Here is a 57,671-nt window from a genome sequence, read left to right on the forward strand (position 1 = left end):
CTGTGATGGCCTTCAACGTTGAGGGGAGTTGTGAAACGTGTCAATCGTGAGCGTCGCACCGGAGTGTGTCGCTGCGGTAACTAGCGACCTAGCGGGTATCGGTTCGGTGATCGAGGACGCCACCGCTGCCGCAGCCGTGCCGACCGCGGCGGTGGTGGCTCCGGCCGCCGATACGGTGTCGGCCCAGATTGCCCAGTTGTTCACCGGACACGCGCAGGTGTATCAGTCGGTCAGCGCGCGGGCCGCCGCGTTCCACACGAACTTCGTCCAGACGTTCAGCAGCAGCATCGCCAGCTACGCGCGCGCCGGGGCGGCCAACCACGCCCCGCTGCGCACACTGCCCGCCAGTGCGATCGGATCGATGATCACGGCCCGTAATCCGCTGGGGCCACTGCTGTTACGCGATCACAGCGGACTCCTCGCAAGCCGCGCCCACCTGACCGCGAACGGTCGGCATCTGTCTGTTACCGGGCACGACCGCCTCGGCAGCCTCGGCTCGGGCGCGCTTTCTCCGGAGGCGATCGCGTCGCGGCATGGGTTCGCCCGCCAGGGTGGCCTCAACGGGGCACCACCGCCGCCTCCTCCCAACGTCGAACCCCGCTTTCCCTTCTTCCACCAGGTGCTCCCCAACCAGATCGGCTACTGGCGCACCCTGTTCGAGGCACTGAAAACGCTGAATCCCGAGACGATTTGGAACGCCGTCAAAACGGTGACCACGCAGATGGTGCAGAACTTCTCCCGGGTGATGGGTAACCTCACCGACTTCAGCTTCTTCCTGCATGGCGGTTTGCGTGGCTTCGAAATCTTCTTCGGCACGCCGCTCGCCCTGGCGATCGACTTCCTCGGTGCGCCGGTCAACGCGCTGATCGCGCTGCAGACCAGCGTCTCCGCGTTCACCGCCGCCCTGCACGCCGGCAACGTGCTCGGAGCGTTGACTGCTGTCGTCGAGGCGCCGGTCAAAATGGCCAACGCGTTCCTGTTCGGCCAGACCATGGTGGATTGGACACTGCCAGTGCAGTTCCTGCCGGCACTGACCTCCCTGGAGATTCAGATACCGATGGGCGATCTGTTCGCGCCCCTGCGCAGCGGCGCCATCATCGTCAACGGGGCGCTCCGAACATCATGAAAGGCGCGCAATTCGGCGGCTTCTTCTCCGGTGTGCGCGACGTCGGCCGCCAACTCGAGCAGCTGATCAGCCTGTCAGCAGGTGAATGATGTGTCATGGCAGACTAGGGCTCGCGCTTGATGCTCTCTGAATACGGTGTCGTAGGCGCTATTACGCTGCGGGCATCAACGCAGCAAGCAGGTGGTACTCCTCGAAAAGTGTTCTGCAGTAGGAAATCTGATTATTTTGCTTTGTGCGTGGCACCCGAAGTGGGGACGTCGTGCCGTCGCGATCGCCTTGTAGGCAGACCCTCGCTGACCAGCATGACCACCTCGTGCTCGGTCGGCGTCAGCGACTCCCACCCGTAGGACGCGACTATTCGTGTCGCCAAAGAGGGTCGCCACCCACCTGACCCACATCTACAGGAAGCTCGGACTGCGCTCCCGGGTGCAACTGGCACAACAAGCCAGCCAGTGGGCCACCAGCGCATAGTAGCGCCGGGTCCGTACTGGCCGAGAGCCGCCACGCTCCTCTAGAATCCGACATGGATCCAAGGAAGGGATGGGGCATGGCTGCCAAGGACGGCTCCAGCGCGTCGGCGCGTGCTTACCAGCATCTGCGAGACCGCATCGTCTCCGGAAGCATTGCCTCCGGAGAAATGTTGAGTGAGAACGATATTGCACAGTCCCTCGAAATGAGCCGTACCCCGGTGCGGTTGGCCTTGGTCCAGTTGCAGCACGAGGGGTGGGTGCGGATCTATCCGAAGCGCGGCGCGTTGGTGCGCGGATTATCCGACGATGACGTGCGCCAGCTGTTGCAAGCGCGGCTGGTGTTGGAAACCGGTGGTGTGCTTGATCTTTCACAACAAGATCGCACCGAGCTGGGGGTGACGCTGAAACAGATCGTCGACGAGGAAGCCGCGGCGGTCGACGCGGGGGACTGGGCCCGCTTTGCCACGTTGTCATTACAGTTCCATCGCGCATTCGTGGCCGCGGGCGGCAACACTTATCTCACGGATTTCTACGACCAGATTCGCGACCGCCAAGCCGTGCTGCTCAATCAGAGCCAATCGGTGAACGAGCCGCGGGCGGCGGAGTTGATCGACGAACACCGCTCGCTGGCCGCAGCCGTGGAACGGGATGACCGCCAGGCACTATTGGAGCGTCTGAGGATGCATCTGGACGACGCCTACGGCGGCGACTCGGAACACCGGTCCGCTTAACTGTTGAGCCACCGGCGTTTACGGAAGCGCGCTGATGTTGTACATCATGGCCCGGGCGATGGTGACCGCACTCGTATTCATCTCACCCGGCTTTGGGTGTGTGGGCTTGAACCGGCGGGAGTATTCCACTTTCACCTCGACAAGGCAGTTGCCGCGCACTCCCAGCGCCCGGACCGTGTAGATCGGGTCGGCGTCAAGATCCAAGGTGGGAAAATGCATCCGCACGGTGGCGGCCAGAATAGCGGGGGCAACGTCGACGTTGGTGATCGTGGCGTCGACCTTCGTCTCACCTACCCGAAAGCTTTGCCGCGCATCGTCACAGCGGTGCCATTGTTCAGCGAACGTGTCGAACAATGTCTGCGCATCGCGTGGTGAGGCGACGCTGACCACGCCCTCCTCCACGTCGAGGACGAAAGCCCTTCTGGTGCTGGGCTTCCACGTCTCGACGGCGACGTTCCTGACGCCGGTCGATTGATATACATTGCGTTCGAGCATCCGTGCGACACCAAGGCAATCGGGCGGCCCTGGCACCGCATCAGTGCGCAGCACTTCCGGGCCACCGACCTGCGGCGCGGGCAGCCGACCGAGCCGGAACGGCTGATCGAAGATTCCGGAAAGTGCCCCGTTCCCGAGCATCACTCGCTGAATTGTGCTACCAATGACCGAGTTTGGCGTCAGATGCACTGCAGAGCGGGCATTGCCGCTGACGACCGACGTGCACCCAGAGATCAACACAGCGGCGCCAAGCACCGTGATCACACCGAACGAATACCGCTGCTTCATGCCGTCACCGCCTCACACGGCCGCTGATCCGCCGTGATGTGCACGACGCGAAACACCGCTGACGTCGCGGCCAGGCCGGCCAAAACCAGCAGCGGTGCCGTCACACCGGCAAAAGGTCGGAAGACGATCAACACCACTGGTAGCGCAAATCCAAGGTAAGCGCCGATGTAAAACAATCCGGTCAGGATCCCGCGGATCTCGGCGGGCGCCATCGACTCGACATCGCTGAGGCCGTCGCGCAAGCAGAGCCCGTATCCGCAACCAAGCAGCAACGCAGTGACCAGAAACAGCGGCATGCTGGGAGCCGGGCCACCCGCTGCGGCAAGAAGAAAACCAATCGCGGCCAACGTGGCGCCCGCAACGCCGGCCTGCGGCCCCGCATTCATGCGCCGCGCGATGAGCTGGATAACGGCGCCCGAACCGAGCGTCACCGCGGCCGCGATACCGGGAACCCAAGGGCCGCTGTAACGTTCGCCGATGCGCGCGGCCATCGTGACCATCGCGACGCTCGCCGACGAGAACACCCACACCGCCATCGGCAAGGCTGACTTCAACGTCAGTGAGGTGCTGCGGCCCGTGGTGTCATCCGCCGGCGCGGTCGAAGCAGCTGCAGCAGGCGGTGCGTGGGGGATACGCAGCCGCGACGCGACCAGCGCGGTGGCTGCCGACAAGACGACCGTGACAATGAACGGAACGACCACCGCCTCGCATGGCCTGCGACGTCAATCCGGAAAACAGGGGACCTAAGGCAAAGCCGGCCGTCAACGCAACCCCCGCGGCAATGGCGCCGCCTTCGCCGTGGACCTCGGCTGTCCACACGGTGCCGGCGCTGACCGTCAAGCCGACACCCACACCGAGGATCAGGCGTCCCAGGAGGATGCCCGTTTGGTCGGGTTGCGCGAGCATGATGAGGTTCCCCAGCGCCGCGACGAGTGCGCCGCACAGCACGACCGGACGCCGGCCAAGTCGATCCGACAGCCCGCCGCTGGCCAGCAGCCCGGGCAACAATCCCAACGCATAGATGCCGAACGCGCCGTTGAGCGCCGCGCGCGATAGGCCGCGGGTATCGGCCAGGGCGGGTAACAGCGCGGCGAAGTGGTTCGCGGCCCAACCGGTCGAGAACAGGACTAACAGGATGGCCAGTGCGGCGTAGCGCCGCGGCGTGGCACGGACCTCGACAGCGGTCACCACCAGCTTCTCCAATCTAGAATCCAACTTGGATCCAAGATAGCGCAGAGCCGTGCGCGGCTCCAGCGGAAGTGAGCGAGATCGCAATCAGCCAGGCATTAGGTGCTGTAGCGCAGCCACAACGGCATCACGGTTGAGAGCCGCTGCATGAGCTTGAGCAGACGGATGCGGTCGTTACCCGACTCCAAGCGGGTCTGTTAGAGAGCGTAGAGCGCCGGCAGATTGACCACGATCGCTTCCTGGGTGGTGCGGGCGATGACGACTTCGGCCGGTGTGGTGGGGTCGGGGTTTTCTTCCCGGTGCGGCACGTACGGCGGGACGAAAATGTAGTCGCCGGGGGCGGTAGCGATACGGACTTCTTGGTCACCGTCGTGGAACACGAATTCGGGGTGTCCGCTGCGGATGTAGATGGCGGTTTCTGATTCCCCGTGGTGGTGGTTTCCCGAAGCCGTCGCAGCGGCGACATGGACCTCGCCCATCCACAGGTTGAGTGCTCCGACTGATTTGCCGCTGATTGCAGCGAATCGCCGCATGCCCTCGGTTTGGGCGGTGCCGGGGTCGAGCTCCGAGGCTTTGATGTGGTGGACTCGCTTGCGCGGTGTATCGCGATCCGATGCGGTGAAGTCGGGGTGGAATCCGTCCGGGTTGGTCATAACAGTTTCCTTTCCAGCTCGATGCCGTCGCGCGGCGTGTGGCGGGACTAAGTGTCAGCCGAGGGACTCAGTCGGTTCATGGGAATTGTTGCAGAAGCGCTGCGGCAAGCCGGACTTCAGCGCTGCCGTGTGGCGCGCAATGGCTTAGGGGTGTGGTAGCTGAACGTAGGACGCGTGGACCGCGCTGCTGTCGTGGTGACCGTATCCCATCGACGCGGCAACGTCGTAGAGCACGGCGGCCATATCAAGCAGCGGGGTAGGCGATTGCACTGACTGGGCTAATTCGGTGATCTGCCGCAGTTCGGTAATGCAGTCGCTGACCGTGGCGCTCGACGGGCCGTACATGCGTGAGGCGATAAGTGCGCCGCGTAACTCGAGTTGGTCGGCGATCGTGCCTTCACTGGTGACGAGGCGCCATACTTGTTGGGGGTCAAGACCGATGCGTTCGGCCAAGGTCAGCGCTTCTGCGGTGCGGCGTTGTGGAGCATTCCGAGATGGCTGGTGATGGCTTTCATCTTGGTTGCGGCGCCGAGTTCGCCGACTTCTTCGACGCGCCTGCTGAACCCGGCAAGCACGGGACGCAGGTGTTCGATCGCGGGTTTGGGTCCAGAGGCGCACACAAGCACGTCGCCATCGTAAATTTGGGCGCTGGTGCCGATGACCGAACAATCCAACAACGTGATGCCGATTGCCTGGAGAGCATCTGCGGCGCAGATTTTCGTGCATGTCGAAAGTGAGCTGAGGTCAATCACATAGCGGATCTGCCGGTCCGGGCATTGACGTAACTGGGCGGACAACTGCAACAGTGCTTCTGCGCTTGGTAGCACTGCGATGGCGACCGTTGCGACGCTGGCGGCCTGGGCGAGGCCGCCAGCCATCACGATCCCCCGTGCCACCGCACGGGCGGCTTTGCCCGGGCGGGCATCGAAACCGATGGGCGAGAAGCCGGCGTGTACCAGCCTCAGTGCGACGGCCGTGCCCAGCGGCTCCATACCGAGGACGGCGACCGAAAGGCGTTCAGGCACAGCGACGGTAGCGAGTGCGCCGGGAATCGGAGCGGCCACCTCGTCTTTGTGCCAGGGTGGCGCGACGAGCTTCGCCGCATCCTTGGTTTTCCGCGGCCAGATCATCGAAGCCGGTCCATTGACTCGTCCCTTCGCATACCGAGGCCGGGCAGCCTGAGGGGGCTACGTAATCGTCACGTGGGATCGAGACCGCGGCCCGAGCTGGTTCTCAGGGCCAGTTGTACGCCCACCCGCCGCTCAGTAAGGGGCCTCCAGACGAGTCCCAGACGACTGGCTCGCCGCGGCTTTAGTCGGCGCCGCCTCGACGCCGCCGATGCACCGCGGACGAACACGACGGCCCTGCACCGTACGGGACCGCAATACAGTTCGGTCACCAGCTTTTCCGCAGTCGTCGACCGTCGATTAGCCACCGCCGCTGGACGAATGTACTTCATCGCAGTTCCTCGATCTACGTTTCTACACCTTGCTGTTAGCGCAGCCGTTTGACTGTGCTAGCCGACTTTCCCGGTGGGCTCCCGCCCGGGCTATGCGGTCTGGAAACGCGTCGAGCAACAGGAACGGACTCCGCTGCTCGACGCGACTTCACCAGAGTGCGTGATCGGTGTCGGCCAGACATCGGACAAACCCCCGAACTTCCCGGCATGCGCTTGTCTGATCACTGTCTTCTGCCAGTCCTAGTTCCGTCAACGTCGCAGAACAGACCCGGCAACGAAATCGGATTCACGGCGACACGAGGACGGCGATCACGGCGGCGATGACTACTGCGATCGTCCGACGCCAAGCGCCGCCAGTCGCACTCAGAGATGCGGCCCGCCAGCAGGCGCGGTCCATTTTGTAGCCATATCCGTACACGGCTATGCTCATCCCGCCACCACGGACCGTTACGGACGCCTGGACGACACATTCTTCGAGACCACGACGATGGCGACACGTCAGAGCATCCCCCTTTCAGACGGCATACCGCGCTGACGAGGACACCGTTGGTTCGTGGAGGTAGTACATGGCGCATTATGGGCGGCCGCCGGCATTTCGCTCCGCGGACGGGAATGCGTTCGCGCTCAACAGGAGTGATCCCGCGCAGCCGTGCCCGCTCGGTGTCGAGGCTGATCCGCCGTTGTGGGGTTTCACAGAGCGCGGCGCCATCGTCACGAAAAACGTGATCCTGACTAGAGGATGAGTGGAGGGTAGATGCTGTCCATGCAGAGTGTGTCGAGAGTATCCCGTCAAACGGGGGTGGACCTGGCGCGTGACACGTTGCGCAACATGATCCTTCGTGGCGAGATCACCGCGGGGCAGCGCTTGACACTCACCGACGTCGCTGACCGGATCGGCACCAGCGTCACACCCGTACGCGAGGCGTTGCGAGACCTTGCCGCCACTGGATTAGTCGACGTCGATGCCCGCAAAGGGGCTCGGGTACATGCGCCGACGACCGACGACATCACCGAGATCTATGAGCTGCGAATGATGCTCGAAGTGCGAGCAATGACTGAAGTCGCTGCGCTAGAAGAAGAACGCCGGGTGGTCGCTGCGATCATGGCGGGAAAGGTCGCTACCCAGATGGATGACGAGCATGACGTCGCCGACTGGGCGGCGCTGAACCTGGACTTCCACGTCCACCTCACCGACCCGCTCCGCGAAACCTGGCCCGTGCTGTATTGCCTCATCGAGTCGCTGCGCAACCGATCGATGCTGTCAGTCGCCACAGCTCTTCGGGCCAAACCCGCACTGATGCAGCAGGCCAACCGTGATCACCGCAAACTTGTCACGGCAATCCGCAACGGCGACACGGACGGTGCCGAGCGTGTCACTACCCAATATCTTGGACGAACCCTCAAGGTCTTGCTCAAGTCCTACTCGGGCTGACCGTCGACCAAACCAAAACCGTTGGGAGTAAACACCTCACCCCGCGCATTTGCGTCATCGGCGAACCCGCTATCACTTGTGGCGAGGACAACAGCCACATATTATCAGCATTATCTCATATAATTAAGGAAGTAGTACATCATCCGATTTAAGGCATCCGCGGCCCGCTTAATGCGCATCTTCCACGCGCATGACTTTGCAGATGCGGCAGCATCTTTGACATCGCGTCGGGTATCGACGTCAGCCGAGGGTATACAGGCATGCGGCGATCAGCGCTGACAACACGGGGAAGGATAGAGCAGTGGCAGGACAGCCGGGAACGCGACAACCAACGACCTCCAACTCTCCGGCTCCTCGCAGCACCGGTGTTGACGGAGAGACCTGGGAATCAGAAGGGCTGTGTCGCAACGCTCATCCCGACGCGCTGTTTGTCGCCAAAGCCCGTCAACGTCGAGCGGCGAAAATATGCAATGGGTGCCCGGTGCTGCGTCAATGTGCAGCCCACGCACTGGACAACAAGGTCGAGTACGGAGTGTGGGGTGGGATGACCGAGCACCGTCGTCAGACCCTGCTCAAGCAACACCCTTACGTGCTGTCATGGGCGGAGCTGCTGTCCCGGTGCTAATGCCTTAATGCCCTGATTGATTGGTGGAACCCGACAACCACCGCGTCTTGCGCCGTGCGATCCCGCCTCGGACGCTTCGTGCGAAGCAAGGGCGAGACGAGCCGTTGCGGTAGGCGCGAGTCGTCGCCGGCACACCATAGCAACGAGCGAAAGGAACGAGTTGAGCGACGTCACAACGCCGGCCGACGACTCACGAACACGGGCTTGGGCGCTCATCGCCGGAGCCCTCACTCTGTGCCGGGTTGCCGTGCTTGGCCGCGTCTGTACCGGTGACGCTGAGGTAGTACGTGGTTGTGCGCCGATCTTCATTGGGGGTCGGCTACATCCGTTCGGCCGGCATTACACCAACCGATTTGCCTTTGCCGGAGGTGGATTGGGTCGAGAAGTCGGTGCGGCGTGCTGATCCGGCTCATCCCGCCGGCGCTGATGATCGCGATCTCGCCGATCACCGTCATCCCGGCGATACTGGTCATCCATGCCCCGCGCCCACGCCCAGCGGGCTTGGCGTTTCTCGGCGGATGGCTCGTCGGACTGACGGGACTGACCGTGTTCTTCGGAGTTACCTGCGGTGTGCTCGAACATCTTCAGACCTCGCCACCAGTCTGGGTGTCGTGGCTGCGTATGCTCAGCGGGTCGGCGATTATCGCCTTCGCCACCTGGCGGTGGTTGACGCGTCACCGCCGCAGCGACACCCCAAGCTGGATGCGTCCATTTGCCACGCTAACCCCGGTCCGGGCGGCAGTGACCGCGGTGGCGCTGGCGCCGCTGAGGCTTGAAGTGCTGATCATGTGTGCCTATGCGGGATTGACCATCGGAACCGGCGGTATCGGCGCCATCAACGGCTGGCTCCACGGCGCAGTCTTCGTCGCCGTCGCCGGGTCAACCGTGGCGATACCGATCCTGGCTTATATCGGCGCAGGTGATCGGCTCGGGCAGGAGTTGACGGCGCTGAAAGGATGGATGGAACGACATCATGCCGCACTCGAAGGATCAATTCTGGTCTTGGTGGGGGTGTTGCTGTGCTTCAAAGGGATCCGCGGCTTGTGAGTGCAGCGCTTAAACACCTTCCGCCAGGTAGCGCTCCGACGCTGCACCGGATTACGACGTTCGTGCGCCCGAAAGCTAGTCCCTTTGCCGGAGTTATGTGTGCCCGTCTAGTTGCATACTGGGTCTGCTTCGAGCAACCACCGCGCGCACACGCTTATGGTTGCTCGAAGCGCTTTGCGGTGGTGCACTCGTTGCCCACATCGGCGTCGAATGAGGTTGGCGATCTCAATCAATTGGTGCGAGAAGAACGTCGATGCGTGAAGGCCAGTGGTGCAACGCTTTCGGCCGCTGTGCTCGATCGGACCACCCAACAGCTCGTCTCCAATGGCAACCAACGCATTGGGGGCACCGCCGCAGTGGCCAAGCGATGACGCCGCCGGCAGACCCTCACTTCCTTACCGCTGGCCGCGCATCGCATTACGTGTGGTGGCGTGGCGGCACCCGCGTTCGGAAGCGGTGACGACGCCAATTCCCAAACCCGACACGGATCAACATTGACGAGGCCGAAATCGCCGAGGGGGGCGCGTCGATGACAGTAACGCACCAATACGGGGGAGTGGCACTCGCCGATGTCCAGCGGCGGGGTCGAGCGCGCACCGCGTTTGCACTCGTCGGTCCCGCCTTCGTCGCGTCGGTGGCATACGTGGACCCCGGAAACTTCGCGACCAATTTCGCCGCCGGCGGCGGCTACGGCTATGAGTTGGTGTGGGTCGTCGTGATGGCCAACCTCATGGCGATCCTCGTCCAGTACTTAGCCGCCAAAGTCGGAATCGCAACCGGACAAAATCTGGCTGAACTGTGCCGCCGCCACTACAACCGCTGGACCAATGTCGGGTTGTGGCTGCAAGCCGAAATAGTCGCCATGGCGACAGACCTTTCCGAGTTCGTCGGCGCCGCAGTCGGATTGAACCTCGTTTTCGGGCTGCCGCTACTCCCCGCGGGGGTCGTCACCGCCGGCGCGGCTTTTGCAATCCTGTCCTTGCAACAGCGTGGATACCGTCGCTTCGAACTGGTGATCATCGCCATGGTTGCTTTCGTGGCAATCGGCTTCCTCTACGTGTTCCTAGCCGTCGGCCACCAGCACTACGGGCAACTAGTCGCCGGGCTCGTCCCGCAAATGACCGATCGCGAAAGCGTGGGGCTGGCAGTCAGTATCGTCGGGGCCACCGTCATGCCGCATGTGGTCTACCTGCACTCAGCTCTGCACATCAATAGGGTGCATGCCGTCACCCTCGAAGACCGTCGTATTCTGCTGCGCTTCAACAAATGGGACTGCATCATCGGCCTGGGGTCTGCGGGAGTGGTCAACCTCGCCATGCTGTGCGTCGCCGCGGCACTGTTTCATCGGCCTGGACTGACCAACATCAATGACCTGGGTTCGGTGCACGCGCACCTTGCCACCCTTCTCGGCGAAGGTGTGGCCTTAGCGTTTGCGATCGCACTGCTAGCCGCCGGTCTATCGTCGTCAAGCGTCGGAACCTACGCCGGCCAGGTCGTCATGGGCGGGTTTATGAACTGGCGCATTCCCCTGATGGTGCGACGCGCCTTGACGGTGCTGCCGGCACTGATCATCCTCGCTCTGACCGCGAACACGACCCAAGTCCTCGTGCTGTCACAGATCGTGTTGTCCTTCGGTATCCCGTTCGCCCTCATCCCGCTCATCTTGTTGAGCCGTCGAACCGACGTGATGGCTCAGATGGTGAGCCGCAAAATCACCACCACCCTCACGTCGGTGATCACCGCGGTCATCACCTGCCTCAACGCGTACTTGCTCTACACCACATTCGCCGGATGGATGTCATGAGGCGCAACCGCCCAGACTCCCGCATCGAAGACGCGATGACCGCCGCCGACGGACGCTGGGCCCCTCATGCCGTCAGGAACAGCGATGCGCTCGAATAGCCTCGGATTGTGCTGGTTTCCGATGAATATTCCCCATCTTCTCGGTGCTTTGACTGATGTTCTCGCCACCGGCCGCATCGGACGATAAAGCTGCGTCGATGTCGTGCTGGTCCTACCGCGGAGGAGTTTGTTGGCTGTGTCGGTGATGACGGTGGTGCCTGAAGTACTGACGGCGGCGCGCGGCGAGTTATCGGGGATCGGTGCGCTGATCGTCGATGCCAACCGCGCCGCAGCAGCCCCCACCCTCGGTGTTGTCGCGCCGGCTGCTGATTGCGTGTCGGAACAGGTGGCCGTGTTATTCGGCGGGCATGCGGCCAGCTATCAGTCGTTCAGCGCACACGCAGGTGTGTTCCATCAGGAGTTCGTGCGCACCCTCACTGCGGTCGGGGCGGATTATGCCCAGACCGAAGCGGCTAACGCGGCACCGTTGAGTCAGGGAACGATTCTGCCGCCCAGAGCGCGCCCCACGACAGATCGACAGTTCGTCGATACTCGTTGGCACCCAGCCGCCGCCATGACGTCGCGGCTCGGGCGCCCGGGAGCGGGGGACAAGCGCCCCATCGTGTCTGGCGCTGCGGCAGCTAGCAACCGGTCAACGCTAACGCGCCCGGGGCTACTCAACCATGCCGCGATATCGCGCGAACTTGGTACACCGCACAACGATTTGAGGGGCGGGATACTCAATGGCACTCGCGGCGTCGTGCAGCAGATCATCCAAAACCAGATCAACTATCTGAAGACAATCGCTACCGCGCTACAAACATTCCTGCACGATGAGATCGCCGCTATCGAGGCACTGCCGGCAGCCTTTAAGCAAGCTTTCCAAGACCTCTTCGCCGGCCACATCAAGCAGTCGATGAACGACGTATTGCGGGGCTTTGCACACCTTTTCATTGACGGTATGCAGTGGGATGGCCAGCAGGTCGCCTCCGGCGGCTCCGCGATTTTCCCCTCGAGGGCATGGATGGAAGCGGTCTTCACTGGCCCGCTGACGGACTTGGCACCCATCTGGCAGATTCCGGAACAGGAACTGCAACACACGGCCGATCTCTTGAAGCCACTCGGATTGGGCATCTTGGGCAACACCGTGCAGAATCTCGCCGACGCCCTCAAAGCATGGAACGACGGCTGGCACGTGTACTTCGGGCAAGACGTAGAGGGTGCCGGGTTGAAGATCGGGGCACCTCTCGCGCTGATGTTCGATGTCCTCGGTGCGCCCGCCCTCGCAACGCGGGCGTTAGAGGACGGCCTACAGGCCACGCTCGACACTCTCGTAGCCGGACATCCGCTAAAGGCGATGCTCGATTTTGTCGCAACTCCGGCAAAGGTAATGCGCGCCTTCCTATTCGGGCAGGGCTATCTTGAACTGCCTCCGTTCGCCGCGAAAGGCGTCGAATACGACGGTGCCGTTCACCTCGGCGGGATTTTTGCGCCTCTTGGACTAGGCAAAGAACAAGTGACACAGCTGTGGGACGGCCAATGGGCTGAAGTAACTGATCCAAACCGAGGCACCTATACCGGCGGCATCGTAGCGGCACTCTGGTCGATGATGATGGGCGCCCTGCGGGGACTGCTCTGAGCCCATCCGCGCTGCCTTGAGGCGTACCTGAGTCGCCTAGCGTCGCCGATTTGTGCCCTGCCCGTGTGCATCTGAAGCCGCGGCCCTGAAAAGCGCCGACGCAATCTCGATGACGCCGTTGTGGCGGGCTTGATTTCGGATGGCGAGCGAGTCCGTAGAGATGATTACGACCCGGCGCGCGAGCGTATGTCGCTGCACTGCAGCTGTTTTCCGTTGCCGAACCCGACGCTGCCCTGCGCAAATGCAAAGCGCCCCGTGAGATTGGTCGCCCCCGATGCTACGTGGGAAGCATGTGCTGAGCGTATAAGACACTGCCAGTGCCCTTTTCTCAGAGATTCGAAGGATGGTTCCACCCCCGCACCGCGCCACAATATGGTGAATCACGTTGCTGGGCGTCAATCTCGGTAGCCCAGCTCAATTATCTGCTGCGCCAGCGTCAAAGTTGGCGTGGCGAAAACTGAGTTTGGTCTTATTCGTGTCGCCGCCTCCGCCCATGGATTCCGGGCCGGAGGCGGCTCGCCTGTACTAGCGGCATCGACGAGACCTGCTCTGGGGCTCGTGGTTTCAGTATTCATACGGATGTAGACATCGAAATATGACAGGAGAGTGAGTGTTGTGTCGTTGGTGAGTGTGGCCCCCGAGCAGCTGTCTGCAGTCGCGGGCGATGTCGCCGCTATAGGTTCGTCGATCGAAGAAGCCTCCGTGACTGCTGCCGCACCGACAGTCGGTGTGGTCCCCCCGGCGTCTGACTCCGTCTCCGCCCAATTGGCTGCGCTCTTTGGCGGGCATGCCGCTTCGTACCAAAAGGTCAGTCTCCAAGCCACGGCATTTCACCAGGAATTCGTGTGCACCCTCACCAAATCCGGCGCGTCCTACGTTGACGCGGAAGTGGCCGCCGAACAGGGTCTCAAGCCAACGACTCCGAATCCCACTTATCCGTTTAGGCCTTTGCATCCGTCGTTTCAGCCGACTCCGTCGGGTGTGGGTTGGCCAGGTTTGCAGCCCGCTTACCCCTTCGATTTCCGTCCTGGCTATCACCCGACGCCCTCGGGTTCGTGGGAACCGGTGTTGCGGCCCGCGTATCCGTTTAGGCCGTTAGAGCCGGCGTTTCGGCCGACTCCGTCGGGCGAAGGGCACCACGGTTTGCAGCCTGCGTATCCTTTTCACTTCCGGCCGGGCTACCACCCCACGCCCTCGGGTTCATGGGAGCCAGGATGGCGCCCGGCGTATCCTCACCGACCCTTGAGCCCGGCATTTCAGCCCACTCCGTCGGGCGAAGGCCACCATGGCCTCAAGCCAACGTATCCATTCCATCTGCGGCCCGGGTATCAGCCGACACCGTCGGGCTCTTGGGAGCCGGCACTGCGGCCGGCTTACCCCCACCGACCGCTAAGTCCCGCATGGCAACCCACGCCGTCGGGTACATGGCGACCGTCGCTGCGGCCGGCTTACCCCCACAGGCCATTAAGTCCCGCATGGCAACCCACGCCCTCGGGCATCGGCTACCCCTGGGCGCAGGCGTCCTACCCGCACAGGCCGCTACAACCTGCCTTCCCGCTCACACCAGGCGGTGTATGGCCGGCAGACATTCCGCCGCCACCACCATTCCCGATCGTTCATGAGATCGTCGAGGCCGTCATCAAGACTGCCGAGGCAATCGTCATGATCCCCGTCAAGGTGGTCGAGGCAGTCGTCGCCGGCGTGGAATGGGTGATCGACGAATTGATCGCGGTGCTGCAGCAAATACTGCACCACCTTTAAGCCACGGAGCGGCCCGGACATCCCCAGCGGATTCGTCCGGGCCGCTCTGCTCAATCACCGTTTCACAGTGAGGATCTCAACAAATGTTTCCGTTGACTGTGGAAACCAGGCCAGTTACCTGACACCAGCACCATCCCGATACCCCTCTAAGAGACGCAACCACACCTCACTGATAGTGGGGAAGCAGGGCACCGCATGCCACAACCGGGCAATCGTTAACCGTCCCGCGACGGCGACGGTGGCCGAGTGCAATAACTCGGTCACACCGGGACCCACCATGGTCACACCGAGGATGTAACCCTCGTCCTGGTCTACGAGCATGCGTGCCCGCCCTGCGTACCCGTCGGCATACAGGTTAGCCCCCGGTACAGACTGGCCCATGTCGACGTCCACCGTGGTGAAGCGGTAACCGCCTTTGTGTGCCTGTGCCACAGTCAGTCCCACTGAGCCGGCTTCGGGATCGGTGAAGAATGTTTGGGGGACGGCGAGGTTGTCAGCCGTTGTCACATGGCGGCCCCACGGCGCGGTGTCTAGCGCTTTGCCGTGGGCGCGGGCACCGAGCGCCGCACCCGCGATGCGCGCCTGGTACATGCCCTGGTGGGTCAACAGAGCTCTGTGGTTGGCATCTCCGAGTGCGTACAGCCATTGGCCGTCGACACCGCGCACGAGGCAGCGGTCGTCGACGTCGATCCAGGCGCCGGGTATGAGTCCAACACTTTGCAGCCCGATGTCCTCGGTATTGGGTATTCGGCCTGTGGCGAAAAGGATTTCATCGACCTCTATCTCGTCGCCGCTGTCGAGCAGCACTCGCACCGGACCCGCACCTCCGGACCGATGCAGCTCGGCGACCGAGACCCGGGTGCGGATGTCCACGCCGGCTTAGGTGAGGCCGCGTGCGACGTACTCACCGACGAATGTTTCCATCCGAGGGAGCAGGCCCGCACCGCGGGACAGCAAAGTAACCTTCGACCCCAGGGCCTGCCATGCGGTCGCCATCTCCACACCGATTCCGCCGGAACCCACGATGGCTAGGCGGGGGGGGGGGAACCGAACTGCTGTCAGTGGCCCGGCGATTCGTCCACGGCATCGCTTCGGCCACGCCAGGCACATCGGGCACCAGCGCGCTACTGCCGGTGCAGAGCATGACGGCGTGCACCGCGTTGAGTGCCTGCGACGACCCTTCCGGGTTGGTTATCGCTACTCGGCGCGGTCCGTCGAGTCGGCCGTGTCCGCGGAAGAGATCGACCCCCATGCCCGCAACGGCCGCTACCATGGGAGTGTCGTCCCAGTTCGTCACATAGCGGTCGCGTCGCGCGAAAACTCCTGAAGCTGACACTGATCCGGTGACAGCCTCACGTGCGCCCTCGATGCGTCGGGCGTCGGCCAATGCGAGAACCGGCCGCAACAACGCCTTGCTCGGGATGCAACCCCAATGCCTGCATTCGCCACCGACAAGTTCGCGTTCGACCAAGGCCACAGACAAACCCTCTGCACGCGCCCGGCCAGCCGAATGGATGCCAATGGGCCCCGCGCCCAGCACGACGACATCGTAGGTGTGATTCGGGTGGGCGGCTTCTGCCGCGTGGGCGGGCGCCGTTACGTTCATCAGGACGATCTCCTTTGTGCATTAAGTGGTTTCGCTTCATGGTCTTGCGGCATCGATACGTCTTGCGACGGCTACTAGACACCGGCGGGGTACTCGGGGCGAAAGTCGCTGAGATAGCGAACGCCCGCGTGACGCACAGGAGCACTCCTTCGACCGGGTACGAATGCCGACCAGGATCGGCGTCATTGCCGTTGGTGCTACCTCAATCGAGCTTCTGGCCAAAGATTTTGGTTCCTCAACCGCCGATTTCGTGACTTTGGGGGTCGGCTGGCGACTTCGATGTGTCGGCGACTTCCCAGTCCTTGATGTCCGCGACGGGTCCGAATAGATCGACGGGCAGGTCTGGTGACAGCGGCTTGCCGGTTTGTACGCGGCGTGGCCAGTCCCGGTTGGCCAGTGCGGGTTTGGCGAGGGCGACGACATCGGCGGCGCCGGAGTCGATGATCGAGGCCGCGTCCCGTGGGTCATCGAGGTGGCCGTTGGCGATGATCGACAGCCCGCTGTATTGCTTGGCGAGCTTCGCCAGGGGTGTCTCAGTGCCGTCGAAAGCAGGCGCCAGAGCACGGTATTCCGTGGTGTGGATGTAGTCGATGCCGGTGTCGGCCAGTGCCGTGAAGATCGCGGCCGCGTCGTCCTCACCGCCCACCCACCGATGGTGGTTGTCTGAAACCTTCCCTTGGGAAATGCGGATACCGACGGCGATGTCCGTCCCGACAGCCGCTGCGACGTCACCGCAAACCTCGGTGGCCAGTCGAACCCGGTTGGCGAGGCTGCCGCCGTAGTCGTCGGTGCGGGTGTTCATGTAATCGGTGATAAATGCGTCGAGCAGATAACCGTTGGCACCGTGAATCTCTACACCGTCGAACCCGACGTCACGTGCCAACCGGGCCGCGCTGACGAACGCGGCCCGGACTTGGCTGATCTGGTCACCAGTCATCGCCTGTGGCATCTGGAATGGGCCTGACCCGCGGTACATCGCCAACTGCTCGCCCTTTGGCCGCACCGCCGAGGGGCCCCACGTGACGGTGGTGCGGGGGTTGCCTTGCGCTTGGCTACCGGCGTGCATCAGTTGGGCGAAGAACTTCGATCCGGAGGCGTGGACGCCGGCGACGACTCGTCTCCACGCCTCGGCCTGAACGTGATTCGCGATGCCGGGCTGGAACAAGTAACCCTGACTAGTCTGATCATCGATATAGAGACCTTCGGTAATCAGCAGCGCGAACCCACCATCGGCAAACACCCGGTAATAGGTACCGATCCGATCGGTGGGAACGCCTTCGGCGGTCGCGCTTATTCGCGTCATCGGCGCCAGAGCGACACGATTGGTCAGGTCGACACCACCGATTGCTGTTGGCCGGAAAAGGGATTCGTACCGTGCACGCTGCTGCAGAGACATGGAATCGGCTGTCGTCGTCGAGTCAGTTTGCAGTTAACGAGGCTGCTCGGCGGTGCCCCTACCGTCCGGCCTGGTTACATGGGGTTGTTCGGTATTGCTTATTGCGTCTCCGGATGCGTCGGTCAGATACCTGATAAAGCCGACGACATCATCGGGAACAAGCCGCCCGATGGCACCGCTCGAGTACACGGCGAGGCACACCGTCCCATCAGGTGCCAGGATGAAGCCGGTCGATTGGAGATAGTGCGGATCGTCGTTGACGTAGGCGCCCGTGGCTATGGCGACCTTGTCGGCGTCGGCGTTGTGGCCGACCGGAAAGCGCAGCTTGCGCTTGGCGACGAGCGCAGCTGACGTGTCCTCGTCATCGACAGATAAGGCGACCACCTTGACGTTGAGTTCGCTCAGCGAATCGAGCGCACGCGAGAACGCGGCAAGTTGGGCGTTGCAGTACGGGCACCAGGACCCGCGGTAGATCAAGATAACGCCGTAGGAGCCAGCGAGGTCGCCCGGCAGGGAGATCGTCCCACCACCGACGGCGGGAAAGTCGAGCGCGGGGAACAGCTGGCCGTAGTTGAGTCGCGACATCGGCATCCTTCCACGGTCATTCGTTGACTGCTCGTCATCATGCTGCGGCAAAACTGGACCGACAATGCCAATTCGGATACGGTGCGGTCGCCGCGTCAATGAAGGGGCGTCTTATCGCGGGGCTAACAGCTCGCGAGCGTCAACAGTCCGCATTGCGGCCAGAGCGACAGGTAACGAATGGGGCCCCGGCCCGGCCGAGTCATCCCCGCCTGCGGAACGCGCCAATGCACGGTCTCGCCTTGCTAGCTGCTCTGAATGGCATTGCAAAGCAATATCTTTCAGAAGATATTGGAATTCGCTGCGCCTTCCGAACGGCGCGCAAGCCACAACCGACGGTAGTCGGGCTCGCCGGGGAGTATTGCGCTGGTTTCCAAATCGATCCGTCTTCGCAGGCCCCGTGCACGAGCATGATTGTGGGCCTGGGTGATTCGCGATTCGTCAGGGTTCCCATCTCAAGTGGGTGGACCTCAAAATTCGTCACCGTGCCGCGGCGATTCGCTGCCCAGGCGGCCATCGTGCAGCGACTCGACCATCATGCTTCCGAAAAACTGGACTGACAATTCCAACTCGGATATGGTGCGGTCGTGGCGCCAAAGGAGGGTCGTCCTACCGCGCGGCTGACGATTCGGGGCGCGGCGACCAAAGCCCGCATCGTGGATGGAGCGGCATCCCTCGTCCGGGAGCATGGGGTAGCAGGAACAAGCCTGGACGCGGTCATGACCGCCACCGGCACCAGCAGGTCGCAGCGATATCACTATTTCGACAACAAAGACGCGCTGATTGGCGAGGTGATCAAGACCCAGTTCGGCCGCATCATCGCCGCCCAGGAACCGCTGCTACGCGAGCTCTCCTCTTGGGCGGGTCTGCAACGCTGGTGTGATCATCTCGTGGCTATGGTCCGCGAGACGCAAGGTGTTGGCGGCTGTCCACTCGGTTCACTCGTGAGCGAGTTGGCCGACCGATCCGAGTCAGCGCGGCAGGAGCTCGCGCGGTCCTTTGCCGAATGGCAGTCCTATCTCTCCACGGGCTTTGCGACCATGCGCGACAACGGCGAACTCGCCACGGAGGCCGACGTCGATGATCTCGCGCTCACGATGATGAGCGCGCTGCAAGGCGGACTGCTCATGGCGCAGACCACGCGCAGCGCCCGTCCCCTTGAACTAGCCCTCAACATGGCCCTCGGACACGTCGCCGGATACCGGCCCAGCACGATGGAACCGCCACCGCGCTAACGGCCGATGGTGATCGCGTCTGCGTCCGCGGCCCACCAGTTCGCCTCTGAAATGTGCAGAAATGGGTGCCGACTGGTGGCCCATCGGTCCCGCTGGTCGCCGTGATAGTTGTCGCGCAGTACAGCCGAGGACTATTTCGACCCCGGTCCGTGTTGCCCCAGCAGAATGCCTAGGGCTGCGGCGACGCCATGACGAAGACACCTCCCTTGCAAGCATTCACCCGCACGAAGGAGTCGAACCCATGAGCACGCGGCCTCTGCACTTCAACGCTTTCATCTGGCCGAACGGCTATCACGAGGCCGCGTGGCGCGTCGTTGACGGCGATGTCCGCGATGTCCTTGGCCTGTCCTACTACACCGATATCGCGCGCGTCGCCGAACGCGGATTGATGGACTCAATCTTCTTGGCCGACAACATCGCCATCGCCGAATACCGCGCCACGTATCTGCCTCAGACGCAGTTCGACCCGATAGCGGTGCTCTCGGCGCAGGCGGCGGTCACCGACCACATCGGGCTGATCGGGACGGGCTCGACGACCTACAGCAAGCCGTGGGAGCTGGCCCGCCGGTTCTCGACCCTGGATCATCTCAGCGGCGGTCGCGCCGGCTGGAACATCGTCACCACCGTCACGCCGCTGGCCGCCGCCGCCTTCGGCGAGCCGTTCCACCCCGAGAACGCAGACCGCTATGCGCAGGCCCACGAATTCGTCGACGCCGTCACCCAGGTCTGGGACAGCTGGGAGGACGACGCCGTCGTCGGTGACCGCGAACGCGGCGTGTGGGCAGACCGCGCCAAGTTGCATGCGCCGCGCTTCCACGGCAAGTACTACGACGTCGAGGGTGTGCAGCCATTTCCGCGCAGCCCACAGGGGCACCCGGTGCTGCTTCAAGCAGGACAATCGGCGGCCGGCGTCGGGCTTGCCGCGCGATACGCCGAGGTGGTCTTCTCCGGGTCTCCCTCACTCGAGGCAGCGATCGCCTTCCGGGCTAACCTCCACGAGCAGGCCGCGGCCATAGGCCGAAAGGCCGACCAGATCAAGGTGCTGCCCGCGCTGATGATCACGCTCGGCAGCACCGAGGCCGAAGCTCGGGCACGCGCACAGCGCCTCGAAGACCTGGAGAATCCCGAGTTTCGTTGGCAGAACACTCTTTACACGGCCGGCCTCGACCCGGACGGTTTCGACCCCGATGCTCCGCTGCCCGCTGAACTCTGGGCCGAGCGGTCCGCACCGTCAAGCCGGGCAGAGCAGCTCTTCGCGGTCTCGCGTGCCGAGCCTGAGGCCACGCTACGAGAGATCGCGCAGCAGGTGACGGGTGGGCTGGCGGGCCAGACGCATTTCGTTGGCACGCCCGAACAGCTGGCCGATCATGTGATCGCGTGGCAGGACGAGGGCGCGGTCGACGGGTTCACGATCATGGGATCGACATTGCCGCACGAGCTGACGGCGTTCGTCGATCATGTGGTGCCCATCTTGCAGCGCCGCGGCCGGTTCCGCACCGAGTACGCCGGGCCCACATTGCGCGATCAGCTTGGGCTTGAGCGACCGGCCAAATAGGCTCTTACAATTCCTCGCGATCGACGACGAAGCGAACCTGACAGGCTTTGTGAATATTGCCTGGGCGGAAGCCTACGACGTCTGTATCTACCACACGGAAACCGAGGCTGTTAAATAGTGAATGCCACTCGCTAACCTTCTTGAACTGACAGCCGAAATTCATATCGACAAGTCCCTGAGCGACGGCGTTGCCAAAGAAATCAATCAGCACGAGCGCTCGGAACTGATCGCTTTCATCCAACTTATTGAATTCGGTTAGCTCAATCTGTCTCGTTGCAGCCCCGACGGACTCTTCCGGGACGGCGTAAGTATCTTCCTCGATAATCAACCGCCGTGCAACACGCCGCAAATTAATCAGCAGTGGAATCAGATCGGGTTCATCAACGTGGTGGAGGACGGTTTTTACGATCGCGCTGTTGAACATGTCGTCCGCATAGGGGACGTCAACAGGCGAAGCCATCTGGCGAAACGGTAGGTGGCTAGCGTTCGTGCCACGGTAGTCCATGACGTCCGTGGTGTAGCAGTCAAAGCCGGCCTGGGCGATCAGCGCAGCTAAATGACCACGACCGCAGCCGAAGTCGAGCACGGTGCTACCGCTAATGGCGTCTGCAAGGTTATTGAAGTCCTGTACCGGCTTACGCTGTGACTTATATGCCGAGTAGCCCTCGCTGAACCATGACCCGTTTCCCTCGGATGTGAAGAATTGTTCGTGTACCTCTTTACTTACTTGATAGAGTTCACGACCATTTCCGGCCGCCAGCAAATGCTTACACGCATCCTCTAAGAGACCACTTACATCGCTCGCGTGTTTAGAAAAGTGCGATTTATAACTCTTTTCCAGCACTGATATTGTGAAGTCCAGCGCCGTCGGTTCATGCTGCAAAGTCTCGTAAATGAAGTCATATTGAGCTCGTTTGGTGGCTGTTGACACCAAGAATCCTTTCGTCGCCCACGCTACAATTACCTGACGCAGCATCGTTGGGTAGCGGCAGGCAGGGGCCGAAGCAGTTGATTCAATGCATGCTATCAGCACGGCGCAAATTGAAGACGTTGGGTGCAAGCGGTTGTATTTACTTTGGTGCGCTTTACAAAAGTGCGTAAGCCGCGTATTAGCAACTATGACCAACGTCACAAAGAGTCACCTCTTTTTGTCGAACGCTAATTGGCGGATCCCTCTTGACGTGGGGTTTTCACGACAAACGACCCGAGCGGTCGGTTGATGCCGGCCTGAACATCGCCGTCCATCATCGCCGAGGGCAAACCGCCCCCGCTCGCATCCGCCAGGCAGAACCTCTGGCCGGCGCATGCGTCGCCCCAACGCGATTAGGGTTGCGACCTATGGCGGTGCTGCGCGGCAAGAGAATCTTGTTCGACATCGACGGCACCTTGGTTGACTCAACCGCCACCGTTGAACGGTCCTGGGGCACCTGGGCCACGGAATACGGCGTCGACTACGACGAGGTCCTCAAGGTCTGCCATGGCAGGCGAACCGAAGACACCGTCGCGCAGTTCGTCGCGCCACAGCGGCGAGCCGCAGCGACAGCGCGGCTGCTCGCTCTGCAGGAGTCCGCTGATCTCGATGGTGTGCTGGCGCTACCGGGTGCGCGCCGATTGCTCGATGCCTTGCCGCCCAGTCATTGGGCGGCGGTAACTTCCGGGCCGCGCTCCTTGATGGCTGCTCGACTAGCGGCAGCGCGGCTCCCGGCTCCCACGTTGCTGATCGGCGCGGAAGATGTATCAATCGGCAAGCCCGACCCCGAGAGTTACCTCAAGGCGGCGGCCGCACTGGGCTTCGAGGCTCAAGAGTGCCTAGTGGTGGAGGACGCGCCCGCTGGTGTTGGTGCTGGCCGGGCCGCGGGGGCGCAAGTACTGGCGGTCTCGACCACGCACCACGCGGACGAACTGGCGGATGCGGACATCGTCGTAACCGACCTCTCCTGCGTCAGCGTCGAAGTCACCGATAGTGGTGTCGCTTTGCTGGTCATCTAAAGGTTGACAGCTCGTCGGCCGGAATGAACGGCGCGCCCGCCCCGAACGTGGAACTGATATGCCTCTTTGGGTTGTCGGCGTTGGGATGGGCCTGGTCTTCGCCGCCTCCGGCGCGATAAAGTTGGTCGTCCCGAAAAAGCGCCTGGCACTCCGGGGTTCGAGTTGGGTCGACGACTTTAGTTCGGGCACAGTGATATTCGTGGGATTAACAGAGATTGCTGGCGGCCTGGCAATGCTCTGACCCGCGGTAGTCGACATTTCGCCCGTGTTGGCGGTAGCGGTTGGGACAACGGGCTTGATAATCGTAATGCTAGGTGCGGCAGTGGTACACGCGCGTCGACGCGAACCGGGAATGATCATGCTGAACTTGGCGCTGCTGGCTTTAGCGGCGTTAGCGATCTGGGACCGTTGACGCCAGGGAGCTGCCCGGCGATGCTGCTTCCTGACCCGGCGCAGAGCAATGGCAGCAGAATGGCGCTCACCAGTCGCGTCACCGCGGTGACGTTGATGTCCATTTGGGAGCCTGCAGGTCTCAGGCCCCCCTCAAGGCCCGGACGCGCTATTCGTCATCGAGTGCCCGCCCACAAACGACGGATGACGCCGCATCGCCTCGCCACGCTCACGGGCGCGATGTTGAGCCGCAACCCAAGCTGGATGTGACTGAAGGACAACGACTTTAGCCTCGGAAACAGCTATCACCAAGCCTCCCGCATCGCCAAAATGGCCGATTTCCCACGCTTATCTCAACAGCTCGCCGAGCTCACCGATAGGGACGGAAGTCCTCTAACGCCGAGGGCCTCGGGCCGAAGGGGCTTCTGACCCTATCCCTCCCATCTCGCGCATGTCATCTTAATGTAACCGCGTGACACATATACATTGCGCGTTGCCGACAACCGCAGATAACTGGGAGAGTTCCGTGTCGAAGGATCTGACTAACTTGCAGCTACTCCGCGAACTTGAGCCGGTAGTTGAACGCCTGCTCAACCGCCACCTCTCGATGTTCAAAGAGTGGCACCCGCACGATTACGTCCCCTGGTCGGATGGCAGAAACTTTTATGCGCTGGATGGCCAAGATTGGGAGCCGGGGCAGACCCGGCTCCCCGACGTCGCGCAGGTGGCGATGGTCCAAAATCTGCTGACCGAGGATAATTTGCCGTCGTATCACCGTGAGATCGCGATGAACTTCAGCATGGACGGCCCGTGGGGGCAGTGGGTGAATCGGTGGACAGCGGAAGAGGCCAGGCACAGCACGGCGCTGCGCGACTACCTGGTGGTCACCCGCTCCGTCGACCCGGTGGAGCTAGAAAAGCTTCGCGTTGAGCAAATGACTCGCGGCTTCAGCCCTGGCCAGAATCACCAGGGTAATATGTTTGCTGAGAGTTTGTTTGACTCGGTTATGTATGTGTCATTTCAGGAGTTGGCCACCCGCGTCTCGCACCGCAACACCGGCAAGGTCAGTCGCGACACCATCGCAGAGCAGTTGATGGCCAGGGTGTCGCACGACGAGAGCCTGCACATGATCTTTTATCGGGATGTCAGCGCAGCAGGTTTGGACATCGCGCCCAATCAAGCGATGAAATCGGTGCACCGAATCCTGCGCAATTTCAAGATGCCAGGGTTCACGGTGCCCGAGTTTCGGCGCAAGGCGGTCATCATCGCCGTGGGCGGCGTCTACGACCCCCGCATCCATCTCAACGAGGTGGTCATGCCAGTGCTCAAGAAGTGGCGCATCTTCGAACGTGAAGACTTTAGTGGCGAGGCCGCACGGATGCGCGACGATCTTGCACTACTGGTCAAGGAACTCGAGGAAGCCTCCGACAAGTTCGACGAATCCAAGCAGCGCTACCTAGAACGCGAGGCTCGCAAGACGGAGAAGATCACCGCCAGCAAAGTGCTTCAAACGAAAGGGACGCTGACGCAAAGCAGGCGCTGAGGGTCTGGATGTCGCCTGGGACAAGTCGCGGCGTGGATCGGCATCATCGCAGGTGTCGTGTTCATCGTCGCGGTGATCTTCTTCTCCGGGGTCTTCCTGGCCCGGTCGAGCCGACGGCTACTACTGGTGGGGTCAGGGTCACAACGGCGGACACGTCGGCAGCTGCCCAATGGTGACATCGGGGGACATGATGGGGCCCGGCGGACACATGGGCCCACGATGAACGTCCAGGACGACACCGGTCTCGCCGTGCCCGCTAGCGACAGACCGTCAGCTGGCTTGTGGTCACCCGATCGACGGACCGCGTGGGTGCCAAACGTGGAGCACGGAAACGCGCCGACTATCGACACTCAAGTGTGTGACTTTTGGCCGTATTGGCCGACCACACTGGGCAATTAGCGTAGTTGGCGTCAGCGAAAACTATCGTGAAAGGATTTGGCATGACCCCTAATGCTCAGCCGAAGACTGTTGTATCGCAACACACCGATCTGGTCGACGATTTGCGCGAATCGGCCAAGGCCGGACAGCATGTCGCAGGCGAGGCGTTGCGCAAGTTCCGCGAGACGGTCGACGAGGCACTTCCCGAGGCTATTCAACCGCTGCGCGCGAAGCTCGTCGACGCCGCGATCGAACTTGCCGACAAGCTCGCCACCGCACAGTATGCGTTCAACCGCAGCCTCATCCGAAGTGCGGACCGCGTATTGAGCCAATCGGAAGACGAACAGCGGTAGAGACATTTATCCGAGCAGCCGGCCGGCGATCCCAGATAGGCTGGCCGGCTTACGATTTCGATGACTGACAACACTCCACACTCATGCGGGTCGGCCGCTAGGGCGGCCCAAAATCCGCAGCGGCGCAACCGACTTGCCGATGGACTTCGCCGATGACTGCCGGAGTCCTCCGCAAGCAAATCCTCGCCGTCATTCCGGCCGAAGCCGGGGGGCGCGCCGTTGGTGAACAACTGGCCAGTTTGTTCGGCGCCGGATTCTCGGTTGCGGTAGTGGAAACCGCCGATGAGGACACGGCGGCACTGAGCCAAGCTAATGTCATCTTGACCGGCCTCGGCCGCGTCACAGCTGAACACATCGCCGCGGCTCACGATTTGGAGTTAATCCAATGCGCAAGTCACGGATTCGATTACGTAGACCTCGCGGCCGCCCGTGAACGGGGGATCGTCGTATGCAACATAGGGTCAAGCGACGCCGAGCTACAGGACGTCGCTGAACAGACGTTCGCCTTGATGTTGGCTCTTGCCAAGCAGCTGATTCCGGCGCACATCGCCTTAACGGCGGGGGACTGGGCCCTCCCCCAGGCTGCAGCACTCCATCACCGAACTGCACGGCAAAACCTTGGGAATCATCGGGCTCGGCCGCATCGGCCAGCAAGTCGCGCGGCGTGGGGTGGCTTTCGATATGGACATCGTCTATACCGACCCGTCGGACGACTTGACCGGGATCGCCGACGGCCTCGGCGCCCGGCGTGTCGTTCTCGACGAGTTGCTGCACACCAGCGACTACATCGTCGTGCTTGCACCGCTCACAGACGCGACGCGGCACCTGATCGATGCCCGGCGCTTGGCGCTCATCAAACCCACGGCGTTCATCGTCAACACGGCCAGGGGCGCAATCATAGATCAGGAAGCCCTCGCCGACGCCCTGGAGGCTGGCCGCATCGCGGGCGCCGGCATAGATGTATTCGACCCAGAACCACCGACCGCCGCACTACGGATCCTGCAGGCCCCCAATGTTGTTCTGTCCCCACATGTGGGCGGTGTAACGCGTGAAACGCTAATACGCATCGCCATGGCCGCCGCGTCCAACGTTCGCCGATTCCTCGATGGCCAACCCCTAGCCGACGTGGTGTCTTGAATGCGCCGAACACAATTCGTCACCGCGTCAACTCTCGATGCACCACCCTCGGACGGTCAGGCGGCGGTGAGATGACGTGCGGTCCCTAATGGTATGGAGATGGCGAGTTCGGTTCCGGGGGAGGTCGAGCGCACGTCGAACTGGCCGCCGCACGCGAGTACCCTCGCGCGCATCGAGGTCATTCCGATATGACCTTCGTCAGCCTTTCGTGCGATTGCCGCCGCCGAGATGCCCACTCCGTCATCGGCAACACGCAACGAGGCCACCCCGTCGCAATATTGTAAATCGATCCAAATAGTCCGTGCACGAGCATGTTTGATGACGTTCGTCGACGCCTCACGCACGGCGTTGTCCAGCACGTCATCGGACTCGGTGCGCAGACCATCGGGCCAACCGGTCGCGTCAAACACGACGGAAAGCCCCGCGCGGGAACCAAGGCGTTCGGCGAGGGCGGAGACCGCCGACTTCAAGCCGAGCCGCACCAGCACGTCTGGATGTAGTTCACGGACCACGTCGCGCAGCAGCCCCGAACACTCGGCGAGCGCCGACTCCACCCGGTCGACGGCATCGGCTGAGCCGTCGCGCACATCCTCGATGTCTTGACGTGCAACCAAGATGTACTGAAGGGCGCCGTCGTGCAGCCGCTCCGAAATTACTTGCCGCTCACGCCGTTCCACGCCCAGCAGTTCCTCCAATAGCTCGCTTCGCTGCCGGGCCAAGTCGGCGATCATCTCTATCCTGGACCGCTGGATAAATGACAGCACAACGGATCCGCCGGCCAGTGCGGCCAAGACGAACGAACTCAACAGGATCGATGCCCAGGGCTCCTGGTTGGCCGACCTGGTGATCCAGCAGGTGAGAACGAATACGGAGACGGTCGGGATCGCCACCGCCGCACTGATCTTGGGATCCAGCTGCGCGCCCGCGATCAGTGGAATCAGGAAGAAGCCGTTCCTCATCACGTCTGATGTCCAGTCCTGCGGGGACGTCACGCCGGCGAGTACCGACAGGACGGAAACCATCGCGACGTCGGCGGTCAGAGCGAGCAGTGGCACCAGCGTCCTGGTGGACGTCGTCGTGGATGCCCCACGTCGCAGCGCCCACGCACTCCAGCACCCGAGGCCGACCGCGTACACCAGCGGGATGCTCACGCAGACCCACTCGTAGTGGTCCGGCGGCTCCAACCACAACGTCGCAATGACCAAGACGATCAGTACCGCACGCAATCCAAACTGCAGCAGAGTGCCGAGCCACAGCGTCCGCCCGACGTCCGGTACAACCTGGTGCGCTTGCAGTTCGGCCCCACGCTGACGATCTGTAGACATCGGCGGCTCCTGTCGTGTCGCGGTGGCGAAATCATAACCGTCGATTACCGGCAGGAATGGGTGTGCGGTGTAGCCGCGGCAAACGGACTCGACGTCGCCAGGAGGACGGGTGGCTCGGCGCGGCTGGGCTGTGACCGGGATTTTCACAATTTCGGCGTGCACTACCCGTCAAACCTCTACGCTGCCGACCAATCATGGTGGCGCCGACTCGCTGCGCGGACCTCCGCCGGCAAGCTCGCCACCGCGACTTGCGTGGGCAACACGGGACAGAGTTAGCGGCACGTTCCCGCGTCGCTGTTGGACTAGGCAAGCACCGATGCCAGTTCGGACCGCGGCACCGTGATCTTGTGCGGTCCGCCGTTGTCCGACACCACTTGGTCTTGGCCGAAGAAAAAGATCACCGCGTCATTCGTGATCGCGAAGTTCTGGTACGTCGTTTGATCGAGATCAGCGGCTGGCGCATCGAATTCGCGCTCGACGATCGGGTTGAGGATCTCCAGCGGCTTTGTCCCAGGCTTGAACAGCGTGTCGAACGTGATCGGAGCGCGCTTACCGAGGTCAAAGTTGAACGCCTGGAACGTGGTGTTTGGATGGCCCTCATGGGCCAGGCCTGTGTCGTTGTCGATTTTCAACACGACGCTTCGGGTGCCTGACTCCGGCGGTCCCGAACGGAAAGCCTTGGCGGTGACGTTGTATTCGTATGGCCGATCACGGCCGCCCGACGGCCCGAACTTGGCGACCCAGTCGAGGAATGCGTCGCGGTCGCGTTTCACGAAGTCGGTGACGGCCGGCATGTCCGGGTAATCGAGAGGAAAGCTGATGTCGATCTTGTAGGCCGAAGTCGCACTATGGACGTGGCAGCTTTGGTCGGGGCCACTTGTTCCGTTGAGCTCGGTACACACCGATTGGCCTTGCACCGCAACCGATGTGGTCACCGGCGTAGGGGACGTCGAAGCGCTCTGCGGGGCGACAGGTGGTGTCCCGCATCCGGCCGCACTCGCGATCATCGCCGCCGCGACGACCCCACGAATCACGATCTTCATGATTGGACCGCCAGCTTGAGAATGCGAAAGTGCAGGCCGTCGTTGAGATAAACGTTGCCCTTGGAGTCGACCGCCACGCTTGATGAGTCCTTCAGGTCGTTGAATGGCAGCACGATTGGAGCGCTCGCGCCCGCATCCAACTTCAGCACGCGGATGGTGCCGAGGTCGATGACGTACACATTGCCGCTGGGGTCCACCGCCAAATCGGTGGGCAACAACTTGAGGTCGGCGAACGGCAACAGGCGAGCAGTCTTCGTCATGCTGATCTCCGCTCGCTATCGCTGGCCCGGGAAAGGGATGGCCCTGATGACGCCGCCGCCGTTGACCGTAGGCCCGAGCAGCACGGTCGAGGTGCCGGCCGCGGGTTGTAGTCGATCAGTGACTGGCCGCCGCCACAGCCGGCCCGGGCCTGCAGGTCGAGGTCGCCTCCGTTGACGCCGAGGACCACGACGCTGCGGCCCTTCACGTCAGGCACGTTGACCTGTGATGTCGTGCCGTCGTCGTTGAGCTTGGCGAGATATACGACGCCACACGCGCCGGCGGCCTGCAGGAACGTCCCTGCCGGGAGCTGCCATGCGTTCAGGTCGCCGTAGTCGGGGCCATTCCCGTCATTCGGCGCGGTAAGCGCGGTCGGTGTCCCGCCGTCGATGGGTACCAGCCACAGCTGCGACCCCTTGGAGCTGCCGCAGCGAGCGAGGGCAACCTTCGAGCCCGCGTCCCACCACCGCATCGGCGAGCAGTCCTTCTGCCCGTCGAGCGGCAGAGCCTTACCGGGAACCCCGTCATTGCCCATCAGCGCGAGGCCGGACGCCGCGCCCAGCACCAACTGGGTGCCGTCCGGGGTGGAGAGAAACCCCTGAAAGTCCTGTGCCACCGGGTAGGTCAGCTGGTGGTTGCCGTCGAGGTCGACGCGTTCCAACGACTTAGGCCTAGCGCTGTTCCACCCGTGTAGCAGGAGTGCCTTGCCGTCGGGGCGTGTGTAGCGCGGACTGGCCTCGTTGCCCTCGACGGTGAACGTCCTCTGCGCGCCGCTGCGCAGGTCGACTTCGGTGATCGCCCGGTGGCCCTTCTGGTTCGTGACGAACAGGGCACGGGTTCCGTCGCCCGACCAGTCGACCAACTCCGGGCTTGAACCCTCGCCCGGCGGCGGGAAGCTGGTGATCGGGTAGCGGCCGCCCGCGGGATCGACCAGGTACAGCGTCGTGGTGGCCGTCTGCCAGGTTGGCGAGCCGGGCGGCGGCATTTCGCCGGGGTGTAGGCCCGGAACGGGGCTCCACATCGCAAGCATCCAACCCGGACCGACCTGCGACCACGGAACGGTCTCGAGGGAGGCCTCGACGCCGTGGGCCGCCATAGCCGGCGAAGGCTCGGCATGCGCGGCGGGCGACGGGGTGATCCCCGCCGCGACCATCGCCGTTGCCGCAAGCGCGAACGTCGTCGTCTCCATCCGTCGCCGGAACCCGGCGCGCGGACGGCCGTTGCGAGGGCCGGCGTTCCGCGGCGCGGGCTGTGCGTGACGCGGTGTCGTGATCATATTGGTCTCCTTGAAAAGCAGGCCCGGTCAGCGGGTTTTTTGCTAGTGGGCTGGGGTGCCCGGTCACGTAGAGGCTGCGCCGCATGCCTTGCGCGTTTCTTGCGTCTTTCTTGGAGCGCGGCCCGCAGGCGGCGGCTTCGGCACTAAATGGCTGCATGGGCGGGCCGTGAGGGAGATACTGCGTCGGTACCCGAAGGAATCAAGGGGATGGCGGCGGACTCGCGCGTCGGAATGACGTTCGGCAAATACAACATCACGCGCCTGCTCGGCAAGGGCGGGGGTGGGGCAGTCTACGAAGCCTTCGACACCGGCAAACAGCGAACCGTCGCGGTCAAGATCCTGGCCGACGAGTTGTCCACCAATCCCACGTTTCGTACCCGATTTCAGCGGGAGTCTCAGGCCGCGGCGATCCTGCAGGAACCCCACGTCATTCCGATCCACGACTGGGGCGAGATCGACGGCAGCCTCTACATCGAGATGCGCTTGGTGCAGGGGCAGACGCTTCTCGACTTGATCGCCGACGGCCCGTTGGCTCCTCGGCGTGCGGTCGCCCTCATCGGTCAGGTCGCCGACGCACTGGATGCGGCGCACACCGAGGGGTTGATCCATCGAGACGTCAAGCCGCAGAACATCATCGTCACCCCGGCCGATTTCGTGTATCTCGTCGACTTCGGAATCGCCGAAGGCAGAGGCGATCCGCGGCTGACGACGGTCGGGACTCAGATCGGCACCTTGAATTACATGGCGCCCGAACGGTTTCGCGACGGGATAACCACGCCCGCGGTCGACGTCTACTCGCTTGCGTGCGTGTTGTACGAGTCGCTCACCGCCGCCGCCCCGTTCGACGGCGACAGCCTGGAACATCTGGTGGCGGCCCACATGGCCCTGCCGCCCCCACAACCGAGTGCGGCGAATCCGCGGGTTCCGGTCGCGCTGGACAAGGTCGTCGCACGCGGCATGGCCAAAGACCCCGACGACCGGTACGCCACGGCGGGCGCCCTGGCGCGTGCGGCGCAGCGCGCTTTGGGAAGCGACATCACCGACGAGATGGCGTCACCGCCCGGCGCATCGACGGATGCCAACGGCACGAGACTGTTCGCCGCGGCCGTGCAAACCGATCCCATTGCGGCGGAGCCTCCCGACCACGATTCGAGAAAACGCGGATGGGTGCTGCCGGCCGTGATCGCGGGCACCGCGGCTCTGGTCCTCGGGGGCATCGGTGTGGACATCGGCCTGTTCGCACACGGGCCAACAAGACCGCAGCAAACCCCCGCGCGCGCAGCGCTGCCCCCACTGATAACCGGTCCCGACCTCAGCGCCCTGCATCAGTCCTGCGATCAGGGCTTTTCCTTGTCGAACACCACGGGGTTCGGCACCCACGCCGGCCGTGGCACACCGGAAACCTCGTGTCTATTCGCCAACAGCGTGCTGACCTCCTACTGGGCCGAATACGGCGACGCCAGCCCGCTGCCACGGGCCGTCTCCGCGCCCGGCGCAGTGGACTGCAAGTCCGTGCCGGGCGCGCTGTGCAACGGCTCCAACTTCCTGATGCACTGCCAGCAACACCCCGGGGACAGCTGGATCACCTGCATCGGCGGAAGTAGCGCCCGCGTGTACCTGTGGTGACTGCATGCCGGATATCGCGATGACCCACAACGGCCTCCGGTTTGGGCTATTGGGACCGTTGCAGCTGAGCGTCGACGGTGCCGAGCTGCCGTTGGGTGCGGCAAAACGGCGGGCCGTGCTGGCCTTGCTGCTGATCAATCGCAACCGCACCGTGCCGATCGACACGTTGATCGACGCCGCGTGGCAGCAACGCCCACCGCCCGAGGCTCGAGCGAGCCTGCATGCGCACGTCTCTCGGCTGCGCCGGCTGATCGGCAGCGCCGGCGTGGATCCCGCCGTGATCCTGGCCAGCGCCCAGCCCGGGTATCGATTGGCCGTGCCCGAAGAGGCGTGCGATCTCGGTCGTTTCGCCGTCGAACAAAAGGCGGGATTTGAGGCCGTTACCGCCGGCCGGTTCGAAAAGGCGAGTGGCCATTTGTCGGCCGCGCTAGGGGAGTGGCGCGGGCCGGTGCTCGAGGACCTGCGCGACTTTGAATTCGTCGACGCCTTCGCCGCGGCATTGGCAGAGGACAAGCTGGTGACACTCACCGCGCGGGCCGAGATCGAAATAGCTTGCGGTCGAACGCATTCGATAATCCGTGAGCTCGAAGTCCTGGTGGGCGAGCACCCGTATCGAGAACCGCTGTGGGCGCAGTTGATAACCGCCTACTATGCGGCGGAGCGCCAATACGACGCACTGGACGCCTACGGTCGGCTCAAGACTGCGCTCGCTGACGATCTGGGTATCGATCCCGGTCCCACGTTGCAGCGTCTACATCAGCGGATCCTTCGCCAAGAGCCGCTCGACGTCGAACAAGCGGCGCGCGCAACGGCCAAACGCGTTGCCGTGACTCGTCGGCGGACTACCAAGATTGTCCAGGAGTCGGCCGTCGTCGCACACCTCCGCGATGCCGGCGGAAGTCGTTATCCGCTGCGAGGAACCGCGACCAGGATCGGCCGCGTCGCCGACAATGACATCGTCCTCGACGACGACACGGTCAGTCGCTACCACGCGGTGATCGTCGACACCGGAAACAGTTTCGTCATTACGGATCTGCGGTCCGCCAACGGAGTCGACGTCGCGGGTCAGAGGGTTCGTGTCAGCGCGACGCTCGCCGACGGTGATCGCATTTGCATCTGCGGCCACGAGTTCGTCTTCGAGATGTCCGGAGTTTGGTGAGACTTCAGGCTGTGCGCGGCCAGAACCGGTACGCCACCAGCATCGGCACGATCAGCCAGGGGAGATTGAGTGGCAGGTAGGTCGCCAGGTGCAAGGGCGGATTAGGCCCGAGGAACGTCTGCATGAAGTAGAAGTACATATTCACCACGGCGCTCACGGCATAGGCGATCGCCAGTGCGGGCAGCCAGCGCCACGATTTCAGCTTCCAGACGCCGATGGTGAGCATCACGAGCAGCGGGAGTTGAACGAAACCGTCGTACAGCAGCGAGGCCCGCAAGGCGGGCGGCATGACCAGATGCTGCGGTTCTTGCTCGACGCCCCAGGTGTGTAAGGCGCGCAGCGGTGGCCACGGGCTGTCAGTGGCGACGGGAACGCCCAATCCTTCCGGCAGACTCAACAAGACGGCGTTGATGATGCCGAGCACGAAGGCGGGGAGCAGGAGGTAGTCGAGCCGACGCCGCTGCATCTGCTCATCTTGCAGCACAGTCGCGAGGTTTCAAGTATGAATAGCGCCGGTACCGATGGTGTTCGAATGTTAGGAGGCAACGTCAAGTGACCACACCGATTTCCTTGCGCTTAGCGCTGGTGACGATGGTGGCGATCACCGCGTGCGCGACCGCGCCGCACGGCAACGCCGAACCGACAACCCAGCAGTCGCCGTTCCCGACCGGAAAATCCGGCGGCACCATTCATGTCACGGAGTACAGCACCGCCACCGCCGACGTCACGCTCAACAACGCGAACTGGGTCTCGTCCGGCTGTTACGGTGGCGGCGGCTGCAACGTCATCGAGATCACCATCGTCGGCAAGTCCGACGCACCATTCACGTACAGCCAGACCTCCATCACGGCCGCCGCCACGCCGTGGCGGCAAGATCCGTACCGGGATATCCAGGGCGGCTCGTCCACTATCGATTACCAGGCGATCAACAAGACCCCGCCGCTGCGCTCGGGCACCGTGGCCAATGGCCAAACCGTGCACGGATTCATCGCCTACGACAGCACCGTGAAGCAGGGCGACATCTACATCGAGTTCAACGACCCCAACGCCCCGGCGGCACCCACCCCGTTGGCGGGCTGGAAGGTCCACACGTAACCCGCCGCCTCTTAGGCGAGTTAAGCGGTCTTCCAAGAGGATTAGGGGACGGTGCCCCACTGATGTGGGAACCCCGATGCCGACCGCTACACGTACGTCGTCACCCGCGAAAGCGACGACGGCACATGTGCTTGACGTCGGCTGGGCGGCGGCGGGCTAGATTACCCGTATGCGGATTGTTCGCTTGCTCGGCGTAGTTCTGGCGATCCTCGCAGCCGGTTTACCGCTGGCAACCCCCGCCGGCGCGCAACCGCCGTCCAAGCTGACCGATCACATCACCGACAACACCGGGGTGTTGACGGATTCCGATCGGGCGACGGTCCGCGCGGCACTCGACCGGCTCTATCGGGATCAGCACGTTCAACTGTGGGTGGTTTACGTCGACAACTTCTCCAGGTTCAAACCCGAAAACTGGGCCGACAAAACCCGCAGCGCCAGCGAAATGGACGACCGCGACGCGCTGCTGGCCGTGGCCACGAACACCAAGGCGTACGCGTTCTCCGTGCCGGCGAAGGCCCCGGGCATTACGGACGCCGACCTAAACAGTCTGCGGAGCAACAAGATTGAACCCGCGGTGGGTGCCAAGGACTGGAGCGGTGCGGCGGTCGCGGCGGCCGACGGGTTGAATCGATCAGCAGGGGTGACCAAGCCATCAGGGTCGAACAATCCGTCGGAGCCGAGCGAACCGCCGGGCTCGTCAAAGCGGATTTGGCTGATGATCGCGATCGGCGTCATCGTCGTCGTGGTCATCGTCGTGGCGGCGATTGTGCTCTATCGCGTACGCCGCCGCCGCGGCGTGCCGCCGCTCGCCCCCGGTGATGGACAGCGCGTTGATTCGTTGGGGCGGGCGTTGCCGATCGCGGACGCCAGGTTGCGCCAAGTCTCCGACTACGTCGCCAAGCATCGCGAGAGCATCGGCGCGGAGGCGCGGGCGCGATTCGACGAGGCGAGAAGGCATTTGGCGGCGGCGCACGACAAACAAGCAAGCAACGAGCCCGAAGCGATCGCTCATGCCAACGGGGCATCGACGCTGGCCGCTCAGGCGCAAACGCTGGCGAACGCCGACGTGCTGGCGGCCCATCGCGCGCCTAGACGTCGAGGGTGAAAAAGCCTACATATCAACACGATTGCTAGGTTGTGACCGCCATCAACTTGTCGCTGGAGTTCCATGACTGAACGAAGAGCGCCAGCGGGATCTGCTCGTCGCGACCCTAGCGGCTGCCGCTGTCGTTGAGGTGCCCGACGTCGTTGCGGGTGTCGACACCGGTCACGACCACCGTGTGGTCATGGGCGGGGTTGCCCTGCTCGTCTTTGTGGTCGACGGGCTCGTGCCAGATGAGTTCGCTGTTGCGGCTGACGAGCACCTTGTGGCCGGCGCCCAGTTCCTGCTCGAGTTCCTCAATGCTGCCGTTGCGAATGGTGGCGCCGACGTTGTACTGCGCCAGTAGCGCGGGGATGTCGCGGAACCACATGCCCTCGCCGGAATTCGGATCCTTGGGATTGGCGGGCCTGGTGTAGATCGGGCCGGGGCCCTGTGAGCTGGGCGTCACATGGGCCCGGTCGATGATCTCTCCCGCCGAACTCGCTTAACGACGAAAAACGAGTCGGTGTCGCCCGCCGGACCGTAGGGTTGACGGGTGCTGGCAAACGGGGCGCTGGTCTGCGGTTACCGCATCGAGGCGGTGCTGGGCAGCGGGGGGATGGGCACCGTGTATTTGGCCGCCGATCCCGCGTTGCCCCGCCAAGTCGCCCTCAAGGTGCTCTCGGCCGAGCTGTCGCGCGATCGGGACTTTCGGGCGCGATTCATTCGCGAAGCCGACACGGCGGCCGCACTGGCGCACCCCCAGATCGTGTCCGTCTATACGCGCGGGCAAACCGAAGAAGGTCAGCTGTGGATCGCGATGCAGTTCGTCGACGGAACCGACGCCGAGGCCGCGTTGTGCGACGGAACCATGACCCCACACCGGGCGGTCCACATCATCTCGCAAGTGGCCAAGGCGCTCGATTTCGCGCACGCCAACCACGTCATCCACCGCGACGTCAAGCCGGGCAACTTCCTGCTCTCCGGCACCTTCGGCCCCAACGAGCGAGTCCTGCTCGGCGACTTCGGGATTGCTCGTGCGCTTGACGACGTGGGTCTGACCGCCACCGGGGCGGTGGTGGCCACCGTCGGCTACGCCGCACCCGAGGTGCTGTCCAACGGGCGAATCGACGGCCGGGTCGACATTTATTCGTTGGGTTGCACGCTGTATCGATTGCTCACGGGCAACACACCCTTCCCGGCCAACAACGGGGCCGCGGCCGTGATGATGGCCCGCTTGATGCAACCCCCGCCCCGCCCCAGCGATGCGGTGCCGTCGCTGCCTCCCGGCCTCGATCACGTAATCGCGATCGCGATGGCAAAGGATCCCGCCGCCCGATTCCCGTCGGCGGGCGCACTGGCCGACGCCGCCGTCTCGGCGCTGCATGATCGCAACCGCTACGCACCGCTGCCACCGATCCCCAGCGGTGACGTCCACTCCTACCCGCACACTTCGCAGCCGCCGACGGTGACCGCCTGGCCGGGGTCGCGACTGCCCGGGCAGTTCCCGCCACCCGGGCCGCAAGCGCCGGCTCCTAAGCGCCGGCGCGGTTTGATCGCCGCCGCGCTGGCCGGCGTGGTGCTGTTGGTCGCCACGGTCACCGTGCTCGCCTGGCCGGACGCCGGCGGGCCCCACACTGACGTCAGCCAGGGCTCCGGATCACCGGGCTCATCGGCGTCGCCGCAGGGGCCGCCGGCCACCGATGTCGCCCCCGCTCAGCTGCGCTCGATCTTGTTGTCCGCGGCCCAACTTCCGGTCGCGGCCAATGGGGATCCGCTGGTGCTCGAGCAAGACAGTGCCGGCCTGCTCGACGATTCGGCGGCCGTTGACAACCCCTCATGCGTGGGCGCCTGGGCCCCCGCACAGCAGAGCGTGTATGGGCGAACCAGTTACACGGGTGTGGCCGTACAAACGTTGCGCGGCATGAACGAACAGGCTTGGCAGGACAGCGTCACCCAGGCTGTCCTCGCCTTCCCCAGCGACAAGGCCGTCAGCGCCCTGACGTCGCAGGAGGGGCAATGGTCGCTGTGCGGCGGAAAATCCGTCACCGTTACCGAACCAGGCGCGCCCGCCAAGACGTGGGACTTGGGCCAGCCCCAGACCACTGCCGGTGTGCTGACCCTGCCGGCGACGCTGCGCGGCGGCGGATCGTGTCAACACGGAATGATGGTGCGCGGCAATGTCTTAGTCGACATCCGGCAATGCCGCGCCGCGGGCGGGGTCGACATCGCCGCGCTGGTCAGCGCTACCGCCAACAAGGTGCCACGACAATGACGCAACACGGGGGATATCGATGAACGCTTTCGCACCGGTCGTTACCCGCCTGTGGGCCATCGGTGTGGTCGCCGCGCTGACCGTCTCGTGCACGACGACAACCGGAGGCTCCGCGCAGCCCCAACACACCGTCGCCTCGAACTCGATGCCCGCCGCGGCCCCCTCCGGTGGCCCGGCGACCCCGGCCCCCTCCGCCACTCCTTCGGCCCAGGATCAGATCCGGGAGACCCTGATGGCGTTTCAGGATGCGTACAACACCCAAAACTGGGACGCCTATCTGGAATTGATGTGTACGGCGATGCGGTCCCAATTCAGCGGCACCGCAATCAATTACGTCAAGAAAGGCCGCGCCCAAAACGGCGTCACCACGATCAAGAACATCAGCAACATCGCGATCACCGGCGACACCGCCGACGCCACGTTCGAAAGTCAAAACGAAACGTTGGGCACTCGCACCGTCAGCTTGCCGTTGAAGCTCGAAGACGGCTGGAAAATCTGCAAGGTGTAACCACGAATCAATATGAAAAGCGCACTGCTGCACGTGAACTCGACGATTGTTGCTGCACTGCTGCTCGCGGCCTGTAGCCACACCACCGCCGGCGAAGCCACCCGCGCGCCCGAGTCAACCTCCGCGGCGCCGGTGAACACCTCCCTGCTTGACCCGGGAAGATATCCCGTCGCGCCGCAGCCCCCGCTGGGCAACGCCGGCTCGGACCACGCCGGGCGACTCGCCGAAGGACGCCGGATGGCTGCCTACGTCGTCGGGCCCTGGGAGATCGAGCCCTCACTGATCGGCTTGAACTCGTCCGGTCCGGCCGTCATCGCCGAATCCAAGGGGCTGACGCGCGCGGTGTGGGCGCCGATCGCCGGGGGCGCCTACAACTTGTCGCTGGTGGTCGGATTCGTCACCGAGCGACAGTCCCAGGGCCCCAATCCGCAAATGGCGCTGCGCAATTCCGTGCTGCGATTCGCCAGCGCCGCGGAGGCATCCCAGGCGGCGCAGAACATGACCACGGCGGCCAGGAACATGCCGCGTGATCCCACCGCCACCCCGATCGTGACAGAACCGGAACGCCCGCTGCCTATTCCGGGACATCCCGAGGCCGGCGGTACGGTGCTGACTTTCCAAGAGGGCGCCCAGACCGTGGTTGAACTCACGGCGCTCACCGCGCACGGTCCCTACGTTCTCGTCCAAGTTGTGCGGTGTGCCGCCGGCCCGGACTGTGAAGCCCAACTTGCCGGGCGCACACTGGATCGTCAGCTTCCTCTTCTCGACACCTTTGTGCCGACCGATGCGGCCGAGTTCCCCACGCTTGCACTGGATCCCACCGGCCTGGTCGCGCGCACCTTGCCGCCGCCAGCGGACCAAACCACTTCGATGTCCGGGGCCGCCTACCCGCCAGCGGGCGCGCTGCACCTCGAGGACGATCCCGTGCAGAGCGGTCCGCTGCTTTCCGCGGTGGGCGTGGACTTTGTTTCGGTGAATCTGACCACCGTCTACCAAGCGAAAGACGCCGCGGCTGCGCAGACGCTCGCCCGGGGTTACAGCGACCTTGCCGCTAAAATGCCTGCCGCACAAGCGGCTTCACCGGTCCCCGGTCTCCCGGACAGTCACTGCACTCGTGTCGCCGGATCCAACGGTCTGGTGCCCCGCTACTGGTGTCTGAGTGTCGCGGGCCGCTACACCATCAAAACGGTTGCCCGCCAGCTCGATAACGCCCAACAACAGATGGCGGCCCAATATCGCATCCTGACGGCGAGTTGACGAGATGATGCATCGACGGGTGACCGCCGCACTGCCCGGCGCGGGTCTGTCAGGCTGCTGACGTGGACGAACTCCTCGGGCCGTCGTGTCCTTGCGGCAGTGACGTCGGCTATCGCGCTTGTTGCGGGCCGCTACACGATGGCGAATTGCTGGCCCGATCGGCCGAGGAGTTGATGCGGTCGAGGTATTCGGCATTCGCCCACGGTGACGCCGCCTATCTATTCCGCACCTGGCATCCGCGAACGCGGCCGGACGACGTGACCGTCGACCCGCGCATCACCTGGACCGGACTCGAGGTGATCGACACCGTCGCGGGTGGTCCAGACGACGATCGCGGTGAGGTGGAGTTCAACGCCCGGTTCGAGTCCGGGGGCCGCGCCGACTGCCTGCATGAGCGCAGTCACTTCGAGCGCCGGGCCGGCCGGTGGTTTTACGTCGACGCCATTGACGACGCCGCAGCGGAAGATCGCTGGCCGTCTTGAGCGTTGACACGCCTATGACCGACGACGGAAACGAGGCATCGCCCATGACCGCAGATTTACCCAGCGAGGCACTGGAGCTGCGTTCGCTGGTGACCTCCGATGGCACGCTCGAGCTCTCGCTGCAGGAGGTTCCTGTTCCGACGCCAGGCGCCAACGAGGTGCTGGTGCGAGTGGAAGCCTCGCCGATCAATCCGTCGGATCTGGGCCTTCTCATTGCCAGCGCCGACATGACCAAGGCGACGGTCACCGGGACACCCGAACGCCCCGTCGTCACCGCTTCGGTGGGGCAGGGGAGCCTCGCAGCGCTCGCGGCGCGCCTCGACAAGTCGCTCCCGGTGGGCAACGAGGGCGCGGGCACCGTGGTCGCCGCCGGATCAGCCGAAGCGGCCCAGGCGATCATCGGAAAGACCGTCGCGATCGCGGGCGGCGCGATGTACTCGCAATACCGGGTGGTCGACGCTGCTGCCTGTCTGGTCCTGCCAGACGGTGCTACGGCGAGGGACGGGGCATCGTCGTTCGTCAACCCAATGACGGCCCTGGGAATGACCGAAACCATGCACCGCGAAGGACATTCGGGCCTCGTACACACCGCCGCCGCATCCAACCTCGGCCAGATGCTGGTCAAGCTCTGCCAGGAAGACGGCATACCGCTGGTCAATATCGTCCGCAAACCCGAGCAAGAGGAGCTGCTGACAAAGCTCGGCGCAACCCATGTGCTCAATTCTTCGTCGCCGTCGTTCGAAGCAGATCTGGTCGAGGCGCTCAAAGAGACCTCCGCGACGCTCGCCTTCGACGCCACCGGCGGTGGCACGCTTGCCAGCCAAATCCTCAACGGCATGGAGAAGGCGGCCAGCGCGACCGCGGGCGAGTACTCCCGCTACGGGTCAACCACGCACAAGCAGGTATACATCTACGGCGGACTCGACACCGGCCCCACGGTGCTCACCAGGAACTTCGGCATGGCGTGGGGCATCGGTGGCTGGCTGCTCACCTACTTCATCCAGAAGGCCGACGCCGAGACGTTCGGTCGGTTGCGCGCTCGGGTGGCCGCCGAACTCACCACGACGTTCGCGAGTAGCTACACCCGCGAGGTCTCACTCGCGGGCATGCTGGCGCCCGACGCGTTCAACGAATACCTCAAGCGAGCGACCGGCGAGAAGTTCCTGGTGGCTCCGCACGCCGCCGGGTGAATGCAGAGCGAGTGACGGGATTCGAACCCGTGTGTACGGCTTTGCAGGCCGCTGCCTAGCCGCTCAGCCACACCCGCATGAACAGCTACCCTGCCAGCGCGGGTCGCTGTGGCCCAGTGTTTTTCTCGGCCCGATCATTTCGGTCTAGCGGCACCGCGGGCAGCGAAAGTACAGTCGCAAAATGACCAACGGTCGTCTTGCTGATCCGGAATGTTGTCTGCGCACCGACCCTCGGGCGGACCCGCGCATGGTCGAAGCCCTTGCACCGGTGGGTCTGGACAACAATGCGCCGACGGTGGCGCTGACCATCGATGCGCCGCTCGAGGAACGGCTGGCCTATGCGGCGATGGCCGAGGAGGGGATGGGCGCCGTTCTAGGCCTATTCGCGGCGGGTGTTCCGGACGTGACCGGCGTGACGACTACGACGACGACGATCACCGGCGAAGACGGCAACGACGTCACGCTGTACGTCAGCCGCCCCGACGTCGAGGGTGCGTTGCCCGCGGTCGTGCATTTACACGGCGGCGGCATGGCCATCGCCAGCGCGGCCGACGCCACGTACACGCGGCTGCGCGAGTACATAGCGAGCACCGGCCTTGTCGTCGTCGGCGTCGAGTTCCGCAACTCCGGAGGAAAGCTCGGCCCGCAGCCGTTTCCCGCCGGACTGAACGACTGCGCGGCCGGCGTTCGCTGGGTAGCGTCGCACCGCTCGGAACTCGGCGTCAGCCACCTGATCGTCGCCGGCGAGTCCGGCGGAGGTAATCTCACGCTCACCGTGGCGCACAAAGCGAAACGTGAAGGCTGGCTGGGGGAAATCGCGGGTTTCTACGCGCAGTGCCCGTACATCTCCAACCGGTGGCACGAACCGCCCGACGAGTTGCCTTCACTGCGGGAGTGCGACGGCTACTTCATCAGCCTTCAGCAATTGGAGATACTGGGCTCGCTCTACGACCCGGAGAATCAGAACGCGAACGACCCCACCTGCTTTGCCGGCGTCGCGACCGACGACGACCTGAAGGGCCTACCGCCGCACGTGATTTCAGTGAACGAGATCGACCCGTTGCGGGACGAAGGGCTCGATTACTATCGCCGCCTGGTGCACGCGGGTGTGCCGACCGTGGGCCGGTTGGTCGCGGGCACCTGCCACGGGGGCGACCTGATCTTCGCCGGCGCCATGCCCGACGTTTTCGCGGCCAGCATCCGCGACCTCAGCGGCTTCGCCAAGAGCCTCCGCTAGCAGCGGAACTTGCTCCACCGCACCGCGGTCGGGAAGATCGGGCCGAAGCAAGCGAACCGGCAGCCGAGGTTGCGTCGGGCTTCCTGATGGACCAGCCGGGCGGTGCCCTCGGCGAACCCGTCGCGTGGGTAATGGGTGAGGATTTGTCGAGGTTCTCCGGATGGACCGCCCACTGCTGAGCGAGTACGTCGATGAGTCCGCCCGCCCGCACCCAGTGGGCCTCCATGCCGTATCGCTGCGCGGAGACGAACGGGTTCAAGTTGGTCGTGATGGCCAGCGCAACCCGGTCCTGGCGTGCGGTCTCCCACCCGGCGGCGGTGGTGATCTGGCGTGCCCGCCGTGCCGCCCTGCGCTTCCCAATCCAGCGAGCCGACCGGCGGCCGAGAGGTACGACCCATCCGTCACTCCTTCGGCTGTCCGGCGAGGAATTCCTCGATCGCGGTGACGAGGCGGTCGGGCTGATCTTCGGGGATGAACGTGCGGCTTCCGGAGATAAGGTCAAATCGTCCTTGCGGCAACAGTTTTGCCAGCCGTCGCCCATGATCGCGAGGGAAGATCTTGTCGTTGTCGGCCCAGAGCACCAGCGCGGGTTTGTCGAAATTGGTCAGCCGCGCCGCGGCGTCGAACGTGTACTTCGTGTCGACCGCGCGCAGCATGCGCCGAAAGTCGCGCCTGACGCCCGGGTTGCGCCGCACCGGGTCGGTGAACGAACGCATGATGTCGGGCGGCATTGCCCGCGACGTGACAAACCCGTACGCGGTCGGCAAGCGCTGGATCGGCTTGAATTGTGCGGTGTAGGCGACGGCCCAGGTAAGCAGTCGCGAGCGCGCCATCACCTCCAGGTACTTCTGCGGCGTCGGCGGGAACTTCTCGAACGCGTCGCATGAGGTGAGCACCAGCCGTGCGATCCGGTCGGGATGACGCCCGACCAGTGCCTGCGCCACGGCTCCACCGGTGTCGTTGGCGACGATCGTGACGTCCTCGAGGTCCAGGGCGTCGAGAAAGTCCGCAGTGATCCGGGCCATGCCGGGCAGGGACAAATCGGCATCCGGATCCAGTGGGATCGAATGCGACCCCCACGGCAGGTCGGGAGTGATGCAGCGGTGCCCGTCCGCCAGGCGAGGCGCGACGTGCCGCCACAGATCACCGTTGACCGCGACGCCGTGCACGAACACGATCGGCGAGCCAGTGCCGCGGTCGCGGTAGCGGATCACGCCCGCGGGGATGTCGACGCGGTGTTCCGGGCCGAGCTGCGCGCTGATCGACATGGCCAGATCTTACTTGCATGATACAAGCAAAATGCAACACCTCAGCGTGGTCGATCTCCCCAGGCGGCGACTTGCGGCGGCGTCAGGGTGGTCGGTTCGCCATCGGCCCCTATGGCGCCGGGCGCAGGCACGACGCGCAGGTCGCGCAGGGCGACGGGATCCCCGCAGTGCTCGCATCGCAGCGCGGCTCCGGCGGGGTGGTCGCAGCCGTTGTGCAGGATCAAGACCTCGGGACCGTCGGGGCCCGGCGTGTGGCGGTCGGCCCACGCCATCAGCGATAGCACCACCGGGAAAAGGTCGCGCCCCTTCTTGGTCAGGTGATACGAGCCGCGTGGCGCGGTCCGTTCCAGCACGCCGTGGTCCACCAACTTCTGCAACCGAGAGCTCAGGATGTTCGTCGCCATGCCGAGACTGCGCAAGAACTCGTCGTAGCGGGTCAATCCGTGGAAGGCGTCGCGGACGATCAGGAGTGTCCAGCGCTCGCCGAGGATCTCGAGTGCCCGAGCCAGCGCGCAGCTTTGGTCCTCGTACCCGCTCCCAAGTGGCATGGTGCAAGTTTAGTTTTGTCACTGGGAAAGACCTGGCGTCGGCCACATGTGCGCTTGTCATGTATGCGATGCCGGGCGGCCGTGTCGCGCTAAACCAGGACGCCTCTTGTCTGACGATGCTGTGGCGAATCGGTGAACAGTGTTGATGTGTAAAGAAATTGGCAACTCAGCTTCTTGCTCGACTCGGCCCGGACGCAAGCCGGCCGTTCGCGTAGCGCCAAAAAACAGAACGCGTATGGCTACTATCGGACAATGCTGCAAGAGGCCCAGAAATTGTCGAATGGCGTTCGTAGCCGTCGGCGCGGCAAGGTGCTCGAACGCGCGCTCTACGAGGCGACGTTGGCCGAGCTCGCCGAGGTCGGATACGGCGGGCTGACGATGGAAGGAATCGCCGCTCGCGCCCAGACGGGCAAGGCCGCGCTGTATCGGCGGTGGGGCAGCAAGCACGACCTGGTGCACGCCGCGCTGGTGTTCGCGTTGCCCTCGCTGTCCGAGCCACGGCCCGGGCGGTCGGCGCGCGACGCGCTGCTGACGCTCTTCACTTCGCACCGTGACCTTTTGGCCGGCAAAACCGCTTTTCCCGGGTTGCACATCATGCATCAGCTGCTGCACGAACCCGAGATGCGCGCTATCTTCGCCGACGCGGTGGTGCGTCCGCGGTTGAAGGTCATCGATTCGATCCTGGCCGCCGCGGTCGAGGCCGGCGATATCGATGCGGCCACCCTGACCCCGCTGACCGCCCGGATCGGGCCGGCCCTGATCAATCACCGTTTCCTGCTGACCGGCGAAGCCCCGAATCGGCGCGAGCTGACACTGATTGTCAATGCGGTGATCCCACCGCGTGCGGCGACGTCTTCGACCGGCTAGTGCACCGCACGTAAGGCTCCGTTTTATTCACGTTCGATCCGGCTGGACGTTCCGAAGTAACGGAAACGCTCGTCGCCGGCGCACCCGGCCGTTGTTGGCGAGTCGATCCGAGCAGCCGGGCGGTGAACCGGCAGAATCTGCTGGAAGAGTCGGCAGACCGCGGTCCGCAAGGCCGTCGTATGAGGCAGCCATGTCAATACCAACTCTTGACGAATCCATGCGAACGATCGTTATCATACTGCGGTATGGTTTCTTTTGTGAAGCAGGGCACATCGTGCGGTCATATGTGACACGACGCGCCCGGCACGACTGAACGCTTCTTTTGAGAGGGCAATTCATGACGTCATCCACGGCTTCGCCGCCACACACCACAGTCGATAATCGCGGCCACTTCTCCCTGGCGAGCCAGCGCGCGATCCTTTGGTGGGGTGTCGGTCTCGCCATCGTCTACGGCCTCGCCTTCGTCCTCCTGTTGCAACAGGCCCCGCTGAAAAACCCGCAGTGGTCGGCAGAGCAGGTCGCGCAGTGGTACGTGACCAACGGAACCAAGATCAAGTGGGGGGCGGTCATCTGCAGCTGGACCGGCTGTTTCATGATGCCGATTTGGGCGGTGTTCGCCGCACAGATGGCCCGGGTGGAACCGGGTCGATGGAAGGTGTGGAGCGCGCTCACCCTCGCCAGCGGCGCATTGATGTCGATCTATCTGGCGCTGCCCCCGATGTTCTGGGGAGTCGCCGCCTACACCGCGCCGCGCAAGAACTCCGAAGTGACCACGTTGATTCACGAGTTGGCTTCGCTGACGATGACGACGACCGATCAGGCATACATCTTCGCCTGGGTCGCGGTCTCGGTGATTGCGCTGCGCCCGGCCACCCAGCTGGTCAAGAACAACCCGTTCCCGCGGTGGTGGGCCTATGGCTCGCTGTGGATCACGTTCATGTTCGAGGCGGGTGCGTTCGCCTTCCTGCCCCGCACCGGTCCGTTCGCGTGGAACGGGCTACTGGTGTTCGGTCGCCATTCGTGCTGTTCACCGTGTGGATCATCATCCAGAGCAACCTTTGCTTCCGGGCGATCCGGGCCCAGCGGGAAGATCCCGACGAGAACTACTTCGCTTAAGACATGACGACCCCGGAGCTCCTGGAGCAGTCTGCCCTGACTGGGACTCCGGGCATCGCCATGCAGAATCCGCGACACGCGTCTGAAGACATTCGGGCGTCGGGAGATAGCTGTCAATGCGAAAATGGCGGCGTGCCCGGTAAGACGAAGGTCAACGGCCAGGCAGTGACGCGCGGTGCGGGAAGGCGCCTGCTGCTGGAATCGGCGCGCGCCTTGTTCGCTGAGCGCGGCTACGCCGGCACGAGCACGCGGGAGATCGCCCGGGCGGCCTCGGTATCGGAGCCGATGATTTTCCGGCACTTCGGATCCAAGGCGAAGCTTTTCGAAGAGGCGGTGCTGGCACCGTTCAACACCTTCGTGTCCGACTATGTGGCGGACTGGGCCGCGCGCCCGCGCGGCATGAAGACCCCCTACGCGGAAACGTATGACTTTTATCGCGGTGTCTACGACGTGCTGTCGGCGAATCGGCGACTGATCCACGAAATGATCGGAGCCCGCGCCGTGGGCGGACCGTTGAGCGCCGAAACCGCCTCCGCGCCGCAAATGGGCCGACTCCTGGAACGTTTTGAGGCCATCGTGTACGGCGAGATCGCGGAGCGCGGGTTCCGTCCTTTCGATCCCGCGGTCGTGACGCGGGTGATCTTCGGGATGGTGTTCTCGATCGCGGTATTCGGTGACTGGATGTTTGAAGGCTCGACCCGCCCGCCGCCAAGCGCTGAGGCGTTCATCGAGGAGATGGCCCGTCTGACTATTTACGGCGCCTACCCGGAAGGTGCCACACCGACCGCGGCGCCATGACTGGAATAGTGAGCCCCGCAACGGATTCTGATCAATCCAACTAGCCTTGTCGCCACTCGCACCGTAGATTGCGATGAGAATCATCGCTTCGAGAATGCGCTCGCGACTCGGGCGCCGGCCCATCGCGGCGAAGACCTAACCGTCGAACACCGCCGCTGCCAAGACGGTCGCGAATGGAAGCCTGGCCGAACACGAGTGCCTTACCGTGAGCCATAGATCCTCATCGCCCCCACGCCGGGGTCGCGCACACCATTGAATATATGATTGATTAAATTCTGAATTGACATGAGAACCTCGACCTCCTAGTCGATCTCCGCATCCGCCGGTGGACTTCAGCGGTTGAGCTGTCTCATTCTCCGCCGTTTGGGCACACGGGTGTCGATGGTCCGGCTAGGCACCGGAAGAGCGTGACACGGTAGACGGAAACTCGTCGTCGATATTCGAGGTGGCCGAGGGCCGGCCCGCAGGGCGTGCGGGAATGTGGCTCAGCGTGAAGCTGCAGTGAATAGCATTGCGCACCAGTACAATTACCCGGCGAGGAGCTGCTGCATCTGGCCGATGTCGGTCTGCCGTGCTTTGACTATTTGCTTGGCCAGGCTGATGGCGTCGACGTTCTTTCCCTTAGCGACTTCACCGTTGGCGAGGTCGATTGTTGCCTGATACAGACTGATCATCGAGTTCAGGTAGACCGTGTCGAACTCAGGCCCCCGCAATGCCGCAAGCTTGGTGAGGGTCGGGTTGTTGCGCGGGTTGTTGGGCGCGGTGGGGAGGTTGCTGGTCCCGGACGGGTTGTCCTGGCCTTCTTTCCACTGCGCCCGCAAGGCTTTCAAGACCTGTGTGTCCACCTGCAGGGCCGCGACGGCCTTGGCGGCGAACGCGACGACGTCGGGATTCTCGGAATGATCGGCTACCAGTGCCGACATGCTGATACCTTGATCCTCACGTGCAATTGCGTCGTTCGCGAAAGCAACGTCGGCGGGGGTGTAGGCGGCGGGTTCACCAGTGATCACGGGCATGTCATCGCTCCGGGTCGGGTGTGCGTGGTCGCCCGACGGCGAGCTGCTGCACGACGAGAGGAGCAACGCGATGCCCCAGGCCATCAGAGCGGCTGCGATGCGCGTGGCGAACGATGGCACGTCGTCAGATTAGTGGACGCCCGGAATCGAATTTCGCCGTGGCGTCGGTGGGTCCCGATTGATCGATCGCCCTGTCCGGCCGCGAGGTGAACCGCGGCCGGCCCTTCGTGTAACCGTCCGGCGCGACGACCCGCGTGCGCAACCGCGGGGAAGGACTTCCGGCGTGACGGCAAGGCGGACGTCGAACCGTCGGCTGCGGCAGTGGCGCCGGTCAGGTGGCTCGCGATCGTGGGCGTCGACGATGCGAGCACCTATGAATCCGGTGTGCCTGGCCGTCCGCGAGATCGCTTTTACGACACGGCCTCTCATGTTTAGCAGCGCTAAACCCCATTGCCGAAAGACCATTCGGTCTACCTCGGCGACCAGCAAGGACGTGGCCCGGAAGCCGCCGGGCGCTCCGTCGACGGACGTGGGTCAATCTTTAATCTTGATAAAAATATTAGTTAAGTGCTGCTATATTTAGCGACACTCACACTCCGCCGGCCGCGCGTCCAGAATTTCTCGTCCAACGCGCCAAAATTGAAGCAAGCCAGGGAAAGTCGACTGAGCTGGAGCGGTAGCCGGACTACTTGACACGTGTTTTGAGACGACAAGGTCAGAAAAGCATTGACTTGAGACTGGTTGCTGCATAATGTGGTCCCGCACACATCAGACTCAGAGTGTGGTCCGGCACGCATCACCTCGAACCTGGAAGAGCCGCATGAGGGAGATGGACACGGATGGGGGAGATTGACATAGCGCCAGGAGCGTATTCCTGTCCGGCGATTGCGCGGCGGGTATTTGCGGCGGCCACACCAGGCTTGTTTGCGGACCGCCGCGCCGAGTTCACCGTCGCCCTTTTTGCCGGCGCCGAGCAAACGAGGAGAGGCTGTTAGTGGTCTCTAACACCCCACTGATCGGGCTGGCGAAGAAGCCGCTGGACAAACCGGTTCGCGAAGTCGGCAGTTTCATCGCGATGGCGATGGACACCTTTATCCAGGCATTCCGGCCACCGTTCTTCTGGCGCGAGGTGGTCGAGCAATGCTGGTTCATCGCGCGGGTTGCGACCTTCCCGGCGGTCGCGCAATCGATTGCTTTCAACGGGATGGTCGTTTTCCTCTTCGGCGTTGCGACGGTCTCGTTCGGGGCGGGCGACGTAATCGGCGCGGCTTCGGGGCTGGCGACCGTTTCGCAGATCGGCCCGGTGACCACCGTGTTCGTCCTAAGCGGTGCCGCCGCCACGGCGATGTGCGCCGACTTGGGCTCCCGAACCATTCGCGAAGAGATCGACGCGATGCGGGTCTTGGGTATCGATCCAATTCATCGGCTGGTGGTGCCACGGGTGACCGCCCTACTGATCGCGGGCAACCTGATCAATGCCGTGGTGGTGATCGCGGGACTAAGTGCCGACTACATGTTCGCCGTCTACGCGCTAAACGGTAACCCCGGTGCGTTCGCGTCGAGCCTGACGTTGCTCACCAACGGCCCCACGGTCGTGGTCAGCTTCGTCAAGGCCTCTGTTTTTGGAGTGCTCGCCGGATTAATCGCCTGTTATAGGGGAATGTCCGCCGGCGGCGGACCACAGGGTGTCGGAAACGCCGTCAACGAGACGGTGGTGTTCACGTTCATGGCGCTGCTGATCGCGAACATCATCATCAGCGTCGTCACCGCGACCCAGACGCTGGCGACATGATCGCCGACGCAAAGGTCGTGGTGGGTGCCCGGTACCCGCGGCTGACTCGCACCGCGCGGACTTGGGCCGCGGGTTGGACTCGCCTCGGCGAGCAAATGGAGTTCTACGTCAAGGCCCTTGTTGCTATTCGCAGCACCCTCGTCAAATACAAATCGGAGACATTGCGGGTGGTCTCCGAGATGAGCTTGGGCGTGGGTGCGCTTGCCCTGATCGGTGGCGAGGTAGTGATCCTCGCGGTGTTGACCGGTAGCGCGGCGGCCATCGTCGGCATCTTCGGCTACATCCAGGCCAGCAGCATCGGCGTCGGCGCGATCGCCGGATTCTTCTCCGCCTACGCCAACGTGCGTTTGCAGCTTCCGCTCATTGTCGCCAACGGCCTCGCGGCCACCATCGGTGCCGGTGCGACCGCGCAACTCGGGGCGATGCGGATCAGCGAGGAGATCGACGCGCTGGAGGTCATCGGCATCCGTTCCATCCCTTACCTGGTGACGACCCGCGTGCTGGGTGGCCTACTGGTGGTTCCGCCGCTCTACTGCATCACCTTCGTCGGCTCGGTCATTACCACTCGAACCATCGTGCTCCTCACTTACCACCAGGGGGCCGGCGGCTTCGACCACTACTTCAACACGTTCCTGCTGCCCAGGGACGTCCTGGTGTCCGGGCTCGAATGCACCGTGCAGGCCGTGATCGTCATGCTGATCCACACCTATTACGGCTACACCGCCTCGGGCGGCCCCGCAGGGGTCGGTGAGGCCGTCGGCCGCGCGGTGCGGGCCTCCATCGGGGTGTCCATCACCCTCACCTTCGTGCTGTCCCTGGTCCTCTACGGGCAGTCCGGCGACTTCCACCTGTCGGGTTAGCAACGATGAAAAAAACACGTGCGCTGCATCCGGGTTGGTACGCACTGATTTTGGTTGTGCTGCTTATCGCGGCAATCCCGCTATCGGTGATGGCCTTCAAGCGAGACTTCGTCGACTACGCCAATGTGACGTTGGTGTCGGATCGTGCCGGTCTAGTCATGGACGTCAACGCGGTCGTCAAGTACCGCGGTGTGGAAGTCGGCCGGGTCTCATCGATCGATCCGAAAAATGGCGCGACTCTCGGGCTGGAGCTGAATCCGAGTCAGCTCAGATACATACCGGCCAACGTTGAAGCGCAGATCAGCTCGCCGACGGTCTTCGGTGCGAAGTATGTCGATTTGCGTCCACCGCCGGACCCGAGCCGCAAACGGTTGGCAGCGGGTGCGGTGTTGACCACGAACAAGGTGAGCATCGAATCGAATTCGGTGCTCAAGGATTTGGTGGGCGTGCTCAACCAGATCGATCCGGCCAAGATCAACGCGGTGATCTCCGCGTTGGCCGAAGGGTTTCGGGGCAAGGGCGAGGTCATCGGCCAGGCCATCACCGATTTCAACCAGGTGTTGATGGAGGTCAATCCCCGCAGTGAACTGCTGCGGTCCGATTGGCGCGCGTTCGGTAATTTCAGCGACGCCTACTCGGGTGCCGCTCAGAACCTGGTGGCCGTGTTGGACGCCGGAGCCGACGACAGCGCCGTGCTCGCCAGACAATCCAAAGACCTCGACTACGCACTGGTCACCCTCACCGGGCTTGGTAAAAGCGGTAACAAACTCTTCGACTCGACCAACACCACCAACCTCATCCATCTGCTCAAGGAGCTCGAGCCGACGACGCGGCTGTTGATGAAATACAACCCCGAACTGACCTGCACGTTCCTGGGCGCATCGCGGTTATGCCGATGCCTTCACGTTCAACGGGCGGTCGTTCCTGGCCGATGCCGGCCTGCTGTTCGGCGACGATACTTATCGGTACCCGGAGAACCTTCCCGTTGTGGACATTAAAGGCGGTCCAGGTGGAACGCCGAGCTGCGGTTCGTTGCCCGATGTCGAGAAGAACTTCCCGCAGCGCTACCTGATCACCAACTCCGGGTTCGGTCCCGGCATGGATGTGCGCCCGAACCCGGGCATCGGGTTCCCCGGCTATGCCAACTACGGCCCGACCGGCCGTGGGACCCCGCTGCCGCCGACGCTCAAGGACGAGGGCGGCCCGGCGCCGGGCCCGGTGCCCTACCCCGGGGCGCCGCCCTACGGTGCGCAGCGCTACGCACCGGATGGCGCGCCGCTGTTCCCGGGGCTGCCGCCGGCTCCGCCCGCCGGGCGACCGCGAGACCCGGGCATGGGCAAACCGCCGGCCGGATCCGAACCCTTCGTGCCGCCCTACCCAGGAACCCCGGCCAAGCCCCGCTAGCGCACCCGACCCACGTCCAAGAAAGGCGAACATTGCGCCACAAGTTTCGAGGCATACTGGTGCGGTTTGCCATCTATGCCACCGTATGTTCGTTGGGCATCGCGTTGCTGCTTGCCGTTTTCGGCCAATTCCGTTTTGAGGAGTCGAACGACTACAACGCTGTTTTCGCCAACGTCTCGGGGTTACGCGAAAACAATTTCGTGCGCATCGCGGGCGTGGAAGTAGGCAAGGTCAAGGCAGTCTCCGTGCAGCCCGATTCCACGGTGCGGGTCGAGTTCACCGCAGACAAGACGGTGACACTCACCGAGGGAAGCCGGGCGATTGTCCGCTACGACGACCTTTTCGGAGGCAGATTCCTCGCACTGGAGGAAGGTGCCGGGGGGGTCAAGAAACTCAACCCAGGGGCAACCATCCCGCTGGGTCGCACCCAGCCGGCCCTGGATCTAGACGCGTTGATCGGGGGATTACGGCCCCTGTTCCGCTCCCTCGACCCTGATCAGGTCAATGCGCTGAGCGGTCAGTTGATACAGGCCTTACAGGGCCAGGGCGCCACGATCGGTTCGGTGCTGACTCAGGCCGCCTCGGTCAGCGGCACTCTCGCCGATCGCGACCAGCTGTTCGGCCAGCTCATCACGAACCTGAACACCGTGCTCACATCGGCAGGCGAACAGGACAAACAGGTCGCCAAGGCCCTCGATTCGCTAACCACGCTCAGCAATACGCTCAACACCCGACGCGACGCGCTCGCGAATGGTTTGAAGGGTGCCGCACGGCTCTTCAAGGCGGGCAACGAGGTCCTGGAGGCGGCCCGCGATCCACTTAAACAGGTGGTGGACGAAGGGGGTCGCGTTGGCGGAACCATCATGGCCGACAAGGACTTTGTCGACAACCTGATTAACACCCTGCCCGACGATTACCGGATCATCGGCCGCGAGGGCCTGTACGGCGACTTCTTCACCTTCTACCTATGCGACCTGATTTTGAAGGTGAATGGCAAGAACGGGCAGCCGACCGATATCACGCTGGCCAGCCAGCGTTCGGGGAGGTGCACCCCGAAATGAAACGTGCATATCAACGGCTCTTCGAGATGAAGCAATTCTCCGAGCGCAATCCCTACAAAATCGGCATCATCGGCATGGTCGTCGTGGCCATGGCGGTATTTATTGCGCTGTATTACGACAAGCTGACCTTCCTCACCGGCGACAAGGAATACACGGCGTACTTCGCCGAGGCCGGTGGGCTGGAGACCAACAGCGTCGTCGAGGTCTCGGGTGCCCGCGTCGGCCGCGTATCGTCGGTCGGCCTGGATGGACCGAAGGTAGTGGTCACGTTCCACATTCCCGGCGACATACGACTCGGCGACCGCACCGAGGCCTCGGTCAAATTGAAGACCCTGCTGGGGAGCAAGCTCATCGAGCTCACCCCGCGAGGCGATCGTCCGCTGTCCGGGCCGATACCGCTGGAGCGGACCACGTCGGCCTATCAGCTGCCCGATGTGCTGGGCGACCTCTCCAAGACGGTCGCCAAGTTGAACACCGACCAGCTGTCGACCGCGCTTTCGGTGGTGGCCAACGAATTCAGTGGGACCCCACCGCAAGTCAAGGCGGCGGCGGACGGAGTGGCACGGTTTTCCCAGACTTTGGATGAGCGTGACAAGGAGCTGCGGAACCTGCTCGCCAACGCCCAAAAAGTGACAAAGGTCCTCGGTGACCGCAGCGAGCACATAGTAAACCTCGTCGGCGACACCAACATGCTGCTGGCGCGGCTCAAAGCCGAGGACCGCTACCTGGACCGAATATTCAACGACAACAGCAACATTGTCCGGGCGCTGATGAAAGTCGTCGACGACAACCATGCGAACTTGAAACCCGCGCTGGAGAAACTCAACGGGGTGCTGGGGCTGCTCAACAATCGGAAGGGACGCATCCAGGAGGCGCTCAAGGGTCTCAACAGTTTCGCGCTCGCGCTGGGTGAAGCGGTGGCCTCGGGTCCGTTCTTCAAGGCCTACCTGGTGAACCTGCTGCCGGGACAGTTCGTCCAGCCGTTCATCGACTCCGCCTTCTCCGATCTCGGGTTGGATCCCGCGACCCTGCTGCCCTCGCAGCTCACCGATCCGCAGACCGGTCAGCCGGCCACCCCGCCTTTGCCGATGCCGTACCCGCGGACCGGCCAGGGTGGTGACCCGCGCATGAACATTCCCGATGCCATCACCGGCAACCCCGGCGACCTGCCCTGCAGTGTCCCGGGCCGCCCGGGCGCACCTGGCTGTTATCCGCTTCGGCCAGAACCTCCGGCGCCGCCGCCGGGCGGGCTGCCGCCGGGGCCGCCGGCACTGGGGCCGGGACCGGGCAACGCGTCGACGGGCCCTGTCGAGCAGCCCGCACCCGGACAAACACCGCCGGGCCAGGGGCCGGTGCTGGCGCCGACTGAGTCCTTCGGCCCGCGGCCGGGTCCTGCGCAAGGGGTCAGCAGTGAAGTCCCGCAAGTCACAAATGATCGTGGCCTCGGTGTTGGCACTGCTGCTCGTGGGCGTGGCTGCCGCGTGGATGTGGTGGCCCGCCGACCGTACAAATGTCGTCGGATACTTCGACAACGCCAACGGCATCTTCGTCGGCGACGATGTCGTGATCCTGGGGGTATCGGTTGGCAAGATCGAGAAAATCGAACCGCAGCCCGACCCCGTCAAGGTCTCGTTCTGGTACGACTCCAAGTACAAGGTGCCCGCGGATGCCAAAGCGGTGGTGCTGTCTCCGTCGCTGGTGACGGTCCGGGCTCTGCAACTCACCCCGGCCTACACGGGCGGCCCGGCAATGACCAACGGCACCGTGCTGCCGCTGGCCCGCACCGCCGTCCCGGTCGAGTGGGATGATCTGCGCGCGCAGCTAGAGAAGCTCACCGACGTCCTGCAGCCCACGCAACCCGGCGGCGTCAGCACATTGGGGGAGTTCATCGACACGGCGGCCGGCAACTTGCGCGGCCAGGGCGCGGATATCCGAGAAGCCATAGTCCATCTGTCCCAGGCGGTTTCGGCGCTCGCCGACCACAGCGGTGACCTGTTCGGGTCGTTCAAAAACCTGGCGGCACTGGTGCACGCGCTGCGTGACAGCGGCGGGCTGCTTCGCCAGCTCAACCAAAACCTGAGCGCGGTGTCATCGGCGTTGGCCGACAACCAGATTGACGTGTACATGAAGGTGCTCAACGATGACCTCGATCCGATCATCAGCTTCCTCAATGAACATCGTGAGACGCTGGGAGTTACATCGGACAAGGCCGCGGAGTTGACCGATGCGCTGGTGGAGAGTCTCGATGACGTCAAGCAGGCATTGCACCTGGGCCCCAACGTGTTTCAGAACGTGTTGAACATCTACCAGCCGTCACAGCTAGCATTCACCGGCGCGCTGGCGTTGCAGAACTTTGCCAACCCCATACAGTTCTTGTGTTCGGGGGTGCAGGCGGCATCGAGGCTGGGTGCCGAGCAGTCGGCCAAACTCTGCGTGCAATACCTGGCGCCGATCATCAAGAACCGTCAGGTCAACTTCTTGCAACTCGGCTTGAACCCGTTCGTCGGGCAGTCGGCGCGCCCCAACGAGGTCACCTACAGCGAGGACTACCTGCGGCCGGACTACATTCCGCCATCGGGGCCGCCGCCCACCGAGGCGTTCCGTCATGTACCGGATCCCGAAGGGCCACTTCCGCCCGCGAACGAGATCTTCAACTTCTTCGGAAACGGGATGATCAACACGAACGCGCCTTACTTACCCGCCAAACAGCCACCCCCGCTTCCGATGGATCCCGCCAGCGGCCTGCGTTCAATGATGTTGCCGAGCGTCGTGGAAAACATGGGTGACGTAGGAGGTGGGCAGTGAGCTCCGGTACCTGGCGCCGCTGCGGTGTGGTGCTCCTCATCGCGGTGGCCGTCGCCGCGGCGTCGGGTTGCAGTGCGCTGCAAGGCTTCCGGGGCGCCAACTCGCTTCCGCTGCCAGGCCGGGCTGGGCAAGCGGCGGGGTCCTACACCATCCAGGCGCAGATGCCGGATGTGCAGAATCTCAAAGAGAATTCCCGTGTCGAACTCAACAATGTGGTAATCGGCAACGTGGAGAAGGTGGAACGTCAGGGCTGGCACGCGTTGGTCACCATGGCGATCGAGCCCGACGCCAAACTCCCGGCGAATGCGACGGCCACCATCGGTCAGACCAGCCTGCTGGGCACGTTGCACATCGAACTCGCCGCGCCCCCTGGTGTCGCGCCGGAGGGCCGATTGCATGACGGATCGGTGATTCCGTTGTCTGCGTCCAGCGGCTACCCGACCACTGAGCAGTCGCTGGGCGCCCTGTCGCTCGTGCTCAACGGTGGCGGCCTGGGCCAGCTTCAAGACATCACCCGGGCGCTGAGCACTGCGTTCACCGGTCGCGAACAAGATCTGAGGAGTCTGATCGGACAGCTGGATAAGTTCACCGCCTACCTCGACGATCAAAAACAAAACATCATCCACGCGTTGGATAGTTTCAACAACCTGGTCGGCCAATTCGCCGAACACAAGCCGGTTCTCGATAAGGCCTTGAAGTCCATTCCGGATGCACTGGCGGTCCTGAATAACGAGCGAGACAAACTTGGCGAAGCCCTCGACCAATTCGGTAAAGCCAGCAATCCTGGCTCGGATGTCCTCGAACAATCCAAGGACAACCTGATCAAGGAACTCAGCGATCTCGGCCCGGTCTTGAAATCGCTGGCCAACTCCGGCATCGCGCTAACCCGCAGTCTGGATTACCTCACGGTGCCCTTGTTCTCGAAACCGCCCGTGGCCAAATGGATCCGGGGCGACTACGGGAACCTGACCGGTATTTTCGACTTGACGCTGAGCCGCCTCGATTCCTCGTTCTTCACGGGTACTCGCTGGGAAGGCAATCTGACCGAACTCGAGATGCAGTGGGGCCGCACCCTCGGAGTGGCGCCCAGCCCCTACACCGCGCGCAACCCGCTCGTAGCGCCTTACCAGTTCAACCAGGGGCCGTAATATGCGACTGAGTCGGCGAACCATGATCACCCTGGCGATTTTCTCGGTGATCTCCATCGTCTCGGCCGGGCTGGTCGGTCTGTACTATGCGCATTTGCCCGCTGTGTATTTGGGGATTGGCCGGTACACGGTGAAGCTGCAACTGGAGCGCGCCGGGGAGTTGTATCGGGCCGGGAACGTGACGTACCGGGGTGTCGAGGTCGGCAAGGTATCGAAGGTGCAGCTTTCCGACTCAGGCGTCGAGGCGGTGCTGTCA

Annotated in this window: 53 protein-coding genes, 1 tRNA gene and 8 pseudogenes (1 of these 62 cut by a window edge); 40 read left to right on the forward strand and 22 right to left on the reverse strand. The window is 63.5% G+C overall.

What is annotated here, in order from left to right; translation table 11 throughout:
• Positions 1-46: 46 nt before the first annotated feature.
• From G6N54_RS28240 to G6N54_RS28250, 3 genes and pseudogenes are all read left to right on the forward strand, one after another.
• Positions 47-1,126, forward strand: a complete 1,080-nt coding sequence (locus tag G6N54_RS28240; protein WP_232073077.1) for a PE family protein — start codon at positions 47-49, stop codon at positions 1,124-1,126.
• 351 nt (positions 1,127-1,477) lie between these two features.
• Positions 1,478-1,597 (forward strand): annotated as a pseudogene (locus tag G6N54_RS28245) (LuxR C-terminal-related transcriptional regulator); the annotation flags it as partial.
• A gap of 76 nt (positions 1,598-1,673) precedes the next feature.
• Positions 1,674-2,327, forward strand: coding sequence for a GntR family transcriptional regulator (locus tag G6N54_RS28250; RefSeq protein ID WP_163793988.1), 654 nt, complete (start codon positions 1,674-1,676; stop codon positions 2,325-2,327).
• Between the two features lie 18 nt (positions 2,328-2,345).
• On the opposite strand, the gene G6N54_RS28255 is transcribed toward G6N54_RS28250, so the two are convergent.
• The 6 genes from G6N54_RS28255 to G6N54_RS28275 all read right to left on the reverse strand — a co-directional run bounded on the left by G6N54_RS28255 (position 2,346) and on the right by G6N54_RS28275 (position 6,081).
• Positions 2,346-3,110 carry a sensor domain-containing protein gene (locus tag G6N54_RS28255; RefSeq protein WP_264078298.1) on the reverse strand — a complete coding sequence of 255 codons (765 nt, stop codon included), beginning with the start codon at positions 3,108-3,110 and terminating at the stop codon, positions 2,346-2,348.
• Entirely contained in the window at positions 3,107-3,664 is a 558-nt protein-coding gene (locus G6N54_RS30860; RefSeq protein ID WP_232073079.1) for an MFS transporter, read from the reverse strand. Before G6N54_RS30860 ends, G6N54_RS28255 begins: the two co-directional genes overlap by 4 nt.
• Positions 3,665-3,692: 28 nt before the next feature.
• The gene (locus G6N54_RS30865) at positions 3,693-4,325 is read right to left on the reverse strand and encodes an MFS transporter (protein WP_232073081.1); all 633 of its coding nucleotides are present in this window, start codon (positions 4,323-4,325) and stop codon (positions 3,693-3,695) included.
• A gap of 170 nt (positions 4,326-4,495) precedes the next feature.
• Positions 4,496-4,951 carry a cupin domain-containing protein gene (locus tag G6N54_RS28265; protein WP_163793992.1) on the reverse strand — a complete coding sequence of 152 codons (456 nt, stop codon included), beginning with the start codon at positions 4,949-4,951 and terminating at the stop codon, positions 4,496-4,498.
• Positions 4,952-5,095: 144 nt separating this feature from the next.
• On the reverse strand, positions 5,096-5,404 hold the full coding sequence (locus G6N54_RS28270) for an NAD(P)-dependent oxidoreductase (protein ID WP_163793994.1): 309 nt from the start codon (positions 5,402-5,404) through the stop codon (positions 5,096-5,098).
• Positions 5,405-5,406: 2 nt separating this feature from the next.
• Positions 5,407-6,081 carry an NAD(P)-binding domain-containing protein gene (locus G6N54_RS28275; protein ID WP_163793996.1) on the reverse strand — a complete coding sequence of 225 codons (675 nt, stop codon included), beginning with the start codon at positions 6,079-6,081 and terminating at the stop codon, positions 5,407-5,409.
• Between the two features lie 1,101 nt (positions 6,082-7,182).
• Here G6N54_RS28275 and G6N54_RS28280 point away from each other — a divergent pair.
• The 6 genes and pseudogenes from G6N54_RS28280 to G6N54_RS31795 all read left to right on the forward strand — a co-directional run.
• Positions 7,183-7,842 (forward strand): GntR family transcriptional regulator, encoded by a 660-nt coding sequence (locus G6N54_RS28280; RefSeq protein ID WP_163793998.1) that lies wholly within the window; start codon positions 7,183-7,185, stop codon positions 7,840-7,842.
• A gap of 301 nt (positions 7,843-8,143) precedes the next feature.
• Positions 8,144-8,467 carry a WhiB family transcriptional regulator gene (locus tag G6N54_RS28285; RefSeq protein WP_163793999.1) on the forward strand — a complete coding sequence of 108 codons (324 nt, stop codon included), beginning with the start codon at positions 8,144-8,146 and terminating at the stop codon, positions 8,465-8,467.
• A gap of 396 nt (positions 8,468-8,863) precedes the next feature.
• Positions 8,864-9,514 carry a GAP family protein gene (locus G6N54_RS28290; RefSeq protein ID WP_163794001.1) on the forward strand — a complete coding sequence of 217 codons (651 nt, stop codon included), beginning with the start codon at positions 8,864-8,866 and terminating at the stop codon, positions 9,512-9,514.
• Positions 9,515-10,043: 529 nt separating this feature from the next.
• Positions 10,044-11,318, forward strand: a complete 1,275-nt coding sequence (locus tag G6N54_RS28295) for an Nramp family divalent metal transporter (RefSeq protein WP_163794003.1) — start codon at positions 10,044-10,046, stop codon at positions 11,316-11,318.
• Positions 11,319-11,561: 243 nt separating this feature from the next.
• Complete coding sequence (locus tag G6N54_RS28300) at positions 11,562-12,995, forward strand: PE family protein (protein ID WP_232073835.1); 1,434 nt, start codon at positions 11,562-11,564, stop codon at positions 12,993-12,995.
• A gap of 630 nt (positions 12,996-13,625) precedes the next feature.
• Positions 13,626-13,877: pseudogene (locus G6N54_RS31795) on the forward strand (PE family protein); the annotation flags it as partial.
• A 993-nt stretch (positions 13,878-14,870) separates the two neighbouring features.
• Here G6N54_RS31795 and G6N54_RS29970 read toward each other — a convergent pair.
• The 3 genes and pseudogenes from G6N54_RS29970 to G6N54_RS28320 form a co-directional block, all read right to left on the reverse strand.
• Positions 14,871-16,362 (reverse strand): annotated as a pseudogene (locus tag G6N54_RS29970) (dihydrolipoyl dehydrogenase family protein).
• A 235-nt stretch (positions 16,363-16,597) separates the two neighbouring features.
• The gene (locus G6N54_RS28315) at positions 16,598-17,758 is read right to left on the reverse strand and encodes an oxidoreductase (protein WP_163794009.1); all 1,161 of its coding nucleotides are present in this window, start codon (positions 17,756-17,758) and stop codon (positions 16,598-16,600) included.
• A 33-nt stretch (positions 17,759-17,791) separates the two neighbouring features.
• The gene (locus G6N54_RS28320) at positions 17,792-18,343 is read right to left on the reverse strand and encodes a peroxiredoxin family protein (RefSeq protein WP_163794011.1); all 552 of its coding nucleotides are present in this window, start codon (positions 18,341-18,343) and stop codon (positions 17,792-17,794) included.
• A gap of 224 nt (positions 18,344-18,567) precedes the next feature.
• Here G6N54_RS28320 and G6N54_RS28325 point away from each other — a divergent pair, with 224 nt between their 5' ends.
• The 3 genes from G6N54_RS28325 (at position 18,568) to G6N54_RS28335 (ending at position 21,130) form a co-directional block, all read left to right on the forward strand.
• Positions 18,568-18,900: a hypothetical protein gene (locus G6N54_RS28325; RefSeq protein ID WP_163794013.1), complete on the forward strand. Its 333-nt coding sequence runs from the start codon at positions 18,568-18,570 to the stop codon at positions 18,898-18,900.
• Between the two features lie 96 nt (positions 18,901-18,996).
• Complete coding sequence (locus G6N54_RS28330) at positions 18,997-19,575, forward strand: TetR/AcrR family transcriptional regulator (RefSeq protein WP_232073836.1); 579 nt, start codon at positions 18,997-18,999, stop codon at positions 19,573-19,575.
• A gap of 241 nt (positions 19,576-19,816) precedes the next feature.
• Positions 19,817-21,130 (forward strand): NtaA/DmoA family FMN-dependent monooxygenase, encoded by a 1,314-nt coding sequence (locus G6N54_RS28335; protein ID WP_163794018.1) that lies wholly within the window; start codon positions 19,817-19,819, stop codon positions 21,128-21,130.
• A gap of 4 nt (positions 21,131-21,134) precedes the next feature.
• Here the strand turns inward: G6N54_RS28335 and G6N54_RS28340 are convergent, their stop codons facing one another.
• Entirely contained in the window at positions 21,135-22,061 is a 927-nt protein-coding gene (locus G6N54_RS28340) for a class I SAM-dependent methyltransferase (RefSeq protein ID WP_163794020.1), read from the reverse strand.
• A gap of 407 nt (positions 22,062-22,468) precedes the next feature.
• Here G6N54_RS28340 and G6N54_RS28345 point away from each other — a divergent pair, with 407 nt between their 5' ends.
• Positions 22,469-23,119, forward strand: a complete 651-nt coding sequence (locus G6N54_RS28345; RefSeq protein WP_163794022.1) for an HAD-IA family hydrolase — start codon at positions 22,469-22,471, stop codon at positions 23,117-23,119.
• 85 nt (positions 23,120-23,204) lie between these two features.
• Positions 23,205-23,531 (forward strand): annotated as a pseudogene (locus tag G6N54_RS31800) (DoxX family protein).
• 1 nt (position 23,532) lies between these two features.
• On the opposite strand, the pseudogene G6N54_RS31805 reads toward G6N54_RS31800, so the two are convergent.
• Positions 23,533-23,640: pseudogene (locus tag G6N54_RS31805) on the reverse strand (SDR family NAD(P)-dependent oxidoreductase); the annotation flags it as partial.
• A gap of 395 nt (positions 23,641-24,035) precedes the next feature.
• On the opposite strand from G6N54_RS31805, the gene G6N54_RS28360 reads away from it, so the two are divergent.
• The 4 genes and pseudogenes from G6N54_RS28360 (at position 24,036) to G6N54_RS29980 (ending at position 26,920) form a co-directional block, all read left to right on the forward strand.
• Entirely contained in the window at positions 24,036-25,052 is a 1,017-nt protein-coding gene (locus tag G6N54_RS28360; RefSeq protein WP_163794028.1) for an acyl-ACP desaturase, read from the forward strand.
• A gap of 425 nt (positions 25,053-25,477) precedes the next feature.
• Positions 25,478-25,783: a hypothetical protein gene (locus G6N54_RS28365; protein ID WP_232073083.1), complete on the forward strand. Its 306-nt coding sequence runs from the start codon at positions 25,478-25,480 to the stop codon at positions 25,781-25,783.
• 152 nt (positions 25,784-25,935) lie between these two features.
• A pseudogene (locus G6N54_RS31810) lies at positions 25,936-26,295 on the forward strand (hypothetical protein); the annotation flags it as partial.
• Between the two features lie 82 nt (positions 26,296-26,377).
• A complete protein-coding gene (locus G6N54_RS29980; RefSeq protein ID WP_269475893.1) occupies positions 26,378-26,920 on the forward strand; it encodes a 2-hydroxyacid dehydrogenase in 543 nt (180 codons plus the stop codon).
• Between the two features lie 56 nt (positions 26,921-26,976).
• Here G6N54_RS29980 and G6N54_RS28375 read toward each other — a convergent pair whose 3' ends face one another.
• From G6N54_RS28375 to G6N54_RS28390, 4 genes are all read right to left on the reverse strand, one after another.
• Positions 26,977-28,245, reverse strand: a complete 1,269-nt coding sequence (locus G6N54_RS28375; protein WP_163794030.1) for a sensor histidine kinase — start codon at positions 28,243-28,245, stop codon at positions 26,977-26,979.
• Positions 28,246-28,547: 302 nt separating this feature from the next.
• Positions 28,548-29,288 carry an esterase gene (locus G6N54_RS28380; protein WP_163794032.1) on the reverse strand — a complete coding sequence of 247 codons (741 nt, stop codon included), beginning with the start codon at positions 29,286-29,288 and terminating at the stop codon, positions 28,548-28,550.
• Complete coding sequence (locus G6N54_RS28385) at positions 29,285-29,548, reverse strand: NHL repeat-containing protein (RefSeq protein WP_163794034.1); 264 nt, start codon at positions 29,546-29,548, stop codon at positions 29,285-29,287. The genes G6N54_RS28380 and G6N54_RS28385 overlap by 4 nt, the downstream gene beginning before the upstream one ends.
• Entirely contained in the window at positions 29,545-30,822 is a 1,278-nt protein-coding gene (locus G6N54_RS28390) for a TolB family protein (RefSeq protein WP_232073085.1), read from the reverse strand. Before G6N54_RS28390 ends, G6N54_RS28385 begins: the two co-directional genes overlap by 4 nt.
• Before the next feature lie 207 nt (positions 30,823-31,029).
• On the opposite strand from G6N54_RS28390, the gene G6N54_RS28395 reads away from it, so the two are divergent.
• Positions 31,030-32,448, forward strand: a complete 1,419-nt coding sequence (locus G6N54_RS28395; RefSeq protein WP_163794036.1) for a serine/threonine-protein kinase — start codon at positions 31,030-31,032, stop codon at positions 32,446-32,448.
• Positions 32,449-32,452: 4 nt separating this feature from the next.
• Positions 32,453-33,607 (forward strand): BTAD domain-containing putative transcriptional regulator, encoded by a 1,155-nt coding sequence (locus tag G6N54_RS28400; protein ID WP_232073087.1) that lies wholly within the window; start codon positions 32,453-32,455, stop codon positions 33,605-33,607.
• A 4-nt stretch (positions 33,608-33,611) separates the two neighbouring features.
• Here G6N54_RS28400 and G6N54_RS28405 read toward each other — a convergent pair whose 3' ends face one another.
• Positions 33,612-34,073 (reverse strand): EXPERA domain-containing protein, encoded by a 462-nt coding sequence (locus G6N54_RS28405; protein WP_163794038.1) that lies wholly within the window; start codon positions 34,071-34,073, stop codon positions 33,612-33,614.
• A gap of 125 nt (positions 34,074-34,198) precedes the next feature.
• On the opposite strand from G6N54_RS28405, the gene G6N54_RS28410 reads away from it, so the two are divergent.
• Both G6N54_RS28410 and G6N54_RS28415 read left to right on the forward strand, forming a co-directional pair.
• A complete protein-coding gene (locus G6N54_RS28410; protein ID WP_163795070.1) occupies positions 34,199-34,702 on the forward strand; it encodes a DUF4352 domain-containing protein in 504 nt (167 codons plus the stop codon).
• Positions 34,703-34,871: 169 nt separating this feature from the next.
• Positions 34,872-35,807, forward strand: a complete 936-nt coding sequence (locus G6N54_RS28415; protein ID WP_163794040.1) for a TPM domain-containing protein — start codon at positions 34,872-34,874, stop codon at positions 35,805-35,807.
• Positions 35,808-35,913: 106 nt separating this feature from the next.
• On the opposite strand, the gene G6N54_RS28420 is transcribed toward G6N54_RS28415, so the two are convergent.
• The gene (locus G6N54_RS28420; RefSeq protein ID WP_163794042.1) at positions 35,914-36,252 is read right to left on the reverse strand and encodes a C39 family peptidase; all 339 of its coding nucleotides are present in this window, start codon (positions 36,250-36,252) and stop codon (positions 35,914-35,916) included.
• Between the two features lie 87 nt (positions 36,253-36,339).
• On the opposite strand from G6N54_RS28420, the gene G6N54_RS28425 reads away from it, so the two are divergent.
• From G6N54_RS28425 to G6N54_RS28445, 5 genes are all read left to right on the forward strand, one after another.
• Positions 36,340-38,058: a serine/threonine-protein kinase PknH/PknJ gene (locus G6N54_RS28425; protein WP_232073096.1), complete on the forward strand. Its 1,719-nt coding sequence runs from the start codon at positions 36,340-36,342 to the stop codon at positions 38,056-38,058.
• Positions 38,059-38,077: 19 nt separating this feature from the next.
• Entirely contained in the window at positions 38,078-38,566 is a 489-nt protein-coding gene (locus G6N54_RS28430; RefSeq protein WP_163794044.1) for an Rv0361 family membrane protein, read from the forward strand.
• Positions 38,567-38,578: 12 nt separating this feature from the next.
• A complete protein-coding gene (locus tag G6N54_RS28435; RefSeq protein ID WP_163794046.1) occupies positions 38,579-39,823 on the forward strand; it encodes a DUF7373 family lipoprotein in 1,245 nt (414 codons plus the stop codon).
• 146 nt (positions 39,824-39,969) lie between these two features.
• Positions 39,970-40,305, forward strand: coding sequence for a YchJ family protein (locus G6N54_RS28440; protein WP_232073098.1), 336 nt, complete (start codon positions 39,970-39,972; stop codon positions 40,303-40,305).
• 44 nt (positions 40,306-40,349) lie between these two features.
• Positions 40,350-41,495, forward strand: coding sequence for a zinc-binding dehydrogenase (locus tag G6N54_RS28445; RefSeq protein WP_163794048.1), 1,146 nt, complete (start codon positions 40,350-40,352; stop codon positions 41,493-41,495).
• A 6-nt stretch (positions 41,496-41,501) separates the two neighbouring features.
• Here the strand turns inward: G6N54_RS28445 and G6N54_RS28450 are convergent.
• Positions 41,502-41,572 (reverse strand) — tRNA-Cys (locus G6N54_RS28450).
• 104 nt (positions 41,573-41,676) lie between these two features.
• Here G6N54_RS28450 and G6N54_RS28455 point away from each other — a divergent pair.
• Positions 41,677-42,732 (forward strand): alpha/beta hydrolase fold domain-containing protein, encoded by a 1,056-nt coding sequence (locus G6N54_RS28455; protein ID WP_163794050.1) that lies wholly within the window; start codon positions 41,677-41,679, stop codon positions 42,730-42,732.
• Here the strand turns inward: G6N54_RS28455 and G6N54_RS28460 are convergent.
• The 3 genes from G6N54_RS28460 to G6N54_RS28470 all read right to left on the reverse strand — a co-directional run bounded on the left by G6N54_RS28460 (position 42,729) and on the right by G6N54_RS28470 (position 44,548).
• Entirely contained in the window at positions 42,729-42,905 is a 177-nt protein-coding gene (locus G6N54_RS28460; protein ID WP_163794052.1) for a hypothetical protein, read from the reverse strand. The two genes, G6N54_RS28455 and G6N54_RS28460, sit on opposite strands and share 4 nt — an antisense overlap.
• 228 nt (positions 42,906-43,133) lie before the next feature.
• Complete coding sequence (locus tag G6N54_RS28465) at positions 43,134-44,000, reverse strand: alpha/beta fold hydrolase (protein WP_163794054.1); 867 nt, start codon at positions 43,998-44,000, stop codon at positions 43,134-43,136.
• Positions 44,001-44,041: 41 nt separating this feature from the next.
• On the reverse strand, positions 44,042-44,548 hold the full coding sequence (locus G6N54_RS28470) for a winged helix-turn-helix transcriptional regulator (protein ID WP_163794056.1): 507 nt from the start codon (positions 44,546-44,548) through the stop codon (positions 44,042-44,044).
• Positions 44,549-44,800: 252 nt separating this feature from the next.
• Here G6N54_RS28470 and G6N54_RS28475 point away from each other — a divergent pair, with 252 nt between their 5' ends.
• The 3 genes from G6N54_RS28475 to G6N54_RS28485 all read left to right on the forward strand — a co-directional run bounded on the left by G6N54_RS28475 (position 44,801) and on the right by G6N54_RS28485 (position 47,329).
• Positions 44,801-45,415, forward strand: a complete 615-nt coding sequence (locus G6N54_RS28475) for a TetR/AcrR family transcriptional regulator (RefSeq protein WP_163794059.1) — start codon at positions 44,801-44,803, stop codon at positions 45,413-45,415.
• A 337-nt stretch (positions 45,416-45,752) separates the two neighbouring features.
• Entirely contained in the window at positions 45,753-46,538 is a 786-nt protein-coding gene (locus tag G6N54_RS28480; protein ID WP_232073100.1) for a hypothetical protein, read from the forward strand.
• 125 nt (positions 46,539-46,663) lie between these two features.
• On the forward strand, positions 46,664-47,329 hold the full coding sequence (locus G6N54_RS28485) for a TetR/AcrR family transcriptional regulator (protein ID WP_163794061.1): 666 nt from the start codon (positions 46,664-46,666) through the stop codon (positions 47,327-47,329).
• Between the two features lie 527 nt (positions 47,330-47,856).
• Here the strand turns inward: G6N54_RS28485 and G6N54_RS28490 are convergent.
• A complete protein-coding gene (locus G6N54_RS28490) occupies positions 47,857-48,465 on the reverse strand; it encodes a DUF305 domain-containing protein (RefSeq protein WP_163794063.1) in 609 nt (202 codons plus the stop codon).
• An 874-nt stretch (positions 48,466-49,339) separates the two neighbouring features.
• Between G6N54_RS28490 and G6N54_RS28495 the strand changes: the two genes are divergently transcribed.
• The 9 genes and pseudogenes from G6N54_RS28495 to G6N54_RS28530 all read left to right on the forward strand — a co-directional run.
• Complete coding sequence (locus G6N54_RS28495; protein ID WP_232073102.1) at positions 49,340-50,137, forward strand: MlaE family ABC transporter permease; 798 nt, start codon at positions 49,340-49,342, stop codon at positions 50,135-50,137.
• The gene (locus G6N54_RS28500; RefSeq protein WP_163794065.1) at positions 50,134-50,997 is read left to right on the forward strand and encodes an ABC transporter permease; all 864 of its coding nucleotides are present in this window, start codon (positions 50,134-50,136) and stop codon (positions 50,995-50,997) included. The genes G6N54_RS28495 and G6N54_RS28500 overlap by 4 nt, the downstream gene beginning before the upstream one ends.
• A 5-nt stretch (positions 50,998-51,002) precedes the next feature.
• Positions 51,003-51,995: an MCE family protein gene (locus tag G6N54_RS28505; RefSeq protein ID WP_308207242.1), complete on the forward strand. Its 993-nt coding sequence runs from the start codon at positions 51,003-51,005 to the stop codon at positions 51,993-51,995.
• A 34-nt stretch (positions 51,996-52,029) separates the two neighbouring features.
• Complete coding sequence (locus G6N54_RS31440; protein ID WP_332107602.1) at positions 52,030-52,401, forward strand: hypothetical protein; 372 nt, start codon at positions 52,030-52,032, stop codon at positions 52,399-52,401.
• Between the two features lie 32 nt (positions 52,402-52,433).
• Positions 52,434-53,462, forward strand: coding sequence for an MCE family protein (locus G6N54_RS28510; RefSeq protein ID WP_163794067.1), 1,029 nt, complete (start codon positions 52,434-52,436; stop codon positions 53,460-53,462).
• Between the two features lie 26 nt (positions 53,463-53,488).
• A pseudogene (locus G6N54_RS28515) lies at positions 53,489-54,811 on the forward strand (MCE family protein); the annotation flags it as partial.
• A gap of 82 nt (positions 54,812-54,893) precedes the next feature.
• Positions 54,894-56,267: an MCE family protein gene (locus G6N54_RS28520; RefSeq protein ID WP_163794069.1), complete on the forward strand. Its 1,374-nt coding sequence runs from the start codon at positions 54,894-54,896 to the stop codon at positions 56,265-56,267.
• Positions 56,264-57,415 (forward strand): MCE family protein, encoded by a 1,152-nt coding sequence (locus G6N54_RS28525; RefSeq protein ID WP_170313078.1) that lies wholly within the window; start codon positions 56,264-56,266, stop codon positions 57,413-57,415. The genes G6N54_RS28520 and G6N54_RS28525 overlap by 4 nt, the downstream gene beginning before the upstream one ends.
• Position 57,416: 1 nt before the next feature.
• Positions 57,417-57,671, forward strand: a pseudogene (locus G6N54_RS28530) (MCE family protein); it runs 1,256 nt beyond the window's last position.

It is taken from the genome of Mycobacterium stomatepiae, assembly GCF_010731715.1.
In the GTDB taxonomy this organism is placed as follows: Bacteria; Actinomycetota; Actinomycetes; order Mycobacteriales; family Mycobacteriaceae; genus Mycobacterium; species Mycobacterium stomatepiae.

Excerpts from the sequence above, each read along its gene's own strand:
- G6N54_RS28480 (WP_232073100.1), top strand. The coding sequence starts at position 45,753 with ATGACGTCATCCACGGCTTCGCCGCCACACACCACAGTCGATAATCGC.
- G6N54_RS28325 (WP_163794013.1), top strand. The coding sequence starts at position 18,568 with ATGCACGGTCTCGCCTTGCTAGCTGCTCTGAATGGCATTGCAAAGCAA.
- G6N54_RS28250 (WP_163793988.1), top strand. The coding sequence starts at position 1,674 with ATGGCTGCCAAGGACGGCTCCAGCGCGTCGGCGCGTGCTTACCAGCAT.
- G6N54_RS28435 (WP_163794046.1), top strand. The coding sequence starts at position 38,579 with ATGAAAAGCGCACTGCTGCACGTGAACTCGACGATTGTTGCTGCACTG.
- G6N54_RS28335 (WP_163794018.1), top strand. The coding sequence starts at position 19,817 with ATGAGCACGCGGCCTCTGCACTTCAACGCTTTCATCTGGCCGAACGGC.
- G6N54_RS28400 (WP_232073087.1), top strand. The coding sequence starts at position 32,453 with ATGCCGGATATCGCGATGACCCACAACGGCCTCCGGTTTGGGCTATTG.
- G6N54_RS28405 (WP_163794038.1), bottom strand. The coding sequence starts at position 34,073 with ATGCAGCGGCGTCGGCTCGACTACCTCCTGCTCCCCGCCTTCGTGCTC.
- G6N54_RS28390 (WP_232073085.1), bottom strand. The coding sequence starts at position 30,822 with ATGATCACGACACCGCGTCACGCACAGCCCGCGCCGCGGAACGCCGGC.
- G6N54_RS28300 (WP_232073835.1), top strand. The coding sequence starts at position 11,562 with ATGACGGTGGTGCCTGAAGTACTGACGGCGGCGCGCGGCGAGTTATCG.
- G6N54_RS28385 (WP_163794034.1), bottom strand. The coding sequence starts at position 29,548 with ATGACGAAGACTGCTCGCCTGTTGCCGTTCGCCGACCTCAAGTTGTTG.
- G6N54_RS28345 (WP_163794022.1), top strand. The coding sequence starts at position 22,469 with ATGGCGGTGCTGCGCGGCAAGAGAATCTTGTTCGACATCGACGGCACC.
- G6N54_RS28430 (WP_163794044.1), top strand. The coding sequence starts at position 38,078 with ATGAACGCTTTCGCACCGGTCGTTACCCGCCTGTGGGCCATCGGTGTG.
- G6N54_RS28275 (WP_163793996.1), bottom strand. The coding sequence starts at position 6,081 with ATGATCTGGCCGCGGAAAACCAAGGATGCGGCGAAGCTCGTCGCGCCA.
- G6N54_RS28475 (WP_163794059.1), top strand. The coding sequence starts at position 44,801 with ATGCTGCAAGAGGCCCAGAAATTGTCGAATGGCGTTCGTAGCCGTCGG.
- G6N54_RS28395 (WP_163794036.1), top strand. The coding sequence starts at position 31,030 with ATGGCGGCGGACTCGCGCGTCGGAATGACGTTCGGCAAATACAACATC.
- G6N54_RS28410 (WP_163795070.1), top strand. The coding sequence starts at position 34,199 with ATGGTGGCGATCACCGCGTGCGCGACCGCGCCGCACGGCAACGCCGAA.
- G6N54_RS28375 (WP_163794030.1), bottom strand. The coding sequence starts at position 28,245 with ATGTCTACAGATCGTCAGCGTGGGGCCGAACTGCAAGCGCACCAGGTT.
- G6N54_RS28520 (WP_163794069.1), top strand. The coding sequence starts at position 54,894 with ATGATCGTGGCCTCGGTGTTGGCACTGCTGCTCGTGGGCGTGGCTGCC.
- G6N54_RS28295 (WP_163794003.1), top strand. The coding sequence starts at position 10,044 with ATGACAGTAACGCACCAATACGGGGGAGTGGCACTCGCCGATGTCCAG.
- G6N54_RS28505 (WP_308207242.1), top strand. The coding sequence starts at position 51,003 with ATGAAAAAAACACGTGCGCTGCATCCGGGTTGGTACGCACTGATTTTG.
- G6N54_RS28465 (WP_163794054.1), bottom strand. The coding sequence starts at position 44,000 with ATGTCGATCAGCGCGCAGCTCGGCCCGGAACACCGCGTCGACATCCCC.
- G6N54_RS28265 (WP_163793992.1), bottom strand. The coding sequence starts at position 4,951 with ATGACCAACCCGGACGGATTCCACCCCGACTTCACCGCATCGGATCGC.
- G6N54_RS28315 (WP_163794009.1), bottom strand. The coding sequence starts at position 17,758 with ATGTCTCTGCAGCAGCGTGCACGGTACGAATCCCTTTTCCGGCCAACA.
- G6N54_RS28255 (WP_264078298.1), bottom strand. The coding sequence starts at position 3,110 with ATGAAGCAGCGGTATTCGTTCGGTGTGATCACGGTGCTTGGCGCCGCT.
- G6N54_RS28455 (WP_163794050.1), top strand. The coding sequence starts at position 41,677 with ATGACCAACGGTCGTCTTGCTGATCCGGAATGTTGTCTGCGCACCGAC.
- G6N54_RS28500 (WP_163794065.1), top strand. The coding sequence starts at position 50,134 with ATGATCGCCGACGCAAAGGTCGTGGTGGGTGCCCGGTACCCGCGGCTG.
- G6N54_RS28445 (WP_163794048.1), top strand. The coding sequence starts at position 40,350 with ATGACCGCAGATTTACCCAGCGAGGCACTGGAGCTGCGTTCGCTGGTG.
- G6N54_RS28320 (WP_163794011.1), bottom strand. The coding sequence starts at position 18,343 with ATGTCGCGACTCAACTACGGCCAGCTGTTCCCCGCGCTCGACTTTCCC.
- G6N54_RS28415 (WP_163794040.1), top strand. The coding sequence starts at position 34,872 with ATGCGGATTGTTCGCTTGCTCGGCGTAGTTCTGGCGATCCTCGCAGCC.
- G6N54_RS28380 (WP_163794032.1), bottom strand. The coding sequence starts at position 29,288 with ATGAAGATCGTGATTCGTGGGGTCGTCGCGGCGGCGATGATCGCGAGT.
- G6N54_RS28470 (WP_163794056.1), bottom strand. The coding sequence starts at position 44,548 with ATGCCACTTGGGAGCGGGTACGAGGACCAAAGCTGCGCGCTGGCTCGG.